Raw genomic sequence first — 54,610 nt, 5'->3', positions numbered from 1 at the left:
CGCAGCCCGTCGCAGAGATAGGCATGGGTCATTCAGGTCTCCTTGAAATTCTGGCCTTTGAGGGTCCGGGACTGGCCGCGGAACAGCGCGACCGTGCGTCCGTCCTCTCCGGTCACGGTGATGTCATAGACGCCCGAGCGTCCGCTCCTCGATACTTCCGTGGCGCGGGCCGTCAACTGCTCATAGGGCTGGCCGGGCGACACAAAGGTGATGCTGTTGGTCTGCGCAACCGTCACCTGGTTGTAGCTGTTGCAGGCAAAGGCAAAGGCACTGTCGGCCAATGTGAAGATATAGCCGCCATGACAGATGCGGTGTCCGTTCAGGTGATGCTCCTGCACCGTGAACGACATGGTCGCCGTGCCGGGGCCGACTGCATCCAGCGACATCCCCAGCCATTTCGACGCGGAATCGGTCGCCCACATCGCCTCGGCGCTCTTCTCGGCGCGTTCCTGTGGTGTCATCCCCAACCCTCCCCTGGTCCCGGTCAACTTGCACAAAGCCGACCGCACGGTCAAGAGTGTTGATTTCCCCCGCGGCAGGGTCCACTCTGCCGGCGAATCCCCGAGGAGGACAAAACATGCTCAGACCCGCCAGTTACGCCGCCGCCCGCTGGATCGAACCGGGCCGCGATGCCCGCGCCATCCACGGTCCAGTCACCGCCACACAGATTGCCGAGGCCGGCGGCGCGCCGCTCGACACGCAGGCAATGCTGGACTGGGCGCGGACCACCGGCGGCCCGGCCCTGCGCGCGATGACCTTCCACGAACGGGCCAAGATGCTCAAGGCGCTGGCCACCTACATCGGCGGGCGCAAGGAAGAACTCTACGCCCTCAACGGCCTGACCGGCGCCACCCGGCGCGACGGCGCGGTCGATATCGAAGGCGGCATCGGCACCATGATGGTGATGGCCGCCAAGGGCCGCCGCGAAATGCCCGATGGCCACGTCTATATCGACGGCGAGACCGAAAGCCTGTCGAAATCCGGTGGGTTCCTCGGCCAGCACATCTCGGTCCCGCTGCAAGGCGTCGCGGTGCATATCAACGCCTTCAACTTCCCGGTCTGGGGAATGCTGGAAAAGCTGGCCCCGACGCTGCTGGCCGGGATGCCCGCCATCGTCAAGCCGGCAACCCAGACCTGCTACATGACAGAGGCCTGCTTCCGCATGATCGTGGAATCGGGTCTGGTGCCCGAGGGCGCGGTGCAGCTGGTGATCGGCGGTCTGGGCGACATGCTCGACCATCTCGGCGCGCAGGATGTGGTCAGCTTCACCGGCTCCGCCGACACCGCGCTGATGCTGCGGTCCAAGCCCGAGCTGCTGCGCAATTCGGTGCGATTCCACTCCGAACAGGACAGCCTCAACGCCACGATCCTCGGCCCCGACGCGGGATCGGACAGTCCCGAATTCGATGCCTTCCTGCGCGAGGTGACGAACGAGATCACCACAAAGGCCGGGCAGAAATGCACCGCGATCCGCCGGATCATCGTCCCGGAGGCCATGGTTGGCCCGGTGCGCGACGCGCTGATCGGGCGGCTTGAAGGGATCACCATAGGCGCGCCGGATGCCGAGGGCGTGCGCATGGGCGCGCTCGCCTCGGCCGAACAGAAGGCCGACGTGCTGGACCGCATCGCCGCCCTGTCGTCCGAGACCCGCCGCCTGACCGGCGACCCGGCCAATCCCGCGCTGACTGGTGCCGGACCTGAAGGCGCCTTCCTCGCCCCGACGCTGCTGCAATGCGACGACCCCGACGCGGCAACCCGCGTGCACGAGATCGAGGCCTTCGGCCCGGTCTCGACCCTCATGCCCTACCGCGACCTCGGCCATGCCACCCGGCTTGCCAACCGCGGCGGCGGCTCGCTGGTGGCCTCGCTCTTCACCGCCGATCCCGGCGTCGCCCGGCAGGTCGCGCTCGACAGCGCCGCCTGGCACGGCCGGCTCTACATTGTCGGCGGCTCCAACGCGAAAGAGGCCACCGGCCACGGCGCACCGATGCCCCACATGGTCCACGGCGGCCCGGGCCGCGCCGGCGGCGGCGAGGAACTGGGCGGCATCCGCGGCGTGCTGCACTACATGCAGCGCACCGCCATCCAGGGCAGCCCCGACGTGATCGCCGCGATCACCGGCCAATGGCAGCCCGGCGCGAAAGAGATCGAAGGCCCGGCGCACCCGTTCCAGCGCACCTTCCGCGAAATCGCCATCGGCGAGACCCTGCACACCAAGCCGCGCGAGGTCACGCTCGAGGATATCGAGCATTTCGCCCATTTCACCGGCGACACCTTCTATGCCCACATGGATGAAGACGCGGCCAAGGCGAATCCCTTCTTCCCGGGGCGCGTGGCCCACGGCTACCTGCTGCTCAGCTTCGCGGCGGGGCTGTTCGTGCAGCCCGACCCGGGGCCGGTGCTGGCCAATACCGGCCTCAACGGCCTCAGCTTCCAGAAACCGGTCAGCCCGGGCGACAGCATCGCTGTCCGTCTCGTCTGCAAGCGCAAGACCCAGCGCACCGACACCTATGGCGAAGTCGCCTGGGCAGTGACGCTGACCAACCAGAACGGCGAACAGGTCGCGCAATACGAGCTGCTGACCATGGTGGCGTACGACCGGTAGAACGCAAAAAGGGCGCGGTTTGACCGCGCCCTTCAATCGCCTTCTGCAATCTCAGGCGATCATCGCACTGGGCCGCTGGCTCTCGCCGGCACGCGTATAGGCCAGCGGGCCGAAATCACCGAACATGCCGATATGCGGGAACATGTTGAAGAACAGCGACCGCATCGAATGGCTGATCATCCGCGGCGCGTGCGGGCCGGGGTGATAGGTCTCGAACTCCAGTCCGCCGATGCGGATGGTGGTGTGCCGCTTCAGGCAGATGTGAAACAGCTCCACGGCGGTCGGCGGCGCGGTCTCGACCACGTTGTTGCCGTCGACGAATTCCTGCACCGGCGTCAGCATCGGCGCGCCATTGGCCTCGGCGCGCAGGTGCGCCGGCGTCCCGAGCAGCCGGGCCGAAGGGCCGGCCAGCACGAAGGAATAGGGCCGCTGCATCCCGAAACTGTCCGCCATGATACGGGTCAGGCGCATATTGCGCCCGTTCGGGCCGGGACGGCCCGGGACGATCACCGTACTGCCCTTCCAGAGCAGGGGCTGCACATGCCCGTCGGCAGTGATCACCCGCTCGCCCGGCTGGATGTCCTCGATGGCCGCCGGCCCATGTTCGGTCTCGATCAGCGACCCGCGCGAGAAGGCGCAGAAGGCATCCTCGAACAGCGGCAGGGCAGGGGCGATGTGGCGAACCTCGGCAACCGATCCGTCGGGCTGAAGCGCGCTGACCTCATACCGGCGCAGCTGCTGGCGCTGCTGGGTGCGCAGGGCAGCGGGATCGGACAGGACAGGGGAAGACGTGCTGGCAGCACCTTGCGCAACCCGCGCAAGCGAGGTGGGGATCGTCATCTGGTTCGGCCCTTTGCGTACAGGGTCGTATTTCTCGCCGGCCCCCACCGACAACGACAAATCGACACGAGTTGTGGTGATCTGAAGTGAGGTCTGTATGGCGGTTTTTCGCTTAATTTGTCAAGAATTCAAAGGCACTGTTCCAAAGATGAATGCAATCCGAGGTTGACTGGCGGCACTGTTTCTCGACCCCGGGGGTGCGCTGCCACAATCTCTGCGAATCACCAAAAAAGAAAAAACCCGCCCCGCGTGGGGGCGGGGCGGGCTCTTACTCTCGCCGATCAGGGCAGCGTCCGGCGAGAGGATCCTGGAGGAGGGAACTCAGCTGGCCTTGGCCGGTTGCGGCGTCGCCGCAGCGGTGGCCGCCATGCGGCGGGCGATGAATTCGGCGCGGCGCGTGCCGCGGGTCCACGGCAACGAAACCTCGGATTTGCGCGCGGTGTCCACGACGGACTTGATGAAGCGTTTCTGGGGTTTCATGCCGTGTTCCTGTTCGTTGCCTGCTGCACTTGAGACTGACTTTGATCCGGGTTTCGGGCGGGTTTGGGGCCGATTGAGGGAAATTCGTGGCCGCAGCGTTTTCAAAACGCAGACAATCGCGTCCGTTACGCCACATCGGCGCAAGCGCCCGGAATATGCGCGAATCCCGCTGAATCCCACACAGGGTCGCGGCCTTGCCGCTGGCGAATATGTCAGGATTGCAGCGCACCGCGCCGCAATTGCGCCGCAGTTACAGCCGGATGGCCGAAATCAGGCGTCCGTAGTCCGCTTCCTTCGCGTGGGTGCTGCGCCGGTACGAATAGAACCGGGCGGGATCGGAATAGGTGCAGTGACGCGTCCATTGCGCCTCGCCGATCCCCGCGCGGCGCAGGCGATACAGCCCGAAGCCCGGCAGATCGAAGAGCATCCGGTCGCCTTCGCCGCCCGCGAAAAAGCGGGCGTATTCCGCATCTTCGGCCAGGAAAGTCTCGAAGAACTCGGGCCCGACCTCATAGCTGCGCTGGCTGATCGTCGGGCCGATCACCGCGACGGTCGATTCGCGGTCGGCCCCCAGCGTTTCCATCGCGTCCAGCACCGCCTCCAGCACGCCGTCCAGCGCGCCGCGCCACCCGGCATGGGCCGCGCCGATCACCTGCGCCTGATGGTCGACGAACAACACCGGCTGGCAGTCTGCGGTCAGGATCGACAGCGCGAGGCCCGGCACATTGGTCACCATGCCATCCGCGCGCGGCTTTTCGGCCAGCGGGCCGGTCACGGTGATCACATCGGCCGTGTGCGCCTGATGCACCCCGATCAGCGCCTCGGGCGCGACACCCATCGCCTCGGCCACCCGCGCGCGGTTGATCACCACCGCCTCGGTCTGGTCCGAAGAGCCGGTGCCGCAGTTCAGGCCCGAGAATATGCCCGACGATGCCCCGCCCCTGCGCGTGAAGAACCCGTGCCGTAGCGGGGAAAGATCGTCAGAGGTCAGGATTTCCAGCGTCATGGGTCAAGTCCCGCCAGGGGTGGCGCGCCGGGCGGGCAGAGGCCCAGCACCTTGAACAGGTTTCCCATTTCATCGGGGTGCGTCAACCGCCGATGTGCGGCGGCGGTCCCCTCGGCGTCCGCGCGCGCCAGTGTCTCGGCGCGCGCCGTAATGCCCAGACGTTCCAGGAAGAGTCCCTGCGGGGTCATCCGGCTTGCGGCGCATCCCTCCGCCTGCGCGGCCTGCGACAACACCTCGAAATCGACATGCGCGGTCAGGTCGGCCTCGCCCGGTGTTTCCAGAACCGGCACCGGCCGGTGCGCCTTCAGCGCCTGCACTGTATCGCCCAGCGATCGCCAGTCGCCGTAATCCACGATCAGCGCCGCGCCCCCGTTGCGCGCGATCCGGCGCGCCACTTCGCCCAGGATCGGCGTGGCCGCGGGGCACAGCTCGACGATATCGCCGTCCTTCGTATCGGCCAGCCTATGCGACAGCGCCGCCTGCGGTCCGGCCCCCGCCAGGCCCAGCGTCAGCACGCCACCCTCCAAACCCACGCGCCGCTCGCGCCAGCCGTCGCCCTCGCGCTGGAACTGGCGCACGGGCAGGGCGTCGAAGAACTCGTTGGCCACCAGATACAGCGGCGCCTCGGGCAGCCCGGCGACGCTGTCGACCCATTGCACGTTATGCCCGGCCAGCACCTTCCGCTGCCGCGCGCGCAGGCTGGCCGAGGCCTCGACCAGCCAGACCTCTGCGGCCTGAACAAACCCCGGCACCCGCGCCGTGGCGCGAAGCGCGTCGGCCATCAGCGTCCCGCGGCCGGGGCCAAGCTCGGCCAGCACGAAACGGCCCGGCGCGGCCTGATCCAGCCAGGCCTGCGCCAGCGCCAGCCCGATCAGCTCGCCGAACATCTGGCTGATCTCCGGCGCGGTCACGAAATCGCCGGCCGCCCCGAAGGGATCGCGCGTGCTGTAATAGCCGAACTGCGGATGCAGCAGGCAATCCGCCATGTAATCGGCCATGCTCAGCGGCCCCGACGCCCGGATCCGCGCGATCAGATAGTCCGTCAGGGTCACGCCCGCCGCGCCCTCAGCGCAAACCAGAGGCCAAGCGCGATCATCGGCAGCGACAACGCCTGCCCCATGGTCAGACCCCATCCGCCGACATGGAAGGCCAGCCCCAGCGGATTGCCATCACTCACGAACTGCGCATCCGGCTGGCGGACGAATTCTACCAGGAACCGCGCCAGCCCGTATCCGGCCATGAACACGCCCAGCACCAGCCCCGGCGATTTGAACGCCCCGCGCCGGTAGACCAGCCACAGCAGGAGGGCGCCCAGGATCAGCCCCTCCAGCGCCGCCTCGTACAGCTGCGACGGATGGCGCGCGCACAGCGTCAGCACGCCGGGACAGTCCTGCGCCGCCTCGCCGGGAAAGATCACGCCCCAGGGCAGGTCGGTGGGCCGGCCCCACAGCTCGGCATTGATGAAATTCGCCAGCCGCCCCAGCAACAGCCCCGGCGGCACCGCATGGGCGATCAGGTCGGCCGTGGCCAGCCGCGGGATGCGGTGTCGCCAGGTATAGACCAGCGACGCAACGATCACCCCGGCGAACCCGCCGTGAAACGACATGCCACCCTGCCAGACCTTCAGGATATCGCCCGGATTCGCCAGGTATTGCCCCGGCTGATAGACCAGCACGAACCCAAGCCGCCCGCCGATGATGACCCCCAGCACGATCCAGGTCACCAGATCCTCGACCTGCTTCGTCGCCATCGGCGGCTCGCCCGGCCAGAGCGCCGGCCGCTTCAGCGCGCGCACCGCCAGCCACCAGGCGATGACTATGCCCGCGATATAGGCCAGCGCATACCAGCGCAGCGCAAATTCGCTGCCCCAGAGCGTGACCGAGATCAGGTCGGGGGAGAGGTCGGGAAAGGGAATGGCGGCGATCATGGCCGTTTCAATGCCCGTGGCGGACAGGATAAGTCAACCTTGCCGCGGCGCGGACGAATGCCCATATAGCAGGCGCAGCAATGGGAGAACGCCATGCAGACTCGCAACAAGATCCTCGACGACCTGTCGCAGCTGATGACAAACGCGATGGGCGTGGCACAGGGTGCCCGCACCGAGGCCGAAACCGCCTTCAAGGGCATGATCGACCGCTGGCTCGCCGATCGCGATTTCGTGACCCGGGAAGAGTTCGACGCCGTGCGCGCCATGGCCCAGAAAGCGCGCGAGGAAAACGCCGCCCTGTCCGCGCGCATTGCCGCACTCGAAGCGGGCAACAAGACCAACGGCACCCCCTCGTAAAGGCCCAGGCGGAAACCGCTGACGGACGCGGCGATATCTTGCTGCGTCCTACCTCCTATCCACAACTTATCGTAGTAATCCACAAATAAAAGCTTGCCACCGCCGCCGCGACGCAGCACCATATCTAGTATGGGCAGAGCGGTTCGCCCCGCCCATTGGAGCAGTCATCTAGCGTTAGAGGGATCCAAAAGCCCCGACCGCTAGAGCACATTGAGGTGGCACCATGGCACTTTCCGAGCCGTATCTCGAAGACGACATCCATCCCATCGACATCGTCGAGCATCTGGCCGAACACCACGAGTGGGATTTCGATCGAATTGGCGACGATCAGATCGCAATGGCCGTCGAGGGCCAGTGGCGCACCTATTCCGTCTCGCTGTCCTGGTCGGGCTATGACGAGTCGCTGCGCCTGGTCTGCACCTTCGAGATGGAGCCGCCCGAGGACCGTCTGCCGGAACTCTACGCCCTGCTCAACGAGTTGAACGACAGCTGCTGGGCCGGCGCCTTCACCTGGTGGGACGAACAAAAGCTGATGGTCTACCGCTACGGCCTCGTCCTGGCCGGCGGTCAGGTGGCCTCGCCCGAGCAGGTCGACACGATGATCACCTCGGCCGTCCTCGCCTGCGAACGCTTCTATCCCGCGATCCAGCTGGCTGTCTGGGGCAACAAGACGCCAAAGCAGGCCATGCAGGTCGCCATTGCAGAGGCCTACGGGCGCGCGTAAACCCGTGCCCTGAACCGCAACAGGGGAGGGGCACGACCCATGGACATGAACGAAATCGCCGCCCGCGGGCTGGTTCTGCTGGGCTGTGGCAAGATGGGCTCGGCCATGCTGACCGGCTGGCTGGCGCAGGGGCTGCCCCCGGCTTCGGTCTGGGTGCTCGATCCGCATCCCTCGGACTGGCTCAAGGCGCAGGGCGTCCATCTCAACGAAGGCGTGCCGCTCGCGCCCGCCGTGGTGCTGATCGCGGTCAAGCCGCAGATGATGGGCGAGGCGCTCCCGGTGCTGCAACCGCTCGGCAATGGCGCCACCCTCTTCGTCACGGTCGCCGCCGGCACGCCGATCTCGGCCTACGAGGCGGTGCTGGGCAACAAGACCCCGCTGGTGCGCGCCATGCCGAACACCCCCGCCGCGATCGGCCGGGGCATCACCGCGCTGATCGGCAACGCCTCGGCCTCGGTCGCCGACCTCGACGGCGCCGAGACGTTGCTCTCGGCCGTGGGTCAGACCGTGCGGCTGGACAGTGAGGCGCAGATGGACGCGGTGACCGGTCTCAGCGGCTCGGGCCCCGCCTACGTCTTCCACCTGATCGAAACGATGGCCGCCGCCGGCGTGGCGCAGGGCCTGCCCGAGGCGCTGGCGATGCAGCTGGCCAAGGCGACCGTCGCCGGGGCTGGCGCTCTGGCCGAAACGGCGGACGAGGATCCGGCGCAGCTGCGCGTCAACGTCACCAGCCCGAACGGCACCACCCAGGCCGCGCTCGAGGTGCTGATGGACAAGGACAGCGGCTTCCCCGCCCTGCTGAGCCGCGCTGTCGCCGCAGCGACCAACCGCAGCAAGGAACTGTCCCGTGGCTGAGATCACCTATGACGATTTCCAGAAGGTCGAGATCCGCGTCGGCACCGTGACTCGCGCCGAACCCTTCCCCGAGGCGCGCAAGCCCGCCATCAAGCTCTGGGTCGATTTCGGCGGCGATCTGGGCGAGAAGAAATCCTCGGCCCAGATCACCCGGCACTACACGCCCGAGGCGCTGGTCGGCAGACAGGTGCTGGCCGTGGTCAACTTCCCGCCGCGCCAGATTGGCCCCGTGCGCTCGGAAGTGCTGGTCCTCGGCGTGCCGGATCAGGACGGCGAAGTCGTGCTGATCGGCCCGACGCTGGGCGTTCCGAACGGCGGCCGGCTGTTCTGACCGCGCATGCGCGCGCGGGCGAACCTGTCGCCCTGGAGTATTTGAAAAGAGAAGAAGCCTGCGGCATCCCGCTCTGACGGATATTCAGACGGGGGCGGCGTCGCCCACCGCCGCGCGCCAGTGGCGGCGGCAGAGCGAGACATAGGTTTCGTTCCCCCCGATCAGCACCTGTTCGCCCGACACGATCGCGCGGCCCTCGGCGTCCTGGCGGATCACCATCGTCGCCTTGCGCCCGCAATGGCAGATCGTGCGCACCTCTCGCAGATCGTCCGCCAGCGCCAGCAGCGTGGCCGACCCGGGAAACAGCTCGCCCCGGAAGTCCACGCGCAGCCCGTAGGCCAGCACCGGCACGTTCAGGTCGTCGGCCACCCGCGCCAGCTGCCAGACCTGCGCCGGTTCCAGAAACTGCGCCTCGTCCACGAAGACGGCGGCGACGGGACCGCGCGCCTGCACCCGCGCAAAAAGGTCATCCCCCGGCCCAAACAGATCGGCCTCGGCGGCAATCCCGATCCGCGAGGCGATCCGCCCGGTCCCGGCGCGCCCGTCGATCCGGGCGGTCAGAAGATAGGTTTCCATCCCGCTTTCGCGGTAATTGTGCGAGGCCTGCAGCAGGATCGCCGACTTGCCGGCGTTCATGGTCGAATAGTTGAAGTAGAGCTTGGCCAAGGCATCCTCCGGCAGATCGCGCCCTTTATCGGCAAGCGCGCTGCCGGGATCAAGGTGATCAGAGGTGGCGCTGCACCAGCACCGACCCGACGGAATAGCCGGCCCCGAAGGAACAGATCAGGCCCAGGTCGCCCTCGCCCAGATCGTCGGAATGCTTTGAGAAGGCGATGATCGACCCGGCCGAGGAGGTATTAGCGTAATCCTGCAGGATATTCGGCTGTTCCTCCGGCTCGGGCGGGCGGCCCAGAACCTTGCGGCCGATGAAATCGTTCATCGACTTGTTCGCCTGATGCAGCCAGAGCCGCTTCAGCGCCTCCGGCTCGACGCCCTCGGCGGCAAGGTGGTCCAGGATGTGCTGGCCGACCATCGGCACCACTTCCTTGAACACCTTCCGCCCGTTCTGCATGAACTGCATGTCGCGCCGGTCGGCCACCCCGTCGGGGCGCGAGCGCCGCAGGAAGCCGTTGTTATTGCGGATGTTGTTCGAAAACTCGGTGGCGCAGCGCGTCGAGAGAATGTCGAACCGCGCGCCCTTCGCGTCGTCCGCTCTTTCGATCAGCGTCGCGGTGGCAACGTCGCCAAAGATGAAATGACAGTCCCGGTCGCGCCATTCGAGGTGACCCGAGCAGATCTCGGGGTCGATCACCAGCGCCCGCCGGACCGACCCCGCGCGGATCATGTCGGCGGCGGCCTGAATGCCGAAGGTGGCCGAGGAACAGGCGACGTTCATATCGAAGGCGAAGCCGGTGCAGCCCAGTTCTTTCTGCAACTCGATGGCGACGGCAGGATAGGCGCGCTCCATGTTCGAGGCGGCGCAGATCACCAGATCGACGTCATGCCCCTCGCGCCCCGCCCGGGCCAGCGCCTTGCGGGCGGCATCGGCGCCCATCTCGGTCATGATCCCCGGTTCGTCGTCCGACCGCTGGCGCAGCGCGGGATACATGCGCGCGGGGTCCAGCACGCCGGACTTGTCCATCACATAGCGCTGTTCGATCCCGCTCGCCTTGACGATGAATTCCTCGGAGGAAGGTGCCTTCGCCTCCACCTCGCCGGCCGCGATAGCCTCGGCATTCTCGGCGTTGAACCGCTCGGCATAGGCATTGAAGGCGGCGACCAGCTCGGCGTTGGTGATGGTCTGTGAAGGCGTGAAGACGCCGGTACCGGTGATGGCTGGGATATGGGTCATGGCGGTCCTCCCCGGAGCGGTATCGGCCAGCCTATCGCTGGGATAGGGCCGGGGCAAGAGGCCTGTCCCGGCAGGGGCGGGCGGGCAAGCTGTTGGAATTACAGCATTTAGGCAGAGAGTGATTTCGGCCCGCGTCCGGCCGGCCCCCGCAGGCGGATCAGTGCAGCCGCGCCTTGACGATATAGGCGTCGATATTCTCCTCGCCAAGCGCGCGCAGCGCCTCGAGCCGGTGATACCCTTCGATCAGGATATAGCCCTTGCCCTCGGTGCGGATCTGGATCGGCGTGGATTGCCCGTTCGCAAGGATGTTCTGGGCCAGATCCTTGACCTTATCCAGGTTCAAGGCGCGGCGCCGGCTGACGGGGACCCGGATCAGCGCAACGGGAATGGAGAGTTTTTTCAGCATGGCCGACCTTGCGCCTGTTCGGCGCGGTTGACCAGCACAGAATGCAGCCGGGCGTCTCAGATCAGCGGAACGAAAGGGATCCCGTTGCAGGCCGCGATGAAGAGCACCGAGAATAGGAAGAGGGCAAGGCGCATGGTCGGGTTCCCGTCGTTGTGTTCCTTGGGGAAACAGTCGCCGGGGAATGGGGCGGAATTAGGACGAACGACGGGTGGTTTGGAATGTTTGCCGATCCACGTGGGCCGCGTCGACCCCGCCCGGCAACGCCAGGGTGCATTGATCTCGCGTGTGCATGGGTTACGGTCTTTCCGGCTAAGAGAAGTGGGGCGACCGTTGTCTGACGATTGCGAAACCTGCCTGAACCGTCTGCTGCGCGGTATCGCGACACATGATACGCGGACTGTCCGCTTGGCCTGGCGCGCGTTGCTGGCAACTCCTGCGATGACGGCGCCGGCAGTTCAAGCAAGGCTCGACACTCCCACCTGGACCAAGCCGCCGAGCGGGCCGTCCGACCGTTATCTCGGCATGTTGCTGGCGTTGCTGGATGCCGTGGACGCGGAGGCCTTCGGCGCTGAGATCGAGAGACTCACGGCGCAACTCCTGCATCCCTTGCACCGTCGCACGGTCGAACTGCTGGCCAAGCGGCGCGGTGAACGGCCCTTCGGAACGCTTGATTGCGGTGTGCCGGTCCATATCGCCGACGATGTGCCTGAACCGGCGGGTCTGCTGCGGCGGATGAACCGCTGGAGCAGGACGAAGGAGCTTTCCATTGCAGACGTGACGCGCGTCGATGTTATCCTGGGACGGCCAGAGCTGGATTACCTCGGTTTGTACGCGATCCGGTTTGACGCGATTGTGCTTGTGTGGAGGCCGACGTTACATCGGTTTCCGCTGGTCTGGTTCTCCTGGCTGGACCATGAGCGCACCTTCTATCACGAGATCGGGCATCATCATTTTGGCCATCATCAGGGCGGACAGGACATCGATCAGGAACAGGAAGCCAATGCCTATGCCACTCGGATGCTCCGCCGGGCGCATCCGGTCGCGATGCGTCTGCTCGCGCTGGTTGTCCTGCCTGTGCTGCGTCTCAGGCGGCTGAAGCGTCGTTGGCTGGGATAGGGGACGTCGGGTAGCAGCGTGCGGGCTCCGGACCGGGGCTGTCGCTAACTGGTTAGAGCGGCGCGTTTTGGCTTTCCCGCTTGTTCCGGGTGGATGGAGTATAGGGTGAGATGGGATGGTGCGTGACGAGCACGCACCCTACCGGGATCGCTGCCGGTCCGTGCCACGCCGACACCCCACCAAGATGTAGGGTGCGTGCTCGCCACGCACCGAACCCGGGCGGGCAGGGCGGGAATTGCCCCGCTCTGGGCGGTATGGAGCCGAGGTGGCGGTGGTTGAACCCCGCCCTACGATTGCAGCGCCTTGACCCCCACGTCCCCCTCGGCCTGGGCCTTGATCGCCAGCGCGGCGGCGTGGCTGCCGGCGGCGGTGGTGAAATAGGGGATCTTGTCATAGAGCGCGACGGAGCGGATCGACTTGGAATCTTCGACAGCCGCCGCGCCTTCGGTGGTGTTCATGACCAGGTGAATCCCGCCGTCCTTCATCATGTCGACGATGTCGGGACGGCCCTCGTAGACCTTGTTCACCTGCTCGCAGGGCACGCCCTGCGCCTTGAGCCACGATTGTGTCCCCCGGGTCGCCACCAGCGTAAAGCCCTGCGCGACAAGGATCTGCGCCGCCTCCAGCATCTGCGCCGTCTTGTCGTCGTCGCGGATCGAGATGAAGGCGCGGCCCTCGCGCGGCAGCGGGTTGCCGGCCCCCATCTGCGCCTTGAGGAAGGCGCGGGGGAAGTCGCGGTCCCAACCCATCACTTCGCCGGTCGAGCGCATCTCGGGGCCGAGGATCGTGTCGACGCCGGGGAAGCGGGCAAAGGGCAGCACCGCCTCTTTTACCGAGAACCAGGGCATGTTCGGATCGACCAGCGTCAGCGGATCGGCCAGCGGCAGGATGGTGTCGTAATCGTCGTCCGCGTCATAGGGCGGGCGCAGCGGGAAGTTCGACAGCGGCTCGCCAGCCATGACGCGCGCGGCTATGGCGGCAATGGCGCTGTCGGTCGCCTTGGCGACGAAGGGCACCGTGCGCGAGGCGCGGGGGTTGACCTCGATCAGGTAGATCTCGCCATCCTTCACCGCGAACTGCACGTTCATCAGCCCGACGACGTTCAGCGCCTTCGCCAGCGCCTCGGTCTGGACCTTCACCTCGGCGATGATGCTCTCGGGCAGCGAATAGGGCGGCAGCGAACAGGCGCTGTCGCCCGAATGCACGCCGGCCTCTTCGATATGCTGCATGATCCCGGCGACATGAACCTGGGTGCCGTCACACAGCGCGTCGACGTCGAGTTCCACAGCGCCCGACAGATAGCTGTCCAGCAGGACCGGGCTGTCGCCCGACACCACCACCGCCTCGGCGATGTACCGCTCCAGCTGCGACTGGTCGCGCACGATCTCCATCGCGCGGCCACCCAGCACGTAAGAGGGGCGGATGACCAGCGGAAAGCCGATATCGGCGGCAATCGCCAGCGCCTCGGCGTCGGAATGGGCGATGCCGTTGACGGGTTGCTTCAGCCCCAGCTTCTGCACCAACTGCTGGAACCGCTCGCGGTCTTCGGCCAGGTCGATGGCGTCGGGCGTGGTGCCCAGGATCGGAATTCCGGCGTCATGTAGGGCGTTCGCCAGTTTCAGCGGGGTCTGGCCGCCGAACTGGACGATGACACCGTGCAGGGTGCCGTTTTCCTGTTCGACCCTCAGGATTTCCATCACATGCTCGAAGGTCAGCGGTTCGAAATACAGCCGGTCCGAGGTGTCGTAATCGGTCGACACTGTCTCGGGGTTGCAGTTGACCATGATGGTTTCGAACCCCGCTTCGGTCAGCGCAAAGCAGGCGTGGCAGCAGCAATAGTCGAACTCGATCCCCTGACCGATCCGGTTGGGACCGCCGCCCAGAATGACGACCTTCTTGCGGTTCGACGGCCGCGCCTCGCATTCCACCTCGCCCATCATCGGCATCTCATAGGTGGAATACATGTAGGGCGTCTGCGCCTCGAATTCGGCGGCGCAGGTGTCGATCCGCTTGAACACCGCGTTGACGCCCAGGTTGCGGCGGGCGCGGCGCACGTTGTCCTCGTCCCGGCCCGTCAGCTTGCCCAGACGCGCGTCGGTAAAGCCCAGCATCTTGACGGCGCGCAGGCCTTCCTCGGTGGTGGGTAGGCCATGCTTCTTCAGCTTTTCCTCGACCTCGACGATCTCGCGGATGCGTTCCAGGAACCAGGGGTCGAACATGGTCACGCCGTGGATCTCGTCATTCGACAGCCCGTGGCGCATCGCCTGGGCGATGGTGCGCAGACGGTCTGGCGTCTGGCGGGCCAGCGCCTTGACGATGGCGGCCTTGTCCGGTGCGCCGGGAATGGCGATCTCGTCAAAGCCGGTCAGGCCGGTCTCCAGGCTCGCCAGCGCCTTCTGCATTGACTCGTGGATCGTGCGGCCGATGGCCATGGCCTCGCCCACCGATTTCATCGCGGTGGTCAGCTCGGGCTTGGATCCGGGGAACTTCTCGAAGGCAAAGCGCGGGATCTTGGTCACGACATAGTCGATGGTCGGCTCGAAACTGGCGGGCGTGACCTTGGTGATGTCGTTGTCAAGCTCGTCCAGCGTATAGCCGACCGCCAGCTTGGCCGCGATCTTGGCGATCGGGAAACCGGTCGCCTTGGACGCCAGCGCCGAGGACCGCGACACCCGCGGGTTCATCTCGATCACCACCATGCGGCCGTCCGCCGGGTTGATCGCCCATTGCACGTTCGACCCGCCCGTTTCGACTCCGATCTCGCGCAGAACGGCGATACTGCCGTTGCGCATCGCCTGATATTCCTTGTCGGTCAGCGTCAGGGCCGGGGCCACGGTGATCGAGTCGCCGGTGTGCACGCCCATCGGGTCGACGTTCTCGATGGAACAGACGATGATCGCGTTGTCCGCCTTGTCGCGGACCACCTCCATCTCGTATTCCTTCCAGCCCAGCAGGCTTTCGTCGATCAGGATCTGGCCGACCGGCGAGGCATCCATGCCCGAACGGCAGAAATGCTCGTAATCCTCGCGGTTATAGGCCACGCCGCCGCCGGTGCCGCCCAGGGTGAAGGCGGGGCGGATGATGGCGGGCAGGCCGATCTCTTCCAGTGCATCCAGCGCGATCTGCACGCCGGCCTTCAGGTCGCGCTTGCCGTTCGCCAGCTTCGGCGCGGTGACGATGGTCGCCTTGGGGTTCTCCAGCCCGATCCGGTCCATCGCCTCGCGGAACTGGGCGCGGTCCTCGGCCATCTCGATGGCGGCGCGCTTGGCGCCGATCATCTCGACGCCGAATTTCTCCAGCACGCCCATCTCTTCCAGCGCCAGCGAGGTGTTGAGCCCCGTCTGCCCGCCCATGGTCGGCAGCAGCGCGTCGGGGCGCTCCTTCTCGATGATCTTGGCGACCATCTCCGGCGTGATCGGCTCGATATAGGTGGCGTCGGCCAGCTCCGGGTCGGTCATGATCGTCGCCGGGTTCGAGTTGACCAGGATCACCCGGTATCCCTCTTCCCGCAGCGCCTTGCAGGCCTGGGCACCCGAGTAGTCGAACTCGCAGGCCTGGCCGATGACGATGGGGCCGGCTCCGATGATCATGATCGACTTGATATCGGTTCTCTTCGGCATGTCGGCCCCTCTTTGCGTGCGAGTCAACGCGCCCCGGAGGGGGCGCGCAAATTGTCTGCGTTATAGGCATGGAGAAGGCGGGCGCAAGAGGGGAACCGACCGCCGCGACAGCGCCGCGCGGCGCCTGCCTATTCGGCGGCGCGCCGGTCGGCCGAAACGGCGGTTCCGCTATAAAGATAGTCGCGCGTGATCGGCACCGCGTCGCGCTTGTGGGCCAGCTGAAACTGGAACACCGCCTGCTTCTGTTCCTCGAAGGCCAGGTAGCAGACGGTCAGGTAATATCGCCACATCCGGATGAACCGCGCGTCATACAGCTTCTTCACCGCATCCATGTGGGAATCGAACCGCGCCAGCCAGTGGCGCAGGGTCAGAGCGTAATGCAGGCGCAGCACCTCGATATCGGCGTTCCACAGGCCCGAGCGCTCCACCGCCGGCGCCAGCTCGGACAGCGACGGGACATAGCCGCCCGGGAAGATATAGCGGTTGATCCATTCCGACTGCGCCATCGGCGGCCCGGTGCGCCCGATGGTATGGATCAGCGCCACGCCGTCCGGGTCCAGCAGCTCGGACACCTTCGAGAAATAGGTGTCGTAGTGCGGCAGCCCCACATGCTCCAGCATCCCGACCGACACGATCCTGTCAAAGGGTTCGTCCAGCAGGCGATAATCCTGCAGCCGCAAGTCGATCCTGTCCTGCAGCCCGGCGGCGGCCACCCGCTGCTGCGCCAGCGCCAGCTGGTTCTCGGACAGGGTGACGCCGACCACCTTCGCGCCCCAGTCGCGCGCAAGCGTGATCGCCATGCCGCCCCAGCCACAGCCGATGTCCAGCGCGCGCATCCCAGGCTCGATCCGCAGCTTGGCCGCGATATGCGCCTTCTTCGCCGCCTGCGCGGCCTCCAGGCTCATCGTCGGGTCCGCGAAATAGGCGCAGGAATACTGCAGGTCCTGATCCAGGAACAGCTGATACAGCTCGTTCGACAGGTCATAGTGATGCGCCACATTCGCCCGGGACCGGCGCGGATCGTTCTTCTGGATGAAATTGCCTAGTTTGAACCGTGTCCGGTTCACCGCCCGCACCCACAGCGGGAAGGCATCGTCGCGCCAGTTGCGCAGAACCAGCCGCACCAGGCTGTCGATATCGTCGAACTCGATCTCGATACGGCCATCCATGTAGCCCTCGCCCAGGGCCAGATCGGGCCGCAGGCAGATCGCGCGCAGCGTCGCCTCGTCCCGGATCTTCACCGCGGCCTCCAGGCCACCGCTTCCATCGCCGAACCGGGATGTGCTGCCGTCAGGGTAGGTGACTCGCAGGCTGCCCGTCCGGACAAGCCGCGACATCATGGTCTCGAAAACGGTCTGCCACATGGCCGGCCCCCCGCTTGTTTATCCAATACCGCCAACGAAGATACACCGATCCTCACCGATTCCAATCATTTGTTAACGGTTTGTTAACCGGATGGCCCGCGCCCGCTTCCCCTTGACATGGCGACCCCGGCAAGGTGTATCGGCGCGATCGTCCGAAATCGTCCGAAGGGACCCGCCATGCACGCCTATCGCAGCCATACCTGCGCCGATCTGACCGCCGCCAACGTCGGAGAGGCCGTCCGCCTGTCCGGATGGGTCCATCGGGTGCGAGATCACGGCGGCGTGCTCTTCATCGACCTGCGCGACCATTACGGCATCACCCAGGTGATCTGCGACCCCGACTCGCCGGCCTTCAAGGAGGTCGAGAAGGTGCGCAGCGAGTGGTGCATCCGCATTGACGGCACCGTCAAGGCGCGCGACGAGTCCCTGATCAACCCCAAGCTCGCCACCGGCGAGATCGAGGTCTACGCCCGCGGCATCGAAGTGCTGGGCGCGGCGGGCGAGCTGCCGCTGATGGTCTTCGGCGAACAGGAATACCCCGAGGAGACGCGCCTGCGCTACCGCTTCCTCGACCTGCGCCGCGAGACGATGCAGAAGAACATGGTCCTGCGCTCGGACGTCGTCGCCTCGATCCGCAAGCGGATGTGGGACAAGGGCTTCCGCGAATTCCAGACGCCGATCATCACCGCCTCCTCCCCCGAGGGCGCGCGCGACTTCCTGGTGCCCTCGCGGCTGCATCCGGGCAAGTTCTACGCCCTGCCGCAGGCGCCCCAGCAGTTCAAGCAACTGCTCATGGTCTCGGGCTTTGACAAGTATTTCCAGATCGCGCCCTGTTTCCGCGACGAGGACCCGCGCGCCGACCGTTCGCCCACCGATTTCTACCAGCTCGACATGGAGATGTCCTTTGTTACCCAGCAGGACGTCTTCGACACCGTCTCGCCGGTGATCGCCGGCGTTTTCGAGGAATTCGGCAAGGGCAAGCGCGTGGATGCGCCGGCCGACTGGCCGCAGATTTCCTACCGCGACGCCGCGCTCTGGTACGGCACCGACAAGCCTGACCTGCGCAACCCGATCAAGATGCAGGTGGTCTCCGACCACTTCGCCGGCTCGGGCTTCGCGATCTTCGCCAAGCTGCTCGAGCAGGAAGGCACCGAAATCCGCGCCATCCCCGCACCGACGGGTGGCTCACGCAAGTTCTGCGACCGCATGAACGCCTTCGCCCAGAAGGAAGGGCTGCCGGGGATGGGGTATATCTTTTGGCGGGATGGCGAGAACGGCATGGAAGCTGCCGGCCCGCTGGCCAAGAACATCGGCGAAGAGCGCACTGAAGCGATCCGCCAGCAGCTCGGCCTTGGCGTCGGCGACGCGGCCTTCTTCCTGGGCGGCAAGCCCGAGGCCTTTCAGAAGGTGGCCGGCAAGGCCCGCACGGTCATCGGTGACGAGCTTGGCCTGACCGACAAGGACCGCTTCGCCTTTGCCTGGATCGTCGATTTCCCGATCTACGCCCGGGACGAGGAAACCGGCAAGATCGACTTCGAACACAACCCCTTCTCCATGCCCCAGGGCGGGATGGAGGCGCTGGCCGGCGATCCGCTCAAGGTCATGGGCTATCAATACGACCTCGCCTGCAACGGCTATGAACTGGTCAGCGGCGCGATCCGCAACCACAAGCCCGAGATCATGTTCAAGGCCTTCGAGATCGCCGGCTATCCGAAGGAAGAAGTCACCAAGCGCTTTGGCGGCATGGTCAACGCCTTCCAGTATGGCGCCCCGCCCCACGGCGGCTGCGCCGCAGGGATCGACCGGATCGTCATGTTGCTGGCCGATACCGCGAACATCCGCGAGGTCATCCTCTTCCCGATGAACCAGCGCGCCGAAGACCTGATGATGAACGCGCCCTCCGAGCCCACCAGCGACCAGCTGATGGAACTCGGCCTGCGCGTGATCCCGCGCGACTGACCGCGCGCCCGGGACCATCCCTCGGGGTGGTCCGGCCGGCGGCGGTCGCCCGGTCCGCGCTGTCCCTGCGGCATTCCGCCGATCCTGCGACGGAAACCGCGCCCCGGCGCGTTTCACGCATGACGCTGTTGGAAAACGCCCTATTGTTGCGGGAGGTCCGCGACGTCGGGCCTGGGAAAGCTGTGAGGTGTCATGGTCGGTTTTGCTCCGGATCTTGCGGAAATCCGCTTCGGCTGCGGCCTGTCGCCGGTGATCCCACCGCCGGAGTCGGCCGCCGCCATTGTGCAGGCGCTGCGCGGCCCCGACACGATGGCCGAACGCTTCCCTATCGACTCCTACACCGCCCATGAGGCCTGGCTGGAAAGCGCGCGCGCGCTGCGCAAGGCCGGCTATCAGGACAAGAAGGGCCGCAAGAAGGACGCATTGGACGCCTTTCGCAAGTCCCGCCTGGAAAAGAACCAGGAGGCGATGGTCTGGGCGATGCGGGTGCAGCTGCGCTGGGCCCATACCCCGACCGGCTTTCACGAGCGGCTGGTCGCCTTCTGGGCCGACCATTTCACCGCCGTGGGCAAGGTTGGTCTGATGCGCTCGGCGATGGCGCCCTATGTGGAAACCACCATTCGCCCGCATGTCGCCGGACGCTTCGCCGATCTGCTGATCGCCGCCGAGACCAGCCCGCTGATGCTGCATTACCTCGATCAGGTGACCTCGGTCGGGCCGAACAGCCGGGCGGCGCAGAACAAGGAGGCGCTCGGCGGGCTGAACGAGAACCTCGCCCGCGAGGTGCTGGAACTGCATACGATGGGCGTCGACGGACCCTATACGCAGGACGACGTCCGCCAGCTTGCCGAGCTCTTCACCGGGTTGACCGTCCAGGCCAAGGGCGGTTTCACCTTCCGTCCGGCCTTTGCCGAACCCGGATCCGAGACGGTCCTGGGCAAGTCCTACGGCGGCGATCCCGGAACGCTTGAGGCGGTGCATGAGGCGCTGCGCGACCTGGCGCTGCACCCTGTCACCGCCGGCCACATCGCGCGCAAGCTTGCGGTGCATTTCGTCTCCGACACGCCGGACCCAGGCCTGGTGTCGGCGATGATGCGCCGCTACCTCGACACCGGCGGCGATCTTGCCGAGGTCTATGGTGCCATGCTGGCGCATCCGGCCGCCTGGTCCGAACCGCTGCAGAACGTGAAGCCGCCGCAGCAGTTCATCGGTTCGGCCTTCCGGGCACTGGCAGTCTCGCCCGAACGGGTGGCGCAGCTGCGTCCGCGCGACATCCGTCAGACCTTCGACAGCCCGCTTGCCACGATGGGCCAGCCCTGGCTGACGCCCAACGGGCCCGACGGCTGGGCCGAGCAGGACGAGGCCTGGGTGACGCCGCAGGGCGTGGCAGAACGGCTGATCTGGGCGGTAAACGTGCCGCAGATGCTGCGACCGGCCCTGCCTGATCCGCGCCTCTTCGTCAATCAGGCGCTGGGGCGCTTTGCGACGGAAGCGGTGCGGTTTGCCGCCGCCGCCGCCGAAAGCGAGGCCGAGGCCGTTGGCCTCGTGCTGGCCTCGCCCGCTTTTCAGCGCCGATAGGAGACCGACATGGCCACAGACCTCTCTCGCCGCGCCTTCCTTGCCCGTTCGGCCCTGATCGGCTGTTCCGCGGCGGCAAGCCCCTTCCTGACCCGCATCAGTCTCGCCGCGGCGCCCTGGGATGCCCGGCTGGTCGTCATCGTCCTGCGCGGCGCGATGGACGGTCTGGATGTCGTGCAGCCCTATGGCGACCCCGATTACGCTTCCGTGCGCGGCGCCTTGGCCGGCGGTCCGCAGGCTGGTGCTGCCGATCTGGACGGGTTCTTCTCGCTTCACCCCGGCCTGGCGCCGCTGATGCCCCTGTGGAGCGCCGGCGACCTGGGCTTTGTGCATGCCGTTTCCACGCCTTATCGGGACAAGCGCAGTCATTTCGACGGGCAGGACATTCTCGAAGCGGGTGCGAACGCTCTGGGGCAGGTGCGCGACGGATGGCTGAACCGACTGCTGACCCAGGTGCCTGGAGTCGAGTCGCGCACTGCCTTCGCCATCGGGCATGGCGAAATGAAGGTGCTGAGTGGTCCCGCTCCGGTGGCCGACTGGACGCCCGAGGTCGATCTGGCGCTCAGCCCGCAGGCCATGCGGCTGGCCGAACGGGTGATGCAGGATGACCCGGCGTTCCACGCGGCCTTTACCGAAGCCTCCATGCTGGCGAGCGGCGGCATGGGGCTTCCGGGCCAGCCGGAAAAGGCCGATGCCCATGTCGAAGTGGCCCGGTTCGCTGCCGAGCAGCTGCGCGGGGATACCCGGATCGCGGCCTTTTCGATCAATGGCTGGGACACCCACGGGCGGCAGGTCAAAACCATCGTGCCGGCGCTGGAGCGGCTGGCCGGCACCATCACCACCCTGCGCGACAGTCTCGGCCCGGCCGTCTGGGGGCGGACCGCGATTGTCGCGATGACCGAATTCGGGCGCACGGTGCGGATCAATGGAACCGATGGCACCGACCACGGCACCGGCGGGGCAATGGTCCTGGCCGGCGGCATGGTGCGCGGCGGGAAAGTCCATGGCCAATGGCCGGGCCTCGACGAAGCGTCCCTGTTCGAACGGCGCGATCTTACGCCCACCGGCGATGTGCGCGCCCCGGCGGCCTGGATTTTGCGTGGATTGACCGGCCTGGACCGGACAGCCATGGAACAGGTGGTCTTTCCCGGGCTCGACATGGGCCGCGATGCTGGGTTTTTGCGATAGCGCTTGGCCGGGCCAGAACGCCCGGCTAGTGTCGCGCACATGATCAAGGACAGACCTCTCGGTCCGATTGTCGAAAACTGGACCCCGCCCCGCCGCCCCGATGCCGTGGTGCTGGAGGGGCGTTACGCCCGGCTGGACCGGCTGGACTCGCAGCGCCATGCTCGGCCGCTGTTCGACGCCTTCGACGGGCACTCCTGGCTTTGGGATTACATGCCCAACGGCCCGTTCCGCACGGCGTCCGACTATCAGGCCTGGGCAGAGACGGCGGCACAGGGCGAGGACCCGTTCTTTTACGCGATCACCGATCTTGAGAGCGGGGCGGTGTCCGGCGTGGCGAGCTATCTGCGCATTGCGCCCGAGACCGGTTCGATCGAGGTGGGCAACATCTGTTTCGCGCCCGCGCTGCAGCGCACGCGCGCCGCGACCGAAGCGATGGCGCTGATGATGGGATGGGCGTTCGATGCGGGCTATCGCCGCTATGAGTGGAAGTGCAATTCGCTGAACCGCCCCTCGCGGGTGGCGGCCCAGCGGCTGGGTTTCAGCTACGAGGGCATCTTCCGTCAGGCGCTCGTGGTGAAGGGCCGCAATCGGGATACCGCCTGGTTTGCCTGTATCGACAGGGAATGGCCCTTGCTGAAGGCGGCCTTCGGTGCGTGGCTGGACCCAGCCAACTTCGACGCATCCGGCGCACAGCGGCAAACCCTTGCCGATCTGACGCGCTCGGTGCTGGTGATGCGCGATCCGGACCTGGGGTGAGCCGTCAGCCATTTCGGCCGGTCAACCCGTCGAGGATCGTTGGCCGGTCAACTGTGCGTTCGCGGATCGCGCGGGCGGCGCGGCGGGCCTGGACGTAAAGCGCGATCAGCAGCGCTGCGATGGCAATCAGGAAGCTTTCCACCATTTCAGATCACCTGTTGTTCGTTCAGGCGCCGGCGCAGCAGACCGGCGAGATACGCGCGACACGGGGCGACCGGGCCGCCGGACGAACGCGCGTCGGCCAGGGCGGCGGCCGCGGCGGCCAGGGCCCGGTCATTGACGCTGTGGGCCAGGCCGCCGAGGAACTGCGCGATATATCCGATCTCCTCGGGTGCCGCGCCCTCCAGCCTGCCGGCGATCTGCGCCAGATCGTCCTGAAGCGCGAGCGGATCGGGCGCGACATGCTCTTCGGTGACGGCTCGCAGCCCGGCGGGCCGGCGCTCGATCGGCAGGCGCGAGAGGATGGTTGACTGAAACGCGGCCAGAGCGGTGACCGGTTTGGCCAGATAGCCATCGGCACCCGCCGCCAGCGCCCTGTCCTCGCCTGCGGGATCGGCCGAGGCGCCGAGAACTATCCCGACGCGCGGTGTCGCCCGGTGCAGTTCGGCGATCAGATCTGTCCCCGACCCGTCGGGCAGGCCCAGATCCACGATCACCGCGGTCGGGCGATAGACCTGGAGGTGCCGCCGCGCCGCCCGCAGGCTGTCGGCACGGCGGATGCGCGCGCCGCTGCGCAGGCAGAGCAGGCGCAGCGCCTCGCTGGCGAAACGGCTGTCTTCGACAGCGAGGACGGTCAGCCCCAGCAGGGGGCGGCTGGCTGTGGGGACGGGGGGCGGGGCGCGCAGGGAGTCCGAATCATTCATGGTCCTCTCCAATCGGGATCTGCCGGAAGGCTACCTGCGGCGGGGCTAATGCCCGGTTAACAGCGCACCGTTGCGCGCAATCGCGCACTTGCCCTCCGCCCAGACGGGCCGCATAACCGGTGCAGCAACCGAGGGAGAGCCACATGATCGGCCGTCTGAACCATGTCGCCATTGCCGTGCCCGATCTGACGGCGGCCACGGCGCTTTATCGTGACGCGCTGGGCGCGAAGGTGGGAGCCCCACAGGAAGAGCCGGACCACGGCGTGACGGTCGTCTTCATCGAGTTGCCCAATACGAAGATCGAATTGCTGCATCCGCTGGGAGATGCCAGCCCGATCGCTGGTTTTCTGGAGAAGAACCCGGCCGGCGGCATCCATCACATCTGCTACGAGGTCGAGGACATCCTCGCCGCGCGCGATCATCTGAAGGCCAGCGGTGCTCGAGTGCTGGGGTCGGGCGAGCCGAAGATCGGCGCACATGGCAAGCCGGTCCTCTTTCTGCATCCGAAAGACTTCAACGGGTGCCTGGTCGAACTGGAACAGGTCTGAACGATGGGTCCGACATCGGCAATTGTTCTTTACGTGGTCATCTGGTTCCTTTGTTTCTTTGTGGCCCTGCCCATCCGGGTGAAAACCCAGGGCGACGCGGGGAAGATCGAGCCGGGTACCCATGCCGGCGCTCCAGAGGTGCACCACCTCAGACGGAAGGCCATCGTCGTCAGTCTGGTCGCCCTCGGGATCTGGGTGATTGTGGCGGGAGTTATCCTGTCGGGCTGGATCACCATGGATGACATCGACGTTTTCCGACCCGGGCGGGAATCCTTCTAGAGGTCAATGCAGCGGCTGCCCTGTCTTCTGAAAATAGACAGCAAGGTGACATCCGCGCGTTCCGCCTGTGTCGCGCCACTCAAGGCGGCCGCCGTAGTGGCTCACGATCTTGCGCACGTTGGCCAGCCCCATGCCGCTGCCCTCGATCAGATCGCGCGGCTTCAGGGTCGTCATCACCTCGAAGACCTTGCTGCGTGACTCCTTTGGAATTCCCGGCCCGTCGTCGATGACGTCAAGGCGGACCCAGCTATTCTCTTCGCGTGTGGCGATGCGCAGGGTGCCCTGCGGGCGATCGTGATGCTTGACGCCATTCGACAGAAGTGAGGACACCAGGGTAACGGCGTCATTTCGTCCCATCCGCATCGTAGGGGCCTGGATGTCGCGGACAAGATGGAATCCTGGCGGCATCCGCGTCTGCTCCAGCACGTCGTCGATCACCTCGTTCCAGTCGATATCGCCCCCGGATTGCATCCGGCCGATCCGCGAGTAGATCAGCAGGTCGATCAGCATCCGGTCGAGGCGACGCATATGGGTATTCATCAGCGCCAGGTTTTCCGCGAGCGATCCGCCGATCCGCACGCCCTCGGCGCGCAGGTCTTCTTCGATCCATTGCGGCAGTTCGATCAGCGCGCGCACCGAACTGCGCACGTCGTGACTGACAAGATAGATGAAATCCTCGAATTCCCGTGCCGGCGTGACCGGGGCCGCCATGGCCGGATCCTGCGTGCTGCCTACGTCCATCTGTCTCCTCGCCGCATGACTGCGCCGCAAGCAATAGCGCACAACGCCTAACAGGCTCTTAACTCCCGGCGGTCCAGCCAGCCGGATTGCATAGAAATTGAAACGAAAACCCGGACTGCGGGCGGCTGCATTAACCGCTGGGTAAGCCTGTGAGGGCAATGTCGGGAACGGATGTGCAACCGGGTCCAAGTGAGGAGAGTGATGCAACAACTCGTTGATGAAATGGAGAAATTCGCCCGAAGCCTGCCGTTCACATCGGCGGGAATCAAGGCTCTGGTGCTCGACGACAGCGTGTTTGATCGTCGTCGCATCCGGCGGATCTCGCATGATACCCGCCTTGGCATCATCATGGACGAGATCTCGTCGCTGGACGCGCTCGAGGCGATGCTGGACCAGGACCGTTTCGACGTGATCCTGATCGACTACAACCTGCCCGGCGGCGACGGGATCGAAGCCCTGATGCGCATCCGCAGGCACGAGGTCAACGGGAGCTGTCCTGCAATCATGGTCACCGGTGACGACAAGTCCGACGTGGCGGTAAAGGCGCTCAAGATGGGCTGCGCGGACTATATCGCCAAGGATCAGATGACGGCGGAACGCCTGAAAAGCAGCATTCTCGGCGCCATCGAACGTTGGAACGGGGCAGGAAACGGCCCGCTTGGCCGACTCGAGATCGAGGAGATCACGGCCAACGTGATGGCGAAATACACCAGCACCCTGCAGCCGAAGCTGGCGCGGGTCATTCGCGAAATGCGCTCGCTGCGAAAATCGGCGCGCGATCCCAGTGGCGAGACGGCGGGCGAGCTGGAGCGCATCGAGCGGCAGTGCATCCAGATTTGGGCGACACTGCTCGATCCCAGGGTGATTGCCGATGCAGGCGGCCTGCGGCACTGACCGTGTGCGCGCTCGGTGATTCTGCGCCTATGGCGGGTGACGGGGACCTCGCCCTGTTCGCCCACATGTTCGAGATCTGTCCGGTGCCTCTGCTTCTCGCCGCAGGTGACGGGCGGATCCTGATGACCAATGCCGAACTCGACAGATTGTTCTGCTATCCGCCCGGTGGCCTGCCCGGCCTGGGGGTCGATATCCTCGTACCCGCCCATCTGCGCCAAGTCCATTACGGCATGCGCGAGACCTTCCTGAGCGCACCGCTCAAGCGGCCGATGGGGGGCGGGCTGGATCTGTCGGGGGTGACGCGCAGCGGAGCGCTTCGGCGCCTGGAACTCGGCCTTGCGCCCGTCTCAGTGGACGGACAGACCTGTGTGCTGGTCACAGTGGTCGATGTCAGCGTGCGCCAGGCGGTCGAGGCGGAGCTGGAACGGCGCTCGGTCGAACTGGAGGCCCTGAACACCGACCTCAAGCAGATCGCGCGCAGTGCCAGTCACGATCTGAAGACGCCGCTGACGTCGATATGCGGCCTCCTGAGCCTCGCAATAGACGAGATCGATGACGGCAACCTGGACGAAATCCGCAGCATTCTGCGGGAGACGCTTGCGATCGGGCGCCGGGGGACCCGGCTGATCGAAACGGTGCTGGATCTGACACGCGCGCCGCCTGTTGCGGCCGAACATTTTTCGCTGCGCGACGTCATTGATGACCAACGGGCGAAATTGACGGCCGAGCTGTCCCGTCCGCCGGATTTCGTTGTCGAACTTCGCGACGGCGACATGGTTGAAACCGATCGCAGGACGCTGGAGATGATGCTTGGCCAGTTGCTGTCGAATGCCTGCCGCTTTGGCGATCCGGGCAAGACCGTTCAACAGGTGCGTCTCACCTCGCAGAGGCAGGAGGACCGCCTGCAGATCAGTGTCGCGGACAATGGAATAGGGGTCGATGAAAGCTGCCAGCACCGGGTGTTCCGGGCGTTTGACCGGCTGCACGCGAACAGCGGCAACGGCATCGGATTGACGCTGGTGCGACGGGCAGCCGAACGGCTTGGTGGCGCCGTTTCCTTCTGGTCCCGGCCGGGGGAAGGGAGCGTGTTCACACTTTCCATACCTTTGCAGGCTAGGGTCTGGACATGAAAATTCCGACGATGATTGTGGACGACGAAAAGGTGGACCGGTACACGGCCCGCCGCCGGCTTGAACGGCACGGAGGGTTTGGCGAGGTCATCGAGGCCGAGTCGGGTGACGCCTTTCTCGAGACGCATTGTTCGGTGCCTGGAGCCTGGCCAAAGGACGGCCTGCCCATTCTGATCCTGATGGACATAAACATGCCCGGACGGGACGGCTTTGAAACGGTTGCGGAGCTGGACCGCCGTCATCAGCGCGGCATGGGACCGCCCAGCCTCGTCGTGACCATGTTCACGTCCTCGTCGAGTCCCCGGGACAGGGCTCGCGCCGCAGCGCTGCCTCTGGTGCGCGGATACGCCGAAAAACCTCTGGATGCGGCCGGGGCAGAGGCGCTCGACGCACTTTATTCCGCCCATCTGCGCAGCATCGGCTATGCGGCATGAGAACCCGCTTGGTCCATGGTCCCGGGCGGCGTGCCATTGATCGATTCGTGCTATTCTCTCAGGGAGCCCGTGCTCTGGTTATGAGGATGGCAAGTGTGATCTCAGGCCGCCTGACCCCTCCCAAGGCCGCCCATCGCTTCGATGTCGGCAATGATTCGGTCGAGGCCCTCTCCGTGACGCAGGGCGGCAAAATGGAAGGGGCGACCCGCGCGCATGCGAATGCTGTCACGCTCCATGACCTCCAGCGATGCGCCGACATGGGGCGCAAGATCGGTCTTGTTGATGACCAGGATGTCAGACCGGGTGATGGCCGGCCCACCCTTGCGGGGAATTTCCTCGCCCGCCGCCACGTCTATGACGTAAATGGTCAGATCGGCAAGCTCCGGGGAAAAGGTTGCCGACAGATTGTCACCGCCGGATTCGATGATGACCAGGTCGAGATCGGGATGGCGTTCGCGCATCTTTGCTACGGCGGCAAGATTGATCGAGGCATCCTCGCGGATCGCTGTATGCGGGCAGCCGCCGGTTTCGACGCCCAGAATGCGGTCGGCAGGCAGGACCTGAAGCCGCAGCAGCGCCTCCGCATCTTCCTGAGTGTAGATGTCATTGGTGATCGCAGCCACCGAGTAGCGGTCGCGCAGTGTGCGGCAGAGGGCGGCGGTGAGCGTGGTCTTGCCGGCGCCCACCGGACCGCCGATTCCAATGCGGAGCGGGCCGTTCGGAGAGGTCATGTGCGGAACATCCTGGAATATTGCGTTTCGTGGTTCATCGAGGCGATGTCGGCCGCAAAGGCGGCGCTGCCGATCGCGTCGAGCGGCAGGTCCAGTGCCTCGTCGCAAAGGCGATCGATGACGGGACACATGTTGCGCAGGATCGCCTGGGCCTCGGTCTGGCCCAAGGGAACCGCGCGTGTCGCAGCCGAGGTAAGGGCACCTGCGAAGGCGTGGAGATACAGGCGCGCGGTGGGGGCGAGCGGGAGGCCGCAGGCGCGGGCCGCGGCGCCAGCGGCAACCGGATACGCGCAGGTCGGCAGGTCGAGGCCCCAGCCGGCATTGACGGCCCGAGTGAAGGAGCCGCCTTGTTCCACGGTCTCGGTCACCCGTTCTGCGGAGGGCGCGAGGGCGCGGGCGAGGGTGTCGAGGTCGCCCGGCGCATCGCCGCGCCAGGCATGGGCAAGCAGGATGAGGTCCGTCCGGCCATTGCCCTGCGTCATCACGTGGAAGATCCAGCGCTCCACATCACCGCCATCGGCCAGAGTGCCAGTGCTGACCAGCCAGTCGAGTCCATGGCTGAAGCTGAAGGCGCCCACGGGGAAGGCCGGCGAGAACCACTGCGCCAGAGTCAGCAGCGCAGCGTCGGTTGAAAGCGGCCCCGCGCCTGGATTTCCGTCCGACGGCTTTTCCGGGCCGGATTCGGCTCGCCCAGTCTGGGGGCGCGCGTCTGCAGCTCGGAGCGGCGCAGGGACGGCCAAGGTGGAGCTTGGGCGCGCCATCAGCGACGGTCCTTTACGGGGTGCGCCCCGCGCGGCGGCCGCGCCGGAGACGTTGCAGGATTCAGTGTTCGTGGCCATGAGTCCGGCCGTGCCCGTAGGCGCCGCCCTCCGGGGTAAAGGGTTCGACGACCTCGGTCAGCGCGGCTCCAAGATGCGTCAGCATGTCGTGCAGGACATGGTTGCGACGAATGATCAGGCGGTCGCCTTCGATCTGGCAGGGTGTGTGGCGGTTGCCGATATGCCAGGCGAGGCGGACCAGATCGTCGCCGCGGACCTCCAGCAGCTCTTCGGCTGCGGCGGTTACGGCGACGAGGCGGCCATCGGACAGTTCGAAGGCGTCGCCGTGATCGACCGATTCGGTGTGTTCAAGATCGACGAGGAAGCGGTCGCCATTGCCGGTGGACAGCACTTTGCGGCGCAGGAAGCGTTCGTCATAGGTCAGGATGCAGCTGTCGGCGGGGCCAGACCACTGGCCCTTGCGGCGCAGGATTCGGGCGAGGGCAAGGTCAGTCACTGGGAGGTCTCTATGCTGATGTAATCGTAGATGTCCGAGGCGTCCCTGTCGTGGAATTCGGCAAGGTAGGAGATGCCGAGTTCGGGAAGATAATGCAGGACGTCGCGGCGCTGGGGGTCGTTTTCGTCGGGGTAGCGGATGGTGATCGGCATCATGTCGTAACTGCAGGCCTGGTAGGTCTGCCGGGTCAACTGGCCAAAGCTGTAGATCTGTTTTTCCGAGCCGATGCGGCCGTCTGCGAAGGTTGCGACCGTGACCGACCAGCCGCCACCGGGCACGGGCAGCGGCATCTCCGAGGGAGGAAGCGGAAAGCTGTAGGTGGAGCGGGTCGCGGGATCGGCCTTGCCATTCTCGATGGCGACGACTTCGACAAGGTAGAGCCCTCGGGCCAGCATCGTCCGCGACCCCTGATGGCTGTCGAGGCCGAACATTCCCTCGACCATATCGGCGCCGACGCTGTGGAAGGCCTCGTATTCCCCGCTCGCGCTGGTGAACTTGATGCCGCGCGTCATGTCGTCCGCCGTAGGGCAGGCTGCCTCGGCGGCGCCGGTGAGGACGATAAGGGGAAGCAGGATTCGGATCATAGGCAGGACTCGCGCGACAGGAATGGCGCAAGCCTAGCGGAATTTCCCGCATATGACAGGAGGATACGCCGGCCTGGATCGGCCGGCGCGCCGGTCAGATGTAATAGAGATCGCGGAAGACGTAGCGCGCGATCTCGTCGCGCCGCAGGCCCTTGGCGGCCAGCTGGTCGTCCGACAGCGCATGCAGCGCGTTGATCTGGTCGAGTCGCGATTGACGGTCGACATAGGCCTTGTAGCCCTGTGCGATGCCGATCATCAGATTGTCGAGGGATTGCATGAAGCGGCTGCGCTTCAGCGGGGTCGTTGGTGCGAATGTCGTGGCCATGTCTGGAAACCTCGTTTGCCAAAACTGCGGGTTCCCCCCCTTGCCCCTGACTATAGCCACGCGATGCCCGGCGCGGTAGTGCAGTTGCAGCATAGCTATTATGCAATTGCAGCATTGGCGCACCGGCTCCCTGATTCAGAACAGGAAATAACGCTGCGCCATGGGCAGAACGCTGGCCGGCTCGCAGGTCAGCAGCTCCCCGTCGGCGCGCACTTCGTAGGTTTCCGGGTTCACTTCGATCCGGGGCGTCGCGCTGTTCAGGATCAGGTCGGACTTGCCGATGCTGCGGGTATTGGCCACGGCGACGGTCTGCTTCGCCAGCCCCAGCCGTTCGCGGATGCCGCTGTCCTGGGCCGCGGCAGACACGAAGGTCACGGCGGAATGTTCGACCGACCGGCCATAGGCGCCCCACATCGGCCGGGTATAGACCGGTTGCGGCGTCGGGATCGAGGCATTGGGGTCGCCCATCTGGGCGCAGACGATGGTGCCGGCCATCAGCACCATTTCGGGTTTCACCCCGAAAAAGGCCGGGTTCCACAGCACCAGATCGGCCCGCTTGCCCTCCTCGACCGAGCCGATCTCGCGGCTGATGCCATGGGCGATGGCCGGGTTGATGGTGTATTTCGCGATATAACGGCGGACGCGGAAATTGTCGTTGTCGCCCTGCTCCTCGGGCAGGCGGCCGCGCTGCTTCTTCATCTTGTCGGCGGTCTGCCAGGTGCGGATCAGCACCTCGCCCACGCGCCCCATCGCCTGGGAGTCGCTCGCGATGATCGAAAACGCCCCCATGTCATGCAGGATATCCTCGGCCGCGATGGTCTCGCGCCGGATCCGGCTTTCGGCGAATGCCACGTCCTCGGGGATCGACTTGTCGAGATGGTGACAGACCATCAGCATGTCGAGGTGCTCTTCCAGCGTGTTCACCGTGAACGGCCGGGTCGGGTTGGTCGACGAAGGCAGCACGTGCTGTTCGCCGCAGACCCGGATGATATCGGGCGCATGGCCGCCGCCGGCGCCCTCGGTATGGAAGGCATGGATGGTGCGGCCCTTCATCGCCTTCAGCGTATGCTCGACGAACCCGCTTTCGTTCAGCGTGTCGGTGTGGATCATCACCTGCACGTCCATCGCATCGGCCACCGACAGGCAGCAGTCGATGGCGGCCGGGGTTGTCCCCCAGTCCTCGTGCAGCTTCAGCGCGCAGGCTCCGCCCAGCACCTGTTCTTCCAGCGCGGCGGGCAGCGAGGCATTGCCCTTGCCGGCAAAGGCCAGGTTCATCGGAAAGGCATCTGCCGCCTGCAGCATCCGCGCCATATGCCAGGGGCCGGGGGTGCAGGTGGTGGCCAGTGTGCCATGCGCCGGCCCGGTGCCGCCGCCCAGCATGGTGGTCAGACCCGAATGCAGCGCGTCCTCGATCTGCTGCGGGCAGATGAAGTGGATGTGCGAATCGAAGCCACCGGCGGTCAGGATACGGCCCTCGCCGGCGATCGCCTCGGTGCCGGGGCCGATGATGATGTCGACGCCCGGCTGGGTGTCGGGGTTGCCGGCCTTGCCGATCTTGTGGATGCGCCCGTCCTTCAGCCCCACGTCGGCCTTGTAGATGCCAGTGTGGTCGACGATCAGTGCATTCGTGATCACGGTATCGACCGCCCCCGCCGCCCGCGTCACCTGGCTTTGCCCCATGCCGTCGCGGATCACCTTGCCGCCGCCGAACTTCACCTCTTCGCCATAACGCGGCGCATTGCCGCCCGCGCTCAGCGCGGTCAGGTCGCGTTCGACCTCGATGATCAGATCGGTATCGGCCAGGCGCAGCCTGTCGCCGGTCGTGGGGCCATACATGGCGGCATAGTCGGCGCGGGCGATCCGTGTGGGCATGGGCGATCCTTCAGGGCTTGGCGATGCGGGGGCCGCGCCGGGCCAGGCGGCGCGAGTTCTGGCGGGTCCGCTTGCGCAGCGGCTTGATCGAGGCCTCCATCACCTGCGCGGGCGATCCGCCGCGCGATCCGGCCAGGGTGGCGGCGACAAAGGACTCGGTGAAGGCGGGCAGCTTCTCCTCCATCATCCTTCGGTTTTCCGAACCAGTGACAGACCACAGGCCGGCCATGCCCAGCACGCGAAAGGCGATCACCGCCTGGGCTTCGGCCAGCATCATCATGGCGTTGCCCATGCTGGCCATGAGGTCGATCTGATGCTGGTAGACGGAGGGAAAGGCAGTGCGATTCATGAGGGTCACCTTGTGCAAGCCAGGGACCGCATGCCGGGGTGACCGCCCGGAATGGGCGGCCTGCCACGTGCGGTCAGCCCCTCAACGTCGCTGCAGTGCAGCAAGTTGCCGGTCCGGGCACGAAAGGCCACATTTATTTTCGCGGCCGCGCAGCTCATGCCTTGAACACCTCGTCCACCTCGACCTTCATCGCCGTCACCAGCGCGTTGGTCTGGGCCGCCATGCCGATCACCGCGATCAGTTCGGCGTGCATCTCGGGTGTCATGCCCTTGGCGCGGGCGGCGGCGGTATGCGAATGGATGCAGTAATCGCACCCATTGGCGGTCGAGACGGCGACATAGATCAGTTCCTTGACCAGCGGATCCAGCGCGCCGGGCGCCATCACCGTCTGAAGGCGGTCCCAGACCGCCTTCAGGGTTGCCGGGTCATGCGCCATGGCCCGCCAGAAATTGTTGACGTAGTCGGTGCCGCGCTTGGCGCGGATGTCGTCAAAGACGGCCCGGGCCTCCGGGCTGGCCTCATCGTCGCTCAGCAGCGGCACCGTCGCCATCAGAGCACCGCCATCACGCGCGCGGGTCCACCGGTGCCGTTGCGGTGCTTGGGGGCGCCGACGAAGATCGTCGCGCCCTTGGCGGGCAGCGCATCCAGCCCGGCCAGGTTCTCGATGCCGTAATGGCCCGAGGGCAGCCACGAATAATGCACCGCGAAATCCGCCGAATTGCCGGGGTCGAGCGAGAGCGTGTCGACCCCGATTCCCGCGACCCCCGCCTCGGCCAGCAGATCGGTCGCCGCCTTGGAAAAACCGGGGAAGGCGAAATTGCCCTCGGGCGTGTTGCGATAGCTCGCATCTCCGACCTTGGCCGCCCAGCCGGAATGCATCGCGACGCAAGCGCCGGCGGGCAGGTCGCCATTGGCGCTGATCCAGGCCTCGATATCCTCGGGCTCGACCATCGCATTGGCGTCGTCCTTGGCCTTGGCGGTGATGTCGACGATGCACAGCGGGCAGACCAGCGCGCCGGGGTCGATCTCGGCCACCGAGGTGCCGTCCTTCGAGAAATGCAGCGGCGCGTCGATATGGGTGCCGGTGTGTTCGTAGATCGTCAGCTTCCACAGCTGGTAGCCCGACTTGTCGAAGTTCACGGCCTCTTCGTAAAGAATGCCGGGATTGCCGTCGAAGGTCGGGAAATCGCCGTCATAGGTATGCGTCAGGTCGATCACCTTGCCGCTGGCCTGCGCCAGCGCCGGTCGCGCGGCCGTCAGCCCCGCCGCGGTGGCGGCCAGGGTGGTGGCGGCGGCACCGCGGAACAGCGCGCGGCGCGAGAGCATGGATTTCTTGACGTTGTCGATCACGCAGGCATGGCACATATGTCAGTCTCCCGTTGGACACCGCCTTGTGGCGGTTGTGGTTGCTCTGTCAGTCCAGCGTCCCCATCACCGCCTGGTTGAACCCATAGACGGTGCGCCCGCCCGCAAGCGGAATCAGGCGGACGTCGCGACGCTGGCCTGGCTCGAAGCGTACTGCGGTGCCGGCCGCTATGTCGAGCCGCATGCCATGTGCGGCCCCCCGGTCGAACTCCAGCGCCGGATTGGTCTCGGCGAAATGATAATGCGAGCCGACCTGAACCGGTCGGTCGCCGGTATTGGCGACCTGCAGCGTGATCGCCTCGGCGCCCTCGTTCAGCGTCAGGTCACCCGCCGCCGGGAACAGCTCGCCGGGGATCATTTGCGCGTCCGGTTGCGCGCGTAGATCAGACCGCCGGCGGCGGCGATCACCACAAGGCCCATCACCACAGCCAGCCAGTCGCCGCTGCCATGCGGATGCAGGTGCGCGCCCGGATGGGCGAGGGCGGGCGTGGCGGCGAGACCGGCGAGAAGGGCAAGACGTTTCATGGGGTATCCTTTCAGCGAATGGGGTTGTGAACGGTGACAAGCTTGGTGCCGTCGGGAAAGGTGGCCTCGACCTGCACGTCGTGGATCATCTCGGGGATCCCCTCCATGCACTGGTCGCGGGTGATGACCTGCGCGCCCGCCTCCATCATCTCGGCGACCGACCGCCCGTCGCGGGCGCCTTCGACCACCGCATCAGTGATCAGCGCCACCGCCTCGGGATAGTTCAGCTTGACCCCCCGGGCGAGCCTCTTGCGGGCGACCTCGGCGGCCATGGCGATCAGCAGCTTGTCCTTTTCTCGGGGCGTCAGTTGCATCTTCTACAGCATCCATGTTCGGGGAAGGGGGGCGCCCGACAGCCGCTCGATGGCCGGCAGCAGGCTTTGGCGAAGCGTATAGCCATCCGGTGCCAGCACCCGGGCGAACAGCACGCCGGGGCGGATCAGGCTGGCGCCGCCGGTGGCGGGCAGCAGGGCGCGCAGCGGGGCGAGATGGGCCTCGGCGCTGTCAGAGACGAACAGCAGCGCCGCCATGGCGCCCGCGCCGCCGGCAATCGCCGTCTCGTCCAGCTGCGCCTGGATGTTCCCGCGCAGCAGCGTGGCATCGGCAAAGACCAGTGCCCCGTCGCGCCGCACCTCGACGCGCTCGCGGAACAGCCCCTCGGTCAGCGTCTCGCCCATCGCGGCGCGGCCGAAGATCAGCGGCTCGACCATCAGGAAGGTGGCGGTCGGGTCCAGTTCCGCGGTCAGCCGGCGCGACAGGGCGCAGCGGTCAAACAGGATGGTCTCCTGCGGCAGCCAGTCCAGCCGGGCATCCGCGCCGACCTCCAGCGTGACGTCCAGCGCGGCCACCTCGCCCGGCTGCGCGCGATAGACCCGCTCGGCCGCCTGCGTCGTCATCACCAGATGCGCGTCCGACTCGGCCCGCCCGGCGATCCTGAAACTGTCGCCCCCCGTCATGCCTCCGGCGGTGTTCAGCGTGACGGCAGTCAGCGCCGGCCCCGCGGTCCTCGGCAGCAGCGCCTTCGACGCGCCCTGCTGATACAGTTCGGACAGCACCGACCGGCCGTCGCGCCGCTTGGCGGCCACGCGCAGCCGCCCCACCGCGCGCGGCTGGCGCACGGGCGTCACGGGCGGAAGGATCGGTGTGGCAAAGGTGATGGCAGGACTCCCCGGTCTGGCGCTGGGCGCATCCCAGAAGTGCCCCGGTTGCCGTCCGATTTCACCCGCCAATTGCGTAAATCGCTCAAATCCGCGCCGATGCCGCCCGTAAAGCGGGCATATCAGAGGCGATTGCTCATAAATTAGGCGGCTTCCGGCAATCGGGTCGAAAAAAGGCACATCCTTATTGCCGCATTGCAGCGGGGACGCATGGATATGGGTGCCTGCCTTCACGTCAACGAACGTGAATCACAAGAAGGGGGTGTGTGACGTCCTGCATGACTTGGACATCGGGCAAGACGCCACACGGGTGCAACAAACAATGTTGCGGGGGATCAGGTAGAGCGTAGCACCTTGCCTTGCAAGGACCGCTCGCCCTTTGCCTCGCCTGGAGGATTAAATGACGGTATTCAAATCCGCCTTGGCAGCCAGCTTCGCGCTGGGCGCGCTGGCCCTGCCGGCCTGGGCTGCCGACACCATCAAGGTCGGGGTGCTTCACTCCCTGTCCGGCACGATGGCGATTTCCGAGACGACGCTCAAAGACACCGTTCTGATGATGATCGACGAGCAGAACAAGAAGGGCGGCATCCTCGGCAAGCAGCTCGAAGCCGTGGTGGTCGACCCCGCCTCGGACTGGCCGCTCTTCGCCGAAAAGGCGCGCGAACTTCTGACCGTCGAAAAGGTCGACGTGATCTTCGGCTGCTGGACCTCGGTCTCGCGAAAGTCGGTCCTGCCGGTGATCGAAGAGCTGAACGGCCTGCTGTTCTATCCGGTGCAGTATGAGGGCGAGGAAAGCTCCAAGAACGTTTTCTACACCGGCGCCGCCCCGAACCAGCAGGCGATCCCGGCCACCGACTACTTCCTCGACGAACTCGGAGTCCAGAAATTCGCCCTGCTCGGCACCGACTATGTCTATCCGCGCACGACCAACAACATCCTGGAAAGCTACCTGATCTCCAAGGGCATCGCCAAGGAAGATATCTTCGTCAACTACACGCCCTTCGGCCACTCGGACTGGTCCAAGATCGTGGCTGACGTTGTCGCCCTCGGCGCCGACGGCAAGAAGGTCGGCGTGATCAGCACGATCAACGGCGACGCCAACATCGGCTTCTACAAGGAACTGGCCGCCGCTGGCGTTTCCGCCGACGACATCCCGGTTGTCGCCTTCTCGGTCGGCGAAGAGGAACTCGCCGGTCTCGACACCTCGAACCTGGTCGGCCACCTCGCCGCCTGGAACTACTTCGAAAGCGCCGACACCCCCGAGAACGCCGAGTTCATCAAGACCTGGCACGCCTTCATCGGCGATGAGAAGCGCACCACCAACGACCCGATGGAAGCCACCTACATCGGCTTCAACATGTGGGCCCAGGCGGTCGAAAAGGCCGGCACCACCGACGTGGACAAGGTCACCGAGGCCATGGTCGGCCAGACCTTCCCGAACCTGACCGGCTCCACCGCCGAGATGCTGCCGAACCACCACCTGACCAAGCCGGTCCTGATCGGCGAAATCCGCGCGGATGGCCAGTTCGACATTATCAGCCAGACCGATCCGGTGCCGGGCGACGCCTGGACCGACTACCTGCCGGAATCGGCCGTGCTCGACTCCGACTGGCCGGGCCTCGGCTGCGGGATGTACAACACCCAGACCAAGACCTGCGTGCAGCTCCAGTCGAACTACTGATCCTGACCAAGCGAGGGGGGGCCCCGGCGCCTCCCCTCCCCACGGGAAATTCCTGACATGAAGCGCCTTTTCCTGGCCCTGGCCGCAGTGCTGTCTCTGAGTGTGTCCGTCGCGGCGCAGGAGTCGCCGGTGCAGGCGCTGCTTCAGCAGCATCGCGACATCATCCTCGAAAGCTCGCGCAAGACCATCGAACCGGCCATCGCCGTGCTGGCCTCCAGCGGGCTCGATCCGGTGCAGGGCGTGCTGCGCGCCTGGGAAAACAAGGACATGTGGCTGCGCACCAGCGACGGCCGCTTCTACCGGGGCGAGTCTGCGGGCAACAAGACCCAGACCCTCTTCGATTTCGACACCGGCCAGTCCATCGGCGAGGCGCCCGAATCCGAGCTTCAGCAGCTGAAACCGAACAGCGGCATCCGCGCTCTGCTGCGCGCCGCGCTGGTGCAGTTCCAGCTGAACGACCCCAACCCCGACCGCCGCCGCGCCGCGCTGCTGACGATCCAGCGCGATGGCGACGCCAGCCACCTCGAACCCCTGCGCGCCTCGATCGAGACCGAGACCGACCCCGCCATCAAGGCGCTGAAGGAACGCACCGAGGCGCTGCTCTCGATCCGCCACGGCGAGAACGAGGCCCGCCGGATCCGCGCCATCGAGGCGCTGGCCGGCGATATCGCGCTCGACGTGCGCGCCGCGCTGAACCCCCTGCTGGCGACCCGCCTCAAGGCCGCGCCGGGTGCGATCCCCGAGGGCGAGAATGTCGCGCGCCAGCTGAAACCCGGCTCCGACCGGCTCAGCCGCGAGGCCGCCTACAAGCTGCTCGCCGACAGCGGCCTTGCGCAGCCCCACGTGCCACCGGCAGAACGGCTGGCGGCGCTCAGCGCCAATATCGTCGACGGCACGGTCGGTGGCGAACCCGTCGCCCGCCTCAGCGACCCCGCCGCGCGCAACCGCGCCTATGCGGCGCTGGCGGCCGCGGGCAAGGCGACCCCCACCGTGACCGACGCCGACTTCGACGCCGCGCTCGACAGCCATGTGTTCTACGAGGTTTATGCCGAACCCTCGCGCGCCGTCACCGACGCGGCGGTCGGCGCCATGTCGGCGATCAACCGCAACGTCGGGCTGATGCAGACGCTCGACCTGACGCTCGACGCGCTCTCGTTGGCCTCGATCTTCTTCCTCGCCGCCATCGGCCTCGCCATCACCTTCGGCGTGATGGGCGTCATCAACATGGCGCATGGCGAATTCATCATGATGGGCGCCTACACCGGCTATGTCGTCCAGCAGTTCATCCCGAACTACACCGTCTCGATCCTCGTCGCGCTGCCGCTGGCCTTCGCCGTCACCTTCGCCGCCGGCGTCGCGATGGAGCGGCTGGTCATCCGCTGGCTCTACGACCGCCCGCTGGAAACCCTGCTCGCCACCTTCGGCATCTCCATCGCGCTGCAGCAGATCGCCAAGAACATCTTCGGCACACAGGCCCGGCCCCTGACCGCCCCCGCCTGGCTCGACGGCGCCTGGGTGCTGAACGACGTGGTCGGCATCAGCTACATCCGCATCGCCATCTTCATCCTCGCGCTGATCTTCCTCGCGCTCTTCCTCTTCATCATGAAGAAGACGCGCCTTGGCCTCGAAACCCGTGCGGTGACGCAGAACGCCCGCATGGCATCCAGCATGGGCATCAACCCCGACCGGGTGAACATGCTGACCTTCGGCCTCGGCTCGGGCATCGCCGGGATCGCCGGCGTCGCCATCGGGCTCTTCGCCAAGGTCACCTCCGAACTGGGCCAGGACTACATCGTGCAAAGCTTCATGACCGTGGTGGTCGGCGGCGTCGGCAACATCTGGGGCGCGCTGGCGGGGGCCACGATGATCGGCTTCTTCCAGAAGGGCGTCGAATGGCTCAACCCCTCGAACACGCTCGCCGCCCAGACCTACATGATCATCTTCATCATCATCTTCATCCAGTTCCGCCCGCGGGGCATCATCGCCCTCAAGGGCCGCGCTGCAGGAGACTGACCATGAAACGCGAAAGCTTCATCGCCAGGAACCCCTCGGTGCTGGTCTTCCTCGCCGCGCTGGCGATCTTCACCCTGGTTGTAACCGTTGCCTCCGAGGGCATGGGCGCCGGGCTGATCTCCACCTCCTTCGTCAAGACGCTCGGCAAGACGCTCTGCCTCTGCCTGATCGCGGTCGCCATGGATCTGGTCTGGGGCTTCGCCGGCATCCTGTCGCTCGGCCATTTCGCCTTCTTCGGCCTCGGGGGCTACATGATCGGCATGTGGCTGATGTACGAGCGCACCCGCGACATCGTCGTCGCCTCGCTCGCCAACGCCCCGATCCCGCCCACCCCGGCCGAGATCGACGCCGCCATCGGCACCCAGATCTTCGGCGTCGTCGGCAGCTCCGACTTCCCGGCGATCTGGTTCTTCTCCAGCAGCCTGACGATGCAGCTGATCCTGGTCGTGCTGGTGCCCGGCCTTCTGGCGCTGGTCTTCGGCTGGCTCGCCTTCCGCAGCCGCGTCACCGGCGTCTATCTCTCGATCCTGACCCAGGCGATGACGCTGGCCCTCGCGCTCTACCTTTTCCAGAACGACTCCGGCCTGCGCGGCAACAACGGCCTCTCGGGTCTGCAGAACCTGCCCGGCGTCACCGCCAGCCAGTCGCTGGTTTCGCTCTGGTTCCTCTGGGCCTCGGCCTTCGCGCTCGGCTGCGGTTACCTGCTGGCGGCCTGGGTCGTCTCCGGCAAGTTCGGCAGCGTCATCCGCGGCATCCGCGACGACGAGGCCCGCGTGCGCTTCCTCGGCTACTCGGTCGAGGGCTACAAGCTCTTCATCTTCACCCTGACCGCGGTGATCGCCGGTATCGCCGGCGCGCTCTACTACCCGCAGGCCGGCATCATCAACCCGGCCGAGGTCGCGCCCATCGCCTCCATCTACCTGGCCGTCTGGGTCGCCATCGGCGGGCGCGGCCGGCTCTACGGCGCGGTGATCGGCGCGGCCTTCGTGTCGCTGGTGTCAAGCTGGTTCACCGGCGGGCAGGTGCCCTCGGTCAACCTGGGTTTCTACACCGTCAACTGGGTCGAATGGTGGCAGGTGATCCTGGGTCTGTCCTTCGTTCTGGTCACGCTCTTCGCGCCCAAGGGCATCGGCGGTCTGGTCGATCTGGTGCAGGGCGTGCTGGTTCCGAACCGCCACGGCGCCGACTACGGCCCCGACCAGGGCTCGCTGATGGAACGGGAGGGCCGGGAATGAGCACGCTTCTCGAAGTCTCGGGTGTCTCGGTCACCTTCGACGGCTATCGCGCCATACGCAACCTGTCGTTCAACATCGGCCCGGCCGAGATGCGCGCGATCATCGGCCCGAACGGCGCCGGCAAGACCACCTTCATGGACATCGTCACCGGCAAGACAAGGCCAGACGAGGGCCGCGTGCTCTGGGGCGAGAAATCCATCTCGCTCACCCGGCTCAGCGAGGCCAAGATCGCCCAGATCGGCATCGGCCGGAAGTTCCAGCGCCCGACGGTCTTCGAGGATCAGAGCGTCTTCGACAACCTGCTGCTCTCGCTCAAGAACAAGCGCAGCCCCTTCTCGGTGTTGTTCTACCGCAAGACGCCCGCCGACACCGAACGCGTCCACGCGCTGGCCGAAGAGATCGGGCTGGCCGACCAGCTGCCGCGCAAGTCGGGCGAGCTCTCGCACGGCCAGAAGCAATGGCTCGAAATCGGGATGCTGCTGGCGCAGGAACCGCAGCTGCTGCTGGTCGACGAACCGGCGGCGGGCATGACGCCCGAAGAGCGCGAGCACACGACCTCGCTGCTGGTGCAGGCGGCGAAGACGCGGGCGGTGGTGGTGGTCGAGCATGACATGGAATTCGTCCGCCGGCTCGACTGCCGGGTGACGGTGCTGCACGAAGGCTCGGTGCTGGCCGAGGGAAGCCTTGACCACGTCACCGCCAACCAGCAGGTCATCGACGTGTATCTGGGGCGGTGACGATGATGCGCGCACCCCATTCACAAAGCCCCTTCGCCCGCCGTGCCGCCTCCGTTTCGGGAGACCCCTCATGCTGAAGGTCGACAACCTCTGCCTGCACTACGGCGGCAGCCAGATCCTCTACGACGTTTCGATGGCCGCCGACTACGGCAAGGTCACCTGCGTCATGGGCACCAACGGCGTCGGCAAGACCTCGCTGTTGAAGGCGCTCTCGGGCACGCACCAGCGCACCAGCGGCACGATCAGTTTCGATGGCAAACCCATCGGCAAGCTGCCCTCGCACGCGCTGGCCCGCCTTGGCGTCGGCTATGTCCCGCAGGGCCGGATGATCTTCCCGCTGCTGACCGTGCGCGAGAACATGGAGACGGCCTATGCCTGCCTGCCGCGCTCCGAACATGTGATCCCTGACGAGATCTACACGCTCTTCCCGATCCTCAAGGAATTCCTCCACCGCCGCGGCGGCGACCTCTCGGGCGGGCAGCAGCAACAGCTCGCCATCGCCCGCGCCCTGCTGACCAAGCCCAAGCTGCTCCTGCTGGACGAGCCGACCGAGGGAATCCAGCCCAACATCATCCAGCAGATCGGCGAGGTCATCAAATACCTGCGCGACAAGGGCGACATGGCCATCGTGCTGGTCGAACAGTATTTCGACTTCGCCCACCGCATCGCCGACAGCTTCGTCGTGCTCAAGCGCGGGGCGGTGACGCAGAAGGGCACCCACGACGACCTCAGCCGAGAGCAGCTTCTGGCGGCGATTTCGGTCTGAAACGGCGAAATCCTGCGAGGATTTCGTCCCGTTTCCCTGCGAGGGAAACGCGCCCCCCGGGGCGCCGAATTCCTCGCAGGAATTCGGACGTTATCCGCGCCGGAAAACGCCCCTCAGTTCCCCTCGCTCATCTTCTTGATGTATTGTACCCCGCTCACCCCCAGCGGCACGGTCGCAAACGGCCCGCCGTGGCACATCTGCGCCTTGTCCAGCGGATCGGCCTTGGGCGTCTTCGCCAGGATCGCCTCGGCGAAATCCTCGGCGTTGTCCTTCGGGCGATAGCCCAGGAAGGCGGCCGCCGAATTGTCCACCGGCGAGCGGTCGTTGTTCGAGACGCCATACAGCACGGTGAATCCGACCACCGGCGTGTCGACCGAACGCTTCACCAGCTGCACGCAGTCGTCATAGCTCAGATAGGACCCCAGCGCCCGGGCATTGGCCACCGAACCCGGCGCCGAATAGATCCGCAGGCAGACCGCCTCGATCCCGTATTTGTCCCAATACATCCGGCCCATGTCCTCGGCGAAACACTTGGACAGGCCATAGAAGCTGTCCGGCCGGTGCGGCATGTCCGCCGTGATCCGCGTGGTCTTGGGATACATCCCCATCGCGTGGATCGAGCTGGCATAGACGATCCGCCGCACGCCATGCTTGTGCGCCGCGTTCCAGACGTTGTAGGCGCCCATGAAGTTCGAATGCATGATCTGCTCGAAAGGCGCCTCGTCGGCGATGGCCCCGAAATGGACGACCATCTCGGCCCCTTCGATCAGCGCCATCACCTCATCGGCATTGCCCACGTCGGCTTTCACATAGGTCTCGTTGTCCGCCACGCCGTCCAGCGCATCGGCCAGGTCGGTCGAGACCAGTTCCTTGCACATGGCGGCCAGCGGCGCGCGCAGGCGCGATCCCAGCGCACCGGCGGCGCCGGTCAGAACGATCTTTGTCAGCATGGTCTCTCTCCGTTTGTCCGTCAGATGATGGCTTTTTCCAGCAGCAGGCGGCCCTGCGCAATCCGCTCGAAGGCAAAAGGCGTCAGATCGAGGCTGCGATATTCCCCGAAGACCAGCATTTCCGCCATACCGCGCCCGATGGCCGGCGATTGCTGCAACCCGTGGCCCGAGAAGCCGTTGACGAAGTGAAAGTTCGTCACGACGGGGTGGGGCCCGACAATCGCGTTCTGGTCCAGCGTGTTATAAGCGTAATGCCCGACCCAGCTGTTGACCACCTTCACCGCCTCGAACTGCGGCACACGGGTCGCGACGGCGGGCCAGATCTTCTCTTCCCAGATCGCGTGATCCATGTCGAAATCGGTGTAATCCACCGCATGGTCGTCATCCGGCGGGCAACCGCACATGTAATAGCGCCCGTCGCTGCGCATGTGCACGCCCGAGGGGTCGATGGTCAGCGGCAGCGCCCGGTCCAGCGGCTTTTCGGTATCGAAGATGAAGGTGAAGCGCTTCCGCGGCTCCACCGGGATCTCGATCCCCGCCATCCGCGCGGTCAGCACCGCGCGCGGGCCCGAGGCGTTGACGACCTGCCCGCACCCCACCGTCTCGCCCGACTTCAGCGTGACCGACTCCACTCGCGTGCCGGCGGCGTTCAGCGTCATCGCCACGGCCTCGTTGTGAATATACTCCACCCCCCGCTCGCGCCCCGACCGCTTGAACCAGTCGAAGATCGTCGCGCCGTCGAAATAGCCCTCGTTCACCAGGTTGTGGTTGCCGCCAAGGATGCCGTCGAGGTTGTAGAAGGGATAGGCCTCGGCGATCTCGTTGACCGACCAGAACCGCGTCGCCGCCCCGCAGGCGGCCTGCACCGCCTGCGCCGCCTTCAGCGCCTCGGCAAAGGCCGGCGTATCGGCCAGGTAGAGATAGCCGAAGCTCTGCAGCACAATGGGCGGCACCCGCTCGTCGCCGCCCATGAAATCCTTGAAATTGTGGATGAACTCCGCCCCGAACCGGCTGATCTCCACGTTGATCGCCTGGCTGTATTGCTGGCGGATGCTCGAATTGGTGTGCGAGGTCGAGGCGAAATTATAGGCCGGGTCGCGCTCGATCACCAGGATGCGGCCCCTGAAGTCGGGCATCCCCGACAGCCACCACGAGACCGAGGCGCCATACATGGCGCCTCCGACGATCACCACGTCATAGGCCGCGTGTTTCGGCGTCGCGGCCCAGCCCTTTGCGCTCAAATCGTCTCTCCCCGTTCGGTGGCGGCCAGAACCGCGTCGATCTGGTCCTGGGTCATTCCGTAAACATCCCGCGCTGCCCCGGCCGAGATATAGCCGCGCGCCAGGTCGCGGCGCACCGCCTCCGGGTCGCGTTCGCTGGCAGAACCGTAGCCGGCGCCCCCGGGGAAGGCGAGCAGGACGCGGGTCCCGGCCGGCACGAACTGCTTGCCCTTGCCCTTCATTTGGGCACCGTCCGCCCGCGCGATGGTGGTGGGCGCGCCATTGCCGCCGCCGTTCCTCCCGCGCGCCGGATGGTTCACCCGGTCGAACATCGCCTGAAAGTCGAACTCATAGCCCTCGGCGGCCCCGACCTCCATGAACTGCCCCAGACCGCCGCGATAGGTCCCGGCGCCGCCCGAATCCGGCCGCAGCTCCTTGCGCCAGATCAGGATCGGCCCGGTCTGCTCGGTCGCCTCCACCGGCATGGTCATGACACCCGAGGGGAAAGCCGTCGCGCTCATCCCGTCCAGCCCCGGTCTTGCGCCGGAACCGCCCGAGTTGAAGGTCAGCACCTCGGCCCGCGCCGCGTCTTTGGGCAGTCCGCCCTCAGCGGCAGGCCGCAGCGAGACCTGGAAGTTGCACAGGCACCCGGCCCCCTCGGCCGGCACCGTCGCCGGCAGCAGCTTGTCCAGCGCGTCATAGACCGTGTCGGGGATCATGTGGCCAATGATATGGCGCAGCGCCACCGGCGCGGGATGGGGCGCGTTGACGATGGTATGTTCCGGCGCGGTGATCTCGAAGGGCGCCAGCGAGGCCGCGTTGTTCGGAATCTCCGGCGCGATGGCGCATTTCAGCGCGTAACAGGCATAGGCTTTGGTATAGACCAGCGGCACATTGATGCCCTTGGCGTCCACCCCGCTGGTCCCCGAGAAATCGCAGGTGATCCGGTCCTGTTCGATGGCGACCTTGACCTTCAGGTGGATTTCCCGGTCATAACCGTCAATCGACATGCCGCCCGAGGCCTCGGCGCGGGGCAGGGCGTTGATCCGTTCCAGCGTGGCGCGTAGCGAATTGTCCAGGATGAACCCGGCGATCTCTTCCAGATCGGCCAGCCTGAACTCGCGCATCATGTCCACCAGCCGGCGGTGCCCGGTCTCGTTGCAGGCGGCCAGCGCATAGATGTCGCCGATCAGCTGGTCGGGCTGGCGCACGTTGCCGCGCACGATCTGCACCAGCGTGCGGTCCACCTCGCCCCGCTCGGCGAACTTCATGATCGGCAGATAGATGCCTTCCTCGTAGACCGAATGCGCATCCGCGCCAAAGCCGCGCCCGCCGACGTCGACGACATGCGCGGTGCAGGCAAAGAAGCCGACCAGCTGCCCGTCGAGGAAAGAGGGCGTCACCACCGTGATGTCATGCAGGTGGCCGGTGCCCTCCCAGGGATCGTTGGTGAGATACACATCGCCCTCGAACATGTTCTGCCGCCCGATCCGGCGGATGAAATGCGCGACCGCATCGGCCATGGCGTTGACGTGGCCCGGCGTGCCGGTGACCGCCTGCGCCAGCATCCGGCCCCTGGCGTCATAGACCCCGGCGGACAGGTCGCCCGCCTCGCGCACCGAGGTCGAAAACGCCGTGCGCACCAGCGCCTGCGCCTGTTCCTCGACGATCGAGATCAGGCGGTTCCACATCACCTGATGCGACACGGCCTTGCTGACGGAACTCATCGGCTTACTCCTTCGGGCTCAGGTCGATGCAGCCATCGGGCTGCCGGATGGCACGACGTGACGAGGGCACGATCACCGTCGTCTCGTTCTCGGTGATGGCGGCGGGACCATCGACCGCCGCACCGCTGTCCAGACTGGCGCGGGCGATGATGCCGGCCTCCACCCGCTGCCCCAGTGCCGGGTCAAGGATCGCGCGCCTCTCCGGCGCCTCCACCGTCCGGCCCCGCGTCACCGCCTCGACCGGCGTCGCCGGTTGCGACGGCGTGGTCGCGTTCACCGACCAGACCGCGATTTCCACGTCCAGCCCTTCGACCGTGCGGCCGAACAGCTGGGTATACTCCGTCTCGAACAGCGCGAGGAACCGCTCGGCGCTGGGCTTTGCCGCATCTTCGCGGGTCAGCGGCACCGGGATCTCCCAACCCTGCCCGCGATAGCGCATGTAGACCTTGTAGTCGCAATCGATCCGCGAGGTCGCATCGCAGGTCCGCACGAACCGCGTCGCCTCGCCCTCCAGATCAGACAGCAGCGCGCTGACCTTGCCCGGCTCGAAATCCGACAGCCGGGTATAGACGCTGCGGTTCGCCTCGAAACTGAACGGCGCCCGCAGGAACCCGATGGCGCTGCCGACGCCCGCCCCCGGCGGCACCAGACAGCGCGCCACGCCCAGCTTCTCGCAGAGCCGCCCGGCATGCAGCGGCGCCGCGCCGCCAAAGGCGATCATGGTGTATTCGCTCAGATCCTCGCCATTTTCCACGGCATGAACCCGCGCCGCATTGGCCATGTTCTCGTCGACCACTTCCGACAGCCCGAAGGCCGCGGCCTCCGCATCCATCTCCAGCACCCCGCCGATGGCCGCATCCAGCGCCGCCGCCGACCGCTCGGGGAACAGCGGGATCGACCCGCCCGCGAAATTCGCCGGATCCAGCCGGCCCAGCGTCAGGTCCGCATCCGTCACCGCCGGCCGCTCCCCGCCGCGCCCGTAACAGGCTGGCCCCGGTTCCGACCCCGCCGATTCCGGCCCCACCCGGATCTGCCGCATCGCGTCCACATGGGCCAGCGACCCGCCCCCGGCGCCGATCTCCACCATGTCGATGACGGGGATCGAGATCGGCATCCCCGACCCCTTCTTGAACCGGTAGGACCGCGCCACCTCGAACACCCGCGCCGTCTTGGGCGCCAGGTTGCGGATCAGGCAGATCTTCGCCGTGGTGCCGCCCATATCAAAGCTCAGCACCTTGTTCAGCCCATAGCGCGCCGCGATATGCGCGGCAAAGACCGCGCCCCCCGCCGGCCCGGATTCCACCAGCCGCACGGGAAACTCCGCCGCGCTCTCGATCGAGATGATCCCGCCGCCCGAATGCATCAGGAACACCGGGCAATTCACCCCCTCGGCCCGCAGCCGCGCCTCCAGCCGTCCGAGATAGCTCTTCATCAGCGGCTTGATATAGGCATTGGCAATTGTCGTGTTGAAGCGCTCGTATTCCCGCATCTGCGGGCTGACCTCGCTCGAAAGCGAGATCATCGCCCCCGGCAGCCGCTCGGCCAGAACCTCGCGCACCATCTTCTCATGGGCGTCGTTCTGGTAGGAATGCAGCAGCCCCACCGCGACCGAGGTGAAGCCGGCCAGCTTCATCCGCTCCGCCAGCGCCTCGACCTCTGCGCGCTCCAGCGGGATCAGCACATTGCCCTGCGCATCCATCCGCTCGCGCAGCGTATAGCGGAACTGGCGCGGCAGCAGCGGCTCGGGCAGGGTCAGGTTCAGGTCGTACTGCTCGAACCGGCTCTCGGTGCGCATCTCGATGATGTCGCGAAAGCCCTCGGTGGTGATCAGCGCCGTCTTCGCCCCGCGCCGCTCGATCAGCGCATTGGTCGCAAGCGTCGTGCCATGGATGATCTGCTGCACGTCGCCCAGCCCGATGCCCGCCTGGGTGCAGACCCGGTGAATGCCCTCCGCGATGGCGTCCTCGGGCGCGGCATAGGTGGTCAGCACCTTGGTGGAAAAGGCGGCGCCATCGACTTCCAGCACCACGTCGGTGAAGGTGCCGCCAATGTCGATGCCCATGCGGATCGTCTGTGCCATGAGTCTTCCCTTGCCGAAGTTGCCATCAGGCTAGGGGCACCCGACAATCAGATCAAATTATTTGATTTTGTAGATTGCATAAACAGAATTGATCTTGCGCGCCGCGTCCCTGCCTTCTCTGGTTCCGAAATACCTCGGGGGGCCGCGCCACAGGCGCGGCGGGGGCAGAGCCCCCTGCGACCCTCTCAGCCGTGACCGCGCGCCACCTCCTGCGCGATGCCCGCCGCCGTGGCGACGAATCCCGGCGCGGTGCGCGCGTCATACCGGGCGGCAAAGTCCAGCGCCTCGGGCACCCAGCCATAGTCCAGCCGCACCAGATCGCCGCCGGCCAGTTCGCGCGCCACCATCGCGGCGGGCAAGGCGGCGACGCCCATTCCCTGCACCGCCATCTGCATCCCCGCCGCCAGGTTCGACGAGGGCACCAGCCGCACCGCCTGCCCCTCGGCGCGGAAATGCTCGGCCACCTGCGCGTATTGCCGGGTGCCGCGCGCATGGGTCAGCACGGGGTGCGCAGCGAAGTCGCCCGGGGTCAGCCGCCCCTCCAGCTCCAGCGCCGGCGCCGCCACCCAGACCAGGGGATAGAGCCCCAGCGGCGCGGTGCCGGTGGCGACGCGGCTGAACGGGCCGTTCTGCAGCGCCAGGTCGATGCGATGGCCCGCCAGCTCCTCCTCCAGCTTGGCCGACATGTCGACGGTCAGCTCGACGCTGATCTTCGGAAACCGCGCCCGGAAGGCGCGCAGGAAATCGCGCAGCCAGCTGTGCACGATCATCTCGGTCACCCCCAGCCGCAGGGTGCCGTCGAACAGCCCCACCGCGCCCGAGGCGGTGATCAGCGCCTCGCCCTCGCGCAGCACGGCGCGGGCATGGTCCAGCAGGTCGCGCCCCCGCGCGGTCAGCCGCACCGATCCCGCGTCGCGTTCCATCAGCGTGACGTTCAGCGTGCCCTCCAGCGCCGCGATCCGGGCCGAGATATTGGGCTGCGTCGTGTTCAGCCGCTCGGCCGCCGCGCGGAAACTGCCCAGATCGGCGATCCAGACAAAGGCTTCCAGCTGCTTCAGCGTGATGGCCACGAGGCGCGCCTCAGCCCGAGACCACCACGCCGCCATCGACGGCGATGCACTGCCCGGTGATCATGCGGCTGGTCTGCGAGGCCAGGAACAGCACCGGTCCGACCAGATCCTCGGGCATCAGATGCTCGGGCAGGCACTGGCGCGACAGGTGATCGGCCAGCCCCTCGGGCGTCGCCCACAATTCGCGCTGCTTCTCGGTCAGCACCCAGCCCGGCGCCACCGCGTTCACCCGCACCCCCTGCGGTCCCAGCTCGCGCGCCAGGCTGCGCGTCATGCCGGTGATCGCCGCATTGGCGGCGGTATAGACCGGATAGCCCGCATTCCCCATGATATAGCTGATCGAGCTGAAATTGACGATCGCCCCGCGCCCGGCCGCCGCCATCCCCGGCGCGGCCGCCTGACAGGCAAAGAAATAGGCCTTGAGATTGACCGCCATCATGCGGTCCCAATACTCCGGCGTGACGGCATCCAGCGTATGGCGGTCGTCGTTGGCGGCGTTGTTCACCAGCACCGTCACTGGCCCATGCGCCGCGCCTGCCTCGGCGAGAGAGCGGCGCAGCGCCTCGGTATCGGTGATGTCGCACTCCAGGAACAGCGGCGCATTGGCGAACCGCGCGCCCAGGTCGTTGGCAAAGCCGCGGCTGTCGCGGATATCGCCGAAGGCCACTCGCGCGCCCTGCGCGACGAACCCCTCGACCAGCGCCGCTCCGATCCCCGACCCGCCGCCGGTGATGAAGACCGACGCGCCGTCCAGATCGGGGAAAAGGGCTTGGTTGGTCATGTCATCCTCCGTTCGGCCATCGCCTGTGCCGCCGCGCCGGTCGCGGCGCCCCCTGCGGCGTCTTCTCTTTCCAAATACTCCATTCCGCCATCATCGCAAGCGCGGCGGCAGGCAGGGCGCCATACATCTGATTGACGTGCCTCAAGCCGATGACATAGCCTGCGCTTTCAGGGAGAGAGCAATGGGCAAGCCCACGGTGCATGACATCGCCCGGGTCGCGGGGGTCAGTCTGGCGACGGTCGACCGGGTGCTGAACGCCCGCGCCGGGGTCCGCGAGGTCACCGTGCGCCGCGTGCAGGAGGCGGTCAGCCGGCTGGGCTATGTTCGCGACCTCTCGGCCGCCAACCTCGCACGCCAGCGCCGCTACCGCTTCGCCTTCCTGCTGCCCGACACCCCCTCGCAGTTCCTGCGCGTGCTGCACGAGGCCATCGACGAGGCGGCCGCCGGCCTCAGCGCCGACCGGCTCGAGATCGAGACCACCCATGTCGCCATCGGCGACCAGGTGGCGCTGCAGCAGGCCTTCCGGCGGATCGAGACGATGGGCTTTGACGGCGTCGCCATCATGGCCAACGAAACCCCCATGGTGCGCGACATGATCGCCCGCCTGAAGGCCCGCGGCGTCGCCGTGGTGGCGATGATCACCGACCAGCCGCAGTCCGAACGCGATCATTTCGTTGGCATCGACAACCTTGCCGCCGGCCGCACCGCCGGCGTGCTGATGGGCCGCTTTGCCGGGCCGGGTCCGGGCAAGATCGTGGTGGCGGTCAACACCATGCAGGCCCGCGACATGGTCGACCGGCGCATGGGCTTCGACGAGGTGATCGCCACCCGCTTTCCCGGCCTGACCACGCTGCCGACCATCGAGGGCTGGGACAACCACCAGATGGTGGCGCGGGTGACGGCGCAATGTCTTGACAACCACACCGGCGTGGTCGGCATCTACTGCGCCGGCGCCGGCCTGCGCGGGATCACCGAGGTGGTGCGCGCGCGCGGACTGGCCGACCGGCTGACCATCATCGGCCACGACCTGACGCCCCACGCGCGCGAGATGCTGACCGACGGCGTGGTCGACGTGATCATCAACCAGAACGCCGGTCATATCGCGCGCAGCGCGGCGCGGGTGCTCAAGGCGCAATGCGACGGCGTCGAGGTCATCGCCAGCCAGGAGCGCATCCGCATCGAGATCGTGTTGAAGGAAAACCTGCCTCAGGGCGCCTATCGGGAGGACAAGACATGAAGACCATCAAGGGCCCGGCCCTGTTTCTGGCCCAGTTCGCGGGCGACGACGCGCCGTTCAACTCGTGGGACTTCATCACGAAATGGGCGGCGGACTGCGGCTACAGGGGCGTGCAGGTCCCTAGTTGGGACGCCCGGCTGATCGACCTCGCCAAGGCCGCCGACAGCCGCGACTACTGCGACGACTTCAAGGGCCAGGCGGCCGAGAACGGGATCGAGGTGACCGAGCTTTCGACCCACCTGCAGGGCCAGCTGGTCGCCGTGCACCCGGCCTATGACGCCGCCTTCGACGGCTTCGCCGCGCCTTCGGTGCGCGGCAACCCCAGAGCGCGGCAGGAATGGGCGGTGGATCAGGTCAAACAGGCGATCCGCGCCTCGGCCAATATGGGCATAGGCGCCCATGTGACCTTCTCGGGCGCACTGGTCTGGCCCTATGTCTATCCCTGGCCGCAGCGGCCCGCGGGCCTGGTCGAGACCGGCTTCGACGAACTCGCTTCCCGCTGGCGGCCCATCCTGGATTACGCCGAGGAGCATGGCGTCGACATCTGCTATGAAATCCACCCCGGCGAGGATCTGCACGATGGCGTCAGCTTCGAGATGTTCCTCGAACGGGTGAACAACCACGCCCGCTGCAACATGCTCTACGACCCCTCGCATTATGTGCTGCAGGCGATGGACTATATCGACAACATCGACATCTACCACGAGCGGATCCGCATGTTCCACGTCAAGGACGCCGAGCTGAACCCGACAGGGCGGCAGGGCGTCTACGGCGGCTACCAGTCCTGGGTGAACCGCGCCGGGCGGTTCCGCAGCCTGGGCGACGGGCAGGTGGATTTCGGCGCGGTCTTCTCCAAGCTCACCCAATACGACTTCGACGGCTGGGCCGTGGTCGAATGGGAATGCGCGATGAAACACCCCGAGGACGGCGCCCGCGAAGGCGCGCAGTTCGTGAAGGATCACATCATCCGGGTGACCGAGCGCGCCTTTGACGACTTTGCCGATGGCGGGACGGATCAGGCCGCCAACCGGGCGATGCTGGGGTTGTGAGCAAGGCCGGGGGCGCTGCCCCCGGACCCCCGGGATATTTGACGCAAGAGGAAAAGCAGGGAGGTTTTCATGGAACGTCAGGGCGCGGCGCGGATACGGCTCGGGATGGTGGGGGGCGGGCGCGACGCCTTCATCGGGGGCGTGCACCGCATGGCGGCGCGGCTGGACGATCAGTTCGAACTGGTCGCCGGGTGTTTTTCCTCGACGGCCGAGAAATCGCGCGCTTCGGGCGACGATCTCGGGCTGGACGCGTCCCGCGTCTATGACGACTTCACCGCCATGGCCCAGCGCGAGGCGCGGCTGAAGGAGGGGATCGAGGCGGTGGCCATCGTCACGCCCAACCACATGCACTATCCGGCAGCGAAGGAGTTTCTGAAACGCGGCATCCACGTGATCTGCGACAAGCCGCTGACCGCCACGCTGGGTGAGGCGAAGAAGATGGTGAAGGCGGCCGAGGCTTCGGGCGCGCTCTTCGTGCTGACGCATAACTACACCGGTTACCCGATGGTGCGGCAGGCCCGCGCCATGGTGGCCTCGGGCGCGCTGGGCACGATCCGCGTGGTGCAGGTGGAATACCCGCAGGACTGGCTGACCGAGGCGCTGGAAGCGACCGGGCAGAAGCAGGCGGGCTGGCGCACCGACCCCGAACGTTCGGGCGCGGGCGGCAGCATCGGCGACATCGGCACCCATGCGATGAACCTCGCGGGCTTCGTCTCGGGCCTGCGGCTGGAGGCCGTCTGCGCCGACATGCAGAGCTTTGTCGAAGGCCGCCGGGTGGATGACAACGCCCATGTGCTCTTGCGCTTCGAGGGCGGCGCCCGGGGAATGCTCTGGTCGTCCCAGGTCGCGCCCGGCAACGAGAACGCGCTGCGGCTGCGGATCTACGGCGACAAGGGCGGTCTGGAATGGGCGCAAGAAGAACCGAACACCCTCTGGCACGCCCCCTTCGGCGAGGCGCCGCGGCGTATAAGGCGCAACGCTGCCGGATCGGACGGCGCGGCGGGGCGGGTCAGCCGCATCCCCTCGGGCCATCCCGAGGGATATCTGGAGGCCTTCGCGACGATCTACACCGAGGCGGCGGCGGCGATTCGCGCCCGCGCGGCGGGGCAGGCGATACCGGAGGGCGTGCTTTTCCCCGGCGTGGCGGACGGGCTGGAGGGCGTCGCCTTTGTCGACGCCTGCGTGCGCTCCTCGGCGCGCGGCGGGGTCTGGGTCGCGCCGGCGCGCTGAATCCCTTCACGAATTCGGCATTTCACACCCGGCCACAGGCGCGTCGCGGCGAGACCGGGCCGCGCCTGATGGGCGTACATCAGAATTTTTCTTTACTTGAGGTACGCACCTCATCTACGCTTTTTCCAATCCGGCGGAGGGCGCCCTGCGGGGCCAGGGGAACTGCCGGGTTCATGATCGGGAGGAATCATAATGAAGACGTCCAAGTTATTGGCGGCGACTGCGCTGTCGGCGTCCGCCTTTGCGGGCACCGCGCAGGCCGAGGATCTGACGCTTTGCTGGGCCGCCTGGGATCCGGCAAACGCGCTGGTCGAACTCAGCAAGGAGTTCGAGGCGCAGTCCGGCCACAAGATGAACTTCGAATTCGTGCCCTGGCCCAATTTCGCCGACCGGATGCTGAACGAGCTGAATTCAGGCGGCAAGCTCTGCGATCTGCTGATCGGCGACAGCCAGTGGATCGGCGGCGGTGCCGAGAACGGGCACTACGTCAAGCTGAACGACTTCTTCGACGCCGAAGGCATCTCGATGGACGACTTCGCGCCCGCGACCGTCTATGCCTATTCCACCTGGCCCAAGGGCGAGCCGAACTACTACGCGCTGCCCGCCATGGGGGACGCCAACGCCTGGTTCTATCGCAAGGACTGGTTCGAACGCGACGACATCAAGGCCGCCTTCAAGGAGAAGACGGGCCGCGATCTGGCCGAGCCGAAGAGCCAGAAGGAGCTGCTGGAAATCGCCCAGTTCTTCCAGGGCCGCGAGATCGACGGCAAGACCGTCTACGGCGCGGCGATCTTCACC

58 protein-coding genes (2 of these 58 running past the window's edge) are annotated in these 54,610 nt (G+C 66.4%); 24 read left to right on the top strand and 34 right to left on the bottom strand.

Features of this window, described 5'->3' with window-relative positions; all coding sequences use genetic code 11:
- Positions 1-32, bottom strand: partial view of a 3-oxoadipyl-CoA thiolase gene (pcaF, locus tag ACFO5X_RS05160; RefSeq protein WP_380716169.1) — the 5' portion only. 1,162 nt of this gene lie to the left of the window's left edge; 32 of the gene's 1,194 nt are visible here — the first part of the coding sequence; the start codon lies at positions 30-32; its stop codon lies off the left edge, out of view.
- Positions 33-461, bottom strand: coding sequence for a hydroxyphenylacetyl-CoA thioesterase PaaI (gene paaI, locus ACFO5X_RS05155; RefSeq protein ID WP_380716168.1), 429 nt, complete (start codon positions 459-461; stop codon positions 33-35).
- A 116-nt stretch (positions 462-577) separates the two neighbouring features.
- Here paaI and paaZ point away from each other — a divergent pair, with 116 nt between their 5' ends.
- The gene (paaZ, locus tag ACFO5X_RS05150) at positions 578-2,605 is read left to right on the top strand and encodes a phenylacetic acid degradation bifunctional protein PaaZ (RefSeq protein ID WP_380716167.1); all 2,028 of its coding nucleotides are present in this window, start codon (positions 578-580) and stop codon (positions 2,603-2,605) included.
- A 51-nt stretch (positions 2,606-2,656) separates the two neighbouring features.
- Here paaZ and ACFO5X_RS05145 read toward each other — a convergent pair whose 3' ends face one another.
- The 5 genes from ACFO5X_RS05145 to lgt form a co-directional block, all read right to left on the bottom strand.
- The gene (locus ACFO5X_RS05145; protein ID WP_380716166.1) at positions 2,657-3,445 is read right to left on the bottom strand and encodes a Hint domain-containing protein; all 789 of its coding nucleotides are present in this window, start codon (positions 3,443-3,445) and stop codon (positions 2,657-2,659) included.
- Between the two features lie 321 nt (positions 3,446-3,766).
- The gene (locus tag ACFO5X_RS05140) at positions 3,767-3,925 is read right to left on the bottom strand and encodes a hypothetical protein (protein ID WP_380716165.1); all 159 of its coding nucleotides are present in this window, start codon (positions 3,923-3,925) and stop codon (positions 3,767-3,769) included.
- A gap of 250 nt (positions 3,926-4,175) precedes the next feature.
- On the bottom strand, positions 4,176-4,931 hold the full coding sequence (pgeF, locus tag ACFO5X_RS05135; RefSeq protein ID WP_380716164.1) for a peptidoglycan editing factor PgeF: 756 nt from the start codon (positions 4,929-4,931) through the stop codon (positions 4,176-4,178).
- A complete protein-coding gene (locus tag ACFO5X_RS05130; protein WP_380716163.1) occupies positions 4,928-5,983 on the bottom strand; it encodes a class I SAM-dependent methyltransferase in 1,056 nt (351 codons plus the stop codon). The genes pgeF and ACFO5X_RS05130 overlap by 4 nt, the downstream gene beginning before the upstream one ends.
- Positions 5,980-6,858: a prolipoprotein diacylglyceryl transferase gene (lgt, locus tag ACFO5X_RS05125; protein WP_380716162.1), complete on the bottom strand. Its 879-nt coding sequence runs from the start codon at positions 6,856-6,858 to the stop codon at positions 5,980-5,982. Before lgt ends, ACFO5X_RS05130 begins: the two co-directional genes overlap by 4 nt.
- Positions 6,859-6,951: 93 nt before the next feature.
- On the opposite strand from lgt, the gene ACFO5X_RS05120 reads away from it, so the two are divergent.
- The 4 genes from ACFO5X_RS05120 (at position 6,952) to ACFO5X_RS05105 (ending at position 9,125) form a co-directional block, all read left to right on the top strand.
- Positions 6,952-7,215, top strand: a complete 264-nt coding sequence (locus ACFO5X_RS05120) for an accessory factor UbiK family protein (protein ID WP_380716161.1) — start codon at positions 6,952-6,954, stop codon at positions 7,213-7,215.
- Positions 7,216-7,438: 223 nt separating this feature from the next.
- Positions 7,439-7,939 carry a type III secretion system chaperone family protein gene (locus tag ACFO5X_RS05115; RefSeq protein ID WP_380716160.1) on the top strand — a complete coding sequence of 167 codons (501 nt, stop codon included), beginning with the start codon at positions 7,439-7,441 and terminating at the stop codon, positions 7,937-7,939.
- A gap of 39 nt (positions 7,940-7,978) precedes the next feature.
- On the top strand, positions 7,979-8,794 hold the full coding sequence (gene proC, locus ACFO5X_RS05110; protein WP_380716159.1) for a pyrroline-5-carboxylate reductase: 816 nt from the start codon (positions 7,979-7,981) through the stop codon (positions 8,792-8,794).
- A complete protein-coding gene (locus ACFO5X_RS05105; protein ID WP_380716158.1) occupies positions 8,787-9,125 on the top strand; it encodes a tRNA-binding protein in 339 nt (112 codons plus the stop codon). Before proC ends, ACFO5X_RS05105 begins: the two co-directional genes overlap by 8 nt.
- Positions 9,126-9,209: 84 nt before the next feature.
- Here ACFO5X_RS05105 and ACFO5X_RS05100 read toward each other — a convergent pair whose 3' ends face one another.
- The 3 genes from ACFO5X_RS05100 to ACFO5X_RS05090 form a co-directional block, all read right to left on the bottom strand.
- Positions 9,210-9,791, bottom strand: coding sequence for a thymidine kinase (locus ACFO5X_RS05100; protein WP_380716157.1), 582 nt, complete (start codon positions 9,789-9,791; stop codon positions 9,210-9,212).
- A 58-nt stretch (positions 9,792-9,849) separates the two neighbouring features.
- Positions 9,850-10,977 (bottom strand): beta-ketoacyl-ACP synthase III, encoded by a 1,128-nt coding sequence (locus ACFO5X_RS05095; RefSeq protein WP_380716156.1) that lies wholly within the window; start codon positions 10,975-10,977, stop codon positions 9,850-9,852.
- A gap of 157 nt (positions 10,978-11,134) precedes the next feature.
- Complete coding sequence (locus ACFO5X_RS05090; protein ID WP_380716155.1) at positions 11,135-11,383, bottom strand: ParB N-terminal domain-containing protein; 249 nt, start codon at positions 11,381-11,383, stop codon at positions 11,135-11,137.
- Between the two features lie 330 nt (positions 11,384-11,713).
- Between ACFO5X_RS05090 and ACFO5X_RS05085 the strand changes: the two genes are divergently transcribed.
- Positions 11,714-12,499, top strand: coding sequence for a hypothetical protein (locus ACFO5X_RS05085; RefSeq protein ID WP_380716154.1), 786 nt, complete (start codon positions 11,714-11,716; stop codon positions 12,497-12,499).
- Between the two features lie 287 nt (positions 12,500-12,786).
- On the opposite strand, the gene carB is transcribed toward ACFO5X_RS05085, so the two are convergent.
- Both carB and ACFO5X_RS05075 read right to left on the bottom strand, forming a co-directional pair.
- Positions 12,787-16,119, bottom strand: coding sequence for a carbamoyl-phosphate synthase large subunit (gene carB, locus ACFO5X_RS05080; protein WP_380716153.1), 3,333 nt, complete (start codon positions 16,117-16,119; stop codon positions 12,787-12,789).
- Between the two features lie 128 nt (positions 16,120-16,247).
- Positions 16,248-17,483 (bottom strand): class I SAM-dependent methyltransferase, encoded by a 1,236-nt coding sequence (locus tag ACFO5X_RS05075; RefSeq protein WP_380716152.1) that lies wholly within the window; start codon positions 17,481-17,483, stop codon positions 16,248-16,250.
- 177 nt (positions 17,484-17,660) lie between these two features.
- Between ACFO5X_RS05075 and aspS the strand changes: the two genes are divergently transcribed.
- The 4 genes from aspS to ACFO5X_RS05055 all read left to right on the top strand — a co-directional run bounded on the left by aspS (position 17,661) and on the right by ACFO5X_RS05055 (position 22,964).
- Entirely contained in the window at positions 17,661-19,442 is a 1,782-nt protein-coding gene (gene aspS / locus ACFO5X_RS05070; RefSeq protein WP_380716151.1) for an aspartate--tRNA ligase, read from the top strand.
- 192 nt (positions 19,443-19,634) lie between these two features.
- Positions 19,635-21,020 (top strand): DUF1800 domain-containing protein, encoded by a 1,386-nt coding sequence (locus ACFO5X_RS05065; RefSeq protein WP_380716150.1) that lies wholly within the window; start codon positions 19,635-19,637, stop codon positions 21,018-21,020.
- A 9-nt stretch (positions 21,021-21,029) separates the two neighbouring features.
- Positions 21,030-22,208, top strand: coding sequence for a DUF1501 domain-containing protein (locus ACFO5X_RS05060; RefSeq protein ID WP_380716149.1), 1,179 nt, complete (start codon positions 21,030-21,032; stop codon positions 22,206-22,208).
- A gap of 39 nt (positions 22,209-22,247) precedes the next feature.
- Entirely contained in the window at positions 22,248-22,964 is a 717-nt protein-coding gene (locus tag ACFO5X_RS05055) for a GNAT family N-acetyltransferase (RefSeq protein WP_380716148.1), read from the top strand.
- Between the two features lie 4 nt (positions 22,965-22,968).
- Here ACFO5X_RS05055 and ACFO5X_RS05050 read toward each other — a convergent pair whose 3' ends face one another.
- Both ACFO5X_RS05050 and ACFO5X_RS05045 read right to left on the bottom strand, forming a co-directional pair.
- A complete protein-coding gene (locus tag ACFO5X_RS05050) occupies positions 22,969-23,109 on the bottom strand; it encodes a hypothetical protein (protein WP_380716147.1) in 141 nt (46 codons plus the stop codon).
- A gap of 1 nt (position 23,110) precedes the next feature.
- Positions 23,111-23,827, bottom strand: coding sequence for a response regulator (locus ACFO5X_RS05045; protein WP_380716146.1), 717 nt, complete (start codon positions 23,825-23,827; stop codon positions 23,111-23,113).
- A 143-nt stretch (positions 23,828-23,970) separates the two neighbouring features.
- Between ACFO5X_RS05045 and mce the strand changes: the two genes are divergently transcribed.
- Both mce and ACFO5X_RS05035 read left to right on the top strand, forming a co-directional pair.
- A complete protein-coding gene (gene mce, locus ACFO5X_RS05040) occupies positions 23,971-24,375 on the top strand; it encodes a methylmalonyl-CoA epimerase (protein ID WP_380716145.1) in 405 nt (134 codons plus the stop codon).
- Positions 24,376-24,378: 3 nt separating this feature from the next.
- Positions 24,379-24,654 (top strand): DUF1467 family protein, encoded by a 276-nt coding sequence (locus ACFO5X_RS05035; protein WP_380716144.1) that lies wholly within the window; start codon positions 24,379-24,381, stop codon positions 24,652-24,654.
- Positions 24,655-24,657: 3 nt separating this feature from the next.
- Here ACFO5X_RS05035 and ACFO5X_RS05030 read toward each other — a convergent pair whose 3' ends face one another.
- On the bottom strand, positions 24,658-25,395 hold the full coding sequence (locus ACFO5X_RS05030) for a sensor histidine kinase (RefSeq protein WP_380716143.1): 738 nt from the start codon (positions 25,393-25,395) through the stop codon (positions 24,658-24,660).
- Between the two features lie 201 nt (positions 25,396-25,596).
- Here ACFO5X_RS05030 and ACFO5X_RS05025 point away from each other — a divergent pair, with 201 nt between their 5' ends.
- From ACFO5X_RS05025 to ACFO5X_RS05015, 3 genes are read left to right on the top strand one after another with little or no spacing between them, the layout of a single operon-like run.
- Positions 25,597-26,289: a response regulator gene (locus ACFO5X_RS05025; protein ID WP_380716142.1), complete on the top strand. Its 693-nt coding sequence runs from the start codon at positions 25,597-25,599 to the stop codon at positions 26,287-26,289.
- On the top strand, positions 26,232-27,419 hold the full coding sequence (locus ACFO5X_RS05020) for a sensor histidine kinase (RefSeq protein WP_380716141.1): 1,188 nt from the start codon (positions 26,232-26,234) through the stop codon (positions 27,417-27,419). The genes ACFO5X_RS05025 and ACFO5X_RS05020 overlap by 58 nt, the downstream gene beginning before the upstream one ends.
- A complete protein-coding gene (locus tag ACFO5X_RS05015; RefSeq protein ID WP_380716140.1) occupies positions 27,416-27,853 on the top strand; it encodes a response regulator in 438 nt (145 codons plus the stop codon). The genes ACFO5X_RS05020 and ACFO5X_RS05015 overlap by 4 nt, the downstream gene beginning before the upstream one ends.
- A gap of 101 nt (positions 27,854-27,954) precedes the next feature.
- Here ACFO5X_RS05015 and ureG read toward each other — a convergent pair whose 3' ends face one another.
- The 13 genes from ureG to ACFO5X_RS04950 all read right to left on the bottom strand — a co-directional run bounded on the left by ureG (position 27,955) and on the right by ACFO5X_RS04950 (position 35,997).
- Positions 27,955-28,584, bottom strand: a complete 630-nt coding sequence (gene ureG, locus ACFO5X_RS05010; RefSeq protein WP_380716139.1) for an urease accessory protein UreG — start codon at positions 28,582-28,584, stop codon at positions 27,955-27,957.
- The gene (locus tag ACFO5X_RS05005; RefSeq protein WP_380716138.1) at positions 28,581-29,345 is read right to left on the bottom strand and encodes an urease accessory protein UreF; all 765 of its coding nucleotides are present in this window, start codon (positions 29,343-29,345) and stop codon (positions 28,581-28,583) included. The genes ureG and ACFO5X_RS05005 overlap by 4 nt, the downstream gene beginning before the upstream one ends.
- A 61-nt stretch (positions 29,346-29,406) precedes the next feature.
- The gene (gene ureE / locus ACFO5X_RS05000; protein ID WP_380716137.1) at positions 29,407-29,859 is read right to left on the bottom strand and encodes an urease accessory protein UreE; all 453 of its coding nucleotides are present in this window, start codon (positions 29,857-29,859) and stop codon (positions 29,407-29,409) included.
- Positions 29,856-30,443: a hypothetical protein gene (locus tag ACFO5X_RS04995; protein ID WP_380716136.1), complete on the bottom strand. Its 588-nt coding sequence runs from the start codon at positions 30,441-30,443 to the stop codon at positions 29,856-29,858. Before ACFO5X_RS04995 ends, ureE begins: the two co-directional genes overlap by 4 nt.
- Before the next feature lie 94 nt (positions 30,444-30,537).
- Positions 30,538-30,768, bottom strand: a complete 231-nt coding sequence (locus ACFO5X_RS04990; protein ID WP_380716135.1) for a hypothetical protein — start codon at positions 30,766-30,768, stop codon at positions 30,538-30,540.
- A gap of 135 nt (positions 30,769-30,903) precedes the next feature.
- Positions 30,904-32,640: an urease subunit alpha gene (gene ureC, locus ACFO5X_RS04985; protein ID WP_380716134.1), complete on the bottom strand. Its 1,737-nt coding sequence runs from the start codon at positions 32,638-32,640 to the stop codon at positions 30,904-30,906.
- A 10-nt stretch (positions 32,641-32,650) separates the two neighbouring features.
- Positions 32,651-32,989, bottom strand: coding sequence for an antifreeze protein (locus ACFO5X_RS04980; RefSeq protein WP_380716133.1), 339 nt, complete (start codon positions 32,987-32,989; stop codon positions 32,651-32,653).
- A gap of 154 nt (positions 32,990-33,143) precedes the next feature.
- Complete coding sequence (locus tag ACFO5X_RS04975; protein WP_380716132.1) at positions 33,144-33,539, bottom strand: carboxymuconolactone decarboxylase family protein; 396 nt, start codon at positions 33,537-33,539, stop codon at positions 33,144-33,146.
- On the bottom strand, positions 33,539-34,354 hold the full coding sequence (locus ACFO5X_RS04970; RefSeq protein ID WP_380716131.1) for a cyclase family protein: 816 nt from the start codon (positions 34,352-34,354) through the stop codon (positions 33,539-33,541). Before ACFO5X_RS04970 ends, ACFO5X_RS04975 begins: the two co-directional genes overlap by 1 nt.
- A 49-nt stretch (positions 34,355-34,403) precedes the next feature.
- Positions 34,404-34,712, bottom strand: a complete 309-nt coding sequence (locus tag ACFO5X_RS04965; RefSeq protein WP_380716130.1) for an urease subunit beta — start codon at positions 34,710-34,712, stop codon at positions 34,404-34,406.
- Positions 34,709-34,879, bottom strand: a complete 171-nt coding sequence (locus ACFO5X_RS04960; RefSeq protein ID WP_380716129.1) for a hypothetical protein — start codon at positions 34,877-34,879, stop codon at positions 34,709-34,711. The genes ACFO5X_RS04965 and ACFO5X_RS04960 overlap by 4 nt, the downstream gene beginning before the upstream one ends.
- A gap of 11 nt (positions 34,880-34,890) precedes the next feature.
- A complete protein-coding gene (locus ACFO5X_RS04955) occupies positions 34,891-35,193 on the bottom strand; it encodes an urease subunit gamma (protein WP_380716128.1) in 303 nt (100 codons plus the stop codon).
- A 3-nt stretch (positions 35,194-35,196) separates the two neighbouring features.
- Positions 35,197-35,997, bottom strand: coding sequence for an urease accessory protein UreD (locus ACFO5X_RS04950; protein WP_380716127.1), 801 nt, complete (start codon positions 35,995-35,997; stop codon positions 35,197-35,199).
- 439 nt (positions 35,998-36,436) lie between these two features.
- Here ACFO5X_RS04950 and urtA point away from each other — a divergent pair, with 439 nt between their 5' ends.
- The 5 genes from urtA to urtE all read left to right on the top strand — a co-directional run bounded on the left by urtA (position 36,437) and on the right by urtE (position 42,468).
- Positions 36,437-37,717 carry an urea ABC transporter substrate-binding protein gene (urtA, locus tag ACFO5X_RS04945; RefSeq protein WP_380716126.1) on the top strand — a complete coding sequence of 427 codons (1,281 nt, stop codon included), beginning with the start codon at positions 36,437-36,439 and terminating at the stop codon, positions 37,715-37,717.
- A gap of 57 nt (positions 37,718-37,774) precedes the next feature.
- Positions 37,775-39,730, top strand: coding sequence for an urea ABC transporter permease subunit UrtB (gene urtB, locus ACFO5X_RS04940; protein ID WP_380716125.1), 1,956 nt, complete (start codon positions 37,775-37,777; stop codon positions 39,728-39,730).
- Between the two features lie 2 nt (positions 39,731-39,732).
- A complete protein-coding gene (gene urtC, locus ACFO5X_RS04935) occupies positions 39,733-40,965 on the top strand; it encodes an urea ABC transporter permease subunit UrtC (RefSeq protein ID WP_380716123.1) in 1,233 nt (410 codons plus the stop codon).
- Positions 40,962-41,702, top strand: coding sequence for an urea ABC transporter ATP-binding protein UrtD (gene urtD, locus ACFO5X_RS04930; protein WP_380716122.1), 741 nt, complete (start codon positions 40,962-40,964; stop codon positions 41,700-41,702). The genes urtC and urtD overlap by 4 nt, the downstream gene beginning before the upstream one ends.
- Before the next feature lie 70 nt (positions 41,703-41,772).
- Positions 41,773-42,468, top strand: coding sequence for an urea ABC transporter ATP-binding subunit UrtE (gene urtE, locus ACFO5X_RS04925; RefSeq protein WP_380716121.1), 696 nt, complete (start codon positions 41,773-41,775; stop codon positions 42,466-42,468).
- A 113-nt stretch (positions 42,469-42,581) separates the two neighbouring features.
- On the opposite strand, the gene ACFO5X_RS04920 is transcribed toward urtE, so the two are convergent.
- The 6 genes from ACFO5X_RS04920 to ACFO5X_RS04895 all read right to left on the bottom strand — a co-directional run bounded on the left by ACFO5X_RS04920 (position 42,582) and on the right by ACFO5X_RS04895 (position 50,296).
- Positions 42,582-43,418: an NAD-dependent epimerase/dehydratase family protein gene (locus ACFO5X_RS04920; RefSeq protein ID WP_380716120.1), complete on the bottom strand. Its 837-nt coding sequence runs from the start codon at positions 43,416-43,418 to the stop codon at positions 42,582-42,584.
- A 20-nt stretch (positions 43,419-43,438) separates the two neighbouring features.
- A complete protein-coding gene (locus tag ACFO5X_RS04915) occupies positions 43,439-44,659 on the bottom strand; it encodes an NAD(P)/FAD-dependent oxidoreductase (RefSeq protein WP_380716119.1) in 1,221 nt (406 codons plus the stop codon).
- Positions 44,656-46,365 carry a hydantoinase B/oxoprolinase family protein gene (locus tag ACFO5X_RS04910; protein ID WP_380716118.1) on the bottom strand — a complete coding sequence of 570 codons (1,710 nt, stop codon included), beginning with the start codon at positions 46,363-46,365 and terminating at the stop codon, positions 44,656-44,658. Before ACFO5X_RS04910 ends, ACFO5X_RS04915 begins: the two co-directional genes overlap by 4 nt.
- Before the next feature lie 4 nt (positions 46,366-46,369).
- Positions 46,370-48,445, bottom strand: coding sequence for a hydantoinase/oxoprolinase family protein (locus ACFO5X_RS04905; RefSeq protein WP_380716117.1), 2,076 nt, complete (start codon positions 48,443-48,445; stop codon positions 46,370-46,372).
- A gap of 185 nt (positions 48,446-48,630) precedes the next feature.
- Positions 48,631-49,515 carry a LysR family transcriptional regulator gene (locus ACFO5X_RS04900; RefSeq protein ID WP_380716116.1) on the bottom strand — a complete coding sequence of 295 codons (885 nt, stop codon included), beginning with the start codon at positions 49,513-49,515 and terminating at the stop codon, positions 48,631-48,633.
- Between the two features lie 10 nt (positions 49,516-49,525).
- Positions 49,526-50,296 (bottom strand): SDR family NAD(P)-dependent oxidoreductase, encoded by a 771-nt coding sequence (locus ACFO5X_RS04895; RefSeq protein ID WP_380716115.1) that lies wholly within the window; start codon positions 50,294-50,296, stop codon positions 49,526-49,528.
- Positions 50,297-50,477: 181 nt separating this feature from the next.
- On the opposite strand from ACFO5X_RS04895, the gene ACFO5X_RS04890 reads away from it, so the two are divergent.
- The 4 genes from ACFO5X_RS04890 to ACFO5X_RS04875 form a co-directional block, all read left to right on the top strand.
- Positions 50,478-51,533 carry a LacI family DNA-binding transcriptional regulator gene (locus ACFO5X_RS04890; protein ID WP_380716114.1) on the top strand — a complete coding sequence of 352 codons (1,056 nt, stop codon included), beginning with the start codon at positions 50,478-50,480 and terminating at the stop codon, positions 51,531-51,533.
- Positions 51,530-52,582: a sugar phosphate isomerase/epimerase family protein gene (locus ACFO5X_RS04885; protein ID WP_380716113.1), complete on the top strand. Its 1,053-nt coding sequence runs from the start codon at positions 51,530-51,532 to the stop codon at positions 52,580-52,582. The genes ACFO5X_RS04890 and ACFO5X_RS04885 overlap by 4 nt, the downstream gene beginning before the upstream one ends.
- 69 nt (positions 52,583-52,651) lie before the next feature.
- Entirely contained in the window at positions 52,652-53,812 is a 1,161-nt protein-coding gene (locus ACFO5X_RS04880) for a Gfo/Idh/MocA family protein (RefSeq protein ID WP_380716112.1), read from the top strand.
- Between the two features lie 192 nt (positions 53,813-54,004).
- Positions 54,005-54,610, top strand: the beginning of a protein-coding gene (locus ACFO5X_RS04875) for an ABC transporter substrate-binding protein (RefSeq protein ID WP_380716111.1). 708 nt of this gene lie beyond the right edge of the window; the window shows 606 of its 1,314 coding nt (coding positions 1-606); the start codon lies at positions 54,005-54,007; the stop codon falls past the right edge of the window.

Origin of the sequence: Seohaeicola nanhaiensis (genome assembly GCF_042654245.1) — a bacterium.
Lineage (GTDB): Bacteria > Pseudomonadota > Alphaproteobacteria > Rhodobacterales > Rhodobacteraceae > Seohaeicola_A > Seohaeicola_A nanhaiensis.
The sequence above is the reverse complement of the archived record's forward strand: the minus strand, read 5'-3'. Positions and strand labels throughout refer to the sequence as shown.

What these genes read in the sequence shown, in the direction of transcription:
- paaI (WP_380716168.1), bottom strand. Translation starts at nt 461, where the DNA reads ATGACACCACAGGAACGCGCCGAGAAGAGCGCCGAGGCGATGTGGGCG.
- paaZ (WP_380716167.1), top strand. Translation starts at nt 578, where the DNA reads ATGCTCAGACCCGCCAGTTACGCCGCCGCCCGCTGGATCGAACCGGGC.
- ACFO5X_RS05145 (WP_380716166.1), bottom strand. Translation starts at nt 3,445, where the DNA reads ATGACGATCCCCACCTCGCTTGCGCGGGTTGCGCAAGGTGCTGCCAGC.
- ACFO5X_RS05140 (WP_380716165.1), bottom strand. Translation starts at nt 3,925, where the DNA reads ATGAAACCCCAGAAACGCTTCATCAAGTCCGTCGTGGACACCGCGCGC.
- pgeF (WP_380716164.1), bottom strand. Translation starts at nt 4,931, where the DNA reads ATGACGCTGGAAATCCTGACCTCTGACGATCTTTCCCCGCTACGGCAC.
- lgt (WP_380716162.1), bottom strand. Translation starts at nt 6,858, where the DNA reads ATGATCGCCGCCATTCCCTTTCCCGACCTCTCCCCCGACCTGATCTCG.
- ACFO5X_RS05120 (WP_380716161.1), top strand. Translation starts at nt 6,952, where the DNA reads ATGCAGACTCGCAACAAGATCCTCGACGACCTGTCGCAGCTGATGACA.
- ACFO5X_RS05115 (WP_380716160.1), top strand. Translation starts at nt 7,439, where the DNA reads ATGGCACTTTCCGAGCCGTATCTCGAAGACGACATCCATCCCATCGAC.
- proC (WP_380716159.1), top strand. Translation starts at nt 7,979, where the DNA reads ATGGACATGAACGAAATCGCCGCCCGCGGGCTGGTTCTGCTGGGCTGT.
- ACFO5X_RS05095 (WP_380716156.1), bottom strand. Translation starts at nt 10,977, where the DNA reads ATGACCCATATCCCAGCCATCACCGGTACCGGCGTCTTCACGCCTTCA.
- ACFO5X_RS05090 (WP_380716155.1), bottom strand. Translation starts at nt 11,383, where the DNA reads ATGCTGAAAAAACTCTCCATTCCCGTTGCGCTGATCCGGGTCCCCGTC.
- carB (WP_380716153.1), bottom strand. Translation starts at nt 16,119, where the DNA reads ATGCCGAAGAGAACCGATATCAAGTCGATCATGATCATCGGAGCCGGC.
- ACFO5X_RS05075 (WP_380716152.1), bottom strand. Translation starts at nt 17,483, where the DNA reads ATGTGGCAGACCGTTTTCGAGACCATGATGTCGCGGCTTGTCCGGACG.
- aspS (WP_380716151.1), top strand. Translation starts at nt 17,661, where the DNA reads ATGCACGCCTATCGCAGCCATACCTGCGCCGATCTGACCGCCGCCAAC.
- ACFO5X_RS05065 (WP_380716150.1), top strand. Translation starts at nt 19,635, where the DNA reads ATGGTCGGTTTTGCTCCGGATCTTGCGGAAATCCGCTTCGGCTGCGGC.
- ACFO5X_RS05060 (WP_380716149.1), top strand. Translation starts at nt 21,030, where the DNA reads ATGGCCACAGACCTCTCTCGCCGCGCCTTCCTTGCCCGTTCGGCCCTG.
- ACFO5X_RS05055 (WP_380716148.1), top strand. Translation starts at nt 22,248, where the DNA reads ATGATCAAGGACAGACCTCTCGGTCCGATTGTCGAAAACTGGACCCCG.
- ACFO5X_RS05050 (WP_380716147.1), bottom strand. Translation starts at nt 23,109, where the DNA reads ATGGTGGAAAGCTTCCTGATTGCCATCGCAGCGCTGCTGATCGCGCTT.
- ACFO5X_RS05045 (WP_380716146.1), bottom strand. Translation starts at nt 23,827, where the DNA reads ATGAATGATTCGGACTCCCTGCGCGCCCCGCCCCCCGTCCCCACAGCC.
- mce (WP_380716145.1), top strand. Translation starts at nt 23,971, where the DNA reads ATGATCGGCCGTCTGAACCATGTCGCCATTGCCGTGCCCGATCTGACG.
- ACFO5X_RS05035 (WP_380716144.1), top strand. Translation starts at nt 24,379, where the DNA reads ATGGGTCCGACATCGGCAATTGTTCTTTACGTGGTCATCTGGTTCCTT.
- ACFO5X_RS05030 (WP_380716143.1), bottom strand. Translation starts at nt 25,395, where the DNA reads ATGGACGTAGGCAGCACGCAGGATCCGGCCATGGCGGCCCCGGTCACG.
- ACFO5X_RS05025 (WP_380716142.1), top strand. Translation starts at nt 25,597, where the DNA reads ATGCAACAACTCGTTGATGAAATGGAGAAATTCGCCCGAAGCCTGCCG.
- ACFO5X_RS05015 (WP_380716140.1), top strand. Translation starts at nt 27,416, where the DNA reads ATGAAAATTCCGACGATGATTGTGGACGACGAAAAGGTGGACCGGTAC.
- ureG (WP_380716139.1), bottom strand. Translation starts at nt 28,584, where the DNA reads ATGACCTCTCCGAACGGCCCGCTCCGCATTGGAATCGGCGGTCCGGTG.
- ACFO5X_RS05005 (WP_380716138.1), bottom strand. Translation starts at nt 29,345, where the DNA reads ATGGCGCGCCCAAGCTCCACCTTGGCCGTCCCTGCGCCGCTCCGAGCT.
- ACFO5X_RS04995 (WP_380716136.1), bottom strand. Translation starts at nt 30,443, where the DNA reads ATGATCCGAATCCTGCTTCCCCTTATCGTCCTCACCGGCGCCGCCGAG.
- ACFO5X_RS04990 (WP_380716135.1), bottom strand. Translation starts at nt 30,768, where the DNA reads ATGGCCACGACATTCGCACCAACGACCCCGCTGAAGCGCAGCCGCTTC.
- ureC (WP_380716134.1), bottom strand. Translation starts at nt 32,640, where the DNA reads ATGCCCACACGGATCGCCCGCGCCGACTATGCCGCCATGTATGGCCCC.
- ACFO5X_RS04980 (WP_380716133.1), bottom strand. Translation starts at nt 32,989, where the DNA reads ATGAATCGCACTGCCTTTCCCTCCGTCTACCAGCATCAGATCGACCTC.
- ACFO5X_RS04975 (WP_380716132.1), bottom strand. Translation starts at nt 33,539, where the DNA reads ATGGCGACGGTGCCGCTGCTGAGCGACGATGAGGCCAGCCCGGAGGCC.
- ACFO5X_RS04970 (WP_380716131.1), bottom strand. Translation starts at nt 34,354, where the DNA reads ATGTGCCATGCCTGCGTGATCGACAACGTCAAGAAATCCATGCTCTCG.
- ACFO5X_RS04965 (WP_380716130.1), bottom strand. Translation starts at nt 34,712, where the DNA reads ATGATCCCCGGCGAGCTGTTCCCGGCGGCGGGTGACCTGACGCTGAAC.
- ACFO5X_RS04960 (WP_380716129.1), bottom strand. Translation starts at nt 34,879, where the DNA reads ATGAAACGTCTTGCCCTTCTCGCCGGTCTCGCCGCCACGCCCGCCCTC.
- ACFO5X_RS04955 (WP_380716128.1), bottom strand. Translation starts at nt 35,193, where the DNA reads ATGCAACTGACGCCCCGAGAAAAGGACAAGCTGCTGATCGCCATGGCC.
- urtA (WP_380716126.1), top strand. Translation starts at nt 36,437, where the DNA reads ATGACGGTATTCAAATCCGCCTTGGCAGCCAGCTTCGCGCTGGGCGCG.
- urtB (WP_380716125.1), top strand. Translation starts at nt 37,775, where the DNA reads ATGAAGCGCCTTTTCCTGGCCCTGGCCGCAGTGCTGTCTCTGAGTGTG.
- urtC (WP_380716123.1), top strand. Translation starts at nt 39,733, where the DNA reads ATGAAACGCGAAAGCTTCATCGCCAGGAACCCCTCGGTGCTGGTCTTC.
- urtD (WP_380716122.1), top strand. Translation starts at nt 40,962, where the DNA reads ATGAGCACGCTTCTCGAAGTCTCGGGTGTCTCGGTCACCTTCGACGGC.
- urtE (WP_380716121.1), top strand. Translation starts at nt 41,773, where the DNA reads ATGCTGAAGGTCGACAACCTCTGCCTGCACTACGGCGGCAGCCAGATC.
- ACFO5X_RS04920 (WP_380716120.1), bottom strand. Translation starts at nt 43,418, where the DNA reads ATGCTGACAAAGATCGTTCTGACCGGCGCCGCCGGTGCGCTGGGATCG.
- ACFO5X_RS04910 (WP_380716118.1), bottom strand. Translation starts at nt 46,365, where the DNA reads ATGAGTTCCGTCAGCAAGGCCGTGTCGCATCAGGTGATGTGGAACCGC.
- ACFO5X_RS04905 (WP_380716117.1), bottom strand. Translation starts at nt 48,445, where the DNA reads ATGGCACAGACGATCCGCATGGGCATCGACATTGGCGGCACCTTCACC.
- ACFO5X_RS04895 (WP_380716115.1), bottom strand. Translation starts at nt 50,296, where the DNA reads ATGACCAACCAAGCCCTTTTCCCCGATCTGGACGGCGCGTCGGTCTTC.
- ACFO5X_RS04890 (WP_380716114.1), top strand. Translation starts at nt 50,478, where the DNA reads ATGGGCAAGCCCACGGTGCATGACATCGCCCGGGTCGCGGGGGTCAGT.
- ACFO5X_RS04885 (WP_380716113.1), top strand. Translation starts at nt 51,530, where the DNA reads ATGAAGACCATCAAGGGCCCGGCCCTGTTTCTGGCCCAGTTCGCGGGC.
- ACFO5X_RS04880 (WP_380716112.1), top strand. Translation starts at nt 52,652, where the DNA reads ATGGAACGTCAGGGCGCGGCGCGGATACGGCTCGGGATGGTGGGGGGC.